The sequence below is a fragment of the Vibrio nigripulchritudo genome (assembly GCF_027924785.1).
Lineage (GTDB): Bacteria > Pseudomonadota > Gammaproteobacteria > Enterobacterales > Vibrionaceae > Vibrio > Vibrio nigripulchritudo.
In genome coordinates, this window is the sequence record NZ_AP027049.1 from 922,244 (window position 1) to 979,914 (window position 57,671).

Consider the following 57,671-nt stretch of genomic DNA (forward strand, 5'->3'; position numbering starts at 1 on the left):
TTCCGTACCTTTGTGGCTTGCTGTTAAAAATGCTCTGGCAGACAGCATTCACCGTCAGGAACTTCCCGTAAATACCCGTCTTCCATCAGAACAGACAATGTGTGAAATACTCGGAGTATCCCGCTCCGTTATACGCTCTGCTTTGGGTAGCCTGTCTTCAGAGGGGCTATTGAATAAAGTTGCCCGGACGGGGATTTTTGTCGCTCCGCCTAAAATGGAAACGGATTTTCTTACTTCGAACATGTCAGTGCATTCCGATTTGGAAGCCAGAGGCTATAAGGTCACGTCACAAACTTTTGAGTTCAGAAAAGTGAATGCTGATGAAGCTGAATCGAAAGTGTTTAACCTTCCTAAAGATGGCAAGGTCGTGAGAATCGAGCGCATATACAGTTTCGAAGATACACCGATTACCCATACCATTATTTCTCTGCCGTCTCACAAAGTGCCAGGCTTTGAAAATATCGATATTGAAGACCAGTCCATTTTCCAATTGCTTAAAGAAAGGTATGGGTTGGTATCACGTCGGGCAGAGCGCTGGCTTAACGCTGTCATACCAAGTGAAGACATCTGCAAAAAACTAAGGGTTGAGAATGGACAACCTGTCATTGCCATCGAATCGATAGCTTATGATTCCAGTGACATGCCTTTGGAGTTTTACCGCGCCTACTACAATTCTGCTATCGCCAGAATTCACGTTGCGACCAGCAATGTACACCTTTGATCTACCTCTGCTTAATGATGGGTAGATCTGAGCCAATTCGATAGACCTGATCTTTTGCTTTCAACACCTTGTGTAGCTTTTAAATCCAATTTCTTACCTATCTTATTGATTTTATTTTATAACTTAATCTCTTTCATAAGTAGCCTGCTCTAACGCAACACTGTTCATGTGATATCCAATTCACCATTTCTGTATTTATCCAAACGATCAAGATCACAAAAATATCTTATTTCTGATCATACTCAGATTTTTTCTATTTCTGGTACTTACCAGATTGACAAGTTTTTAATCTCTCACTTATAGTGGTTAAAAATTAACCAGAAAAGATCTTTTGGTTAACTCAATATTTACATTTGAGGTCACGGATGGACTACCAAAGAGCATTTGATTTTTCAGGAAAGGTCGTTGCCATTGTCGGAGCAGGGAGTGGCATTGGGCTTGAAGCCGCAAAAGCTTTTGCTTCATGCGGCGCAGATTTAGCACTGCTCGATTTAAATGCCGAGGCTCTGAAACGTGCGCGATCTGCTTTGACCTCTATGGGCTACATCTCATCAGAACGGAGCGTTTTTATTCAGGCACTAGATGTTACTGATGAACAAGCGGTGGTGTCTGCTGCTGAGGCAGTGGCAGATGAGTTTGGTCAGGTGGACGTTTTGGTGAATTCCGCTGGTATTGCTGAGCTTCATGAAGCTGACGAGATTGCTGAGCGCAATTGGAAGCGGGTAATGGACGTCAACATGAACGGGACATTCTGGGCTTGCCGCGCTTTTGCCACACACATGTTAAAGCGCCAAAGCGGTGCGATTGTCAATATGGGCTCTATGTCCGGCAACATCATCAATACCCCTCAGTTTGCGTCCAGCTATATGGCTTCTAAAGGAGGGGTTCACCAGCTAACCAAAGCACTTGCCGTGGAATGGGCTCAGAAAGGGATCCGAGTGAACGCGCTGGCACCCGGATACATCGCAACGGAAATGACCCTTGAGATGCGTTCGCGCCCAGAGCTTTTCAATAAATGGATAGAAATGACGCCCATGGGGCGGTGTGGGACACCGTCTGAGGTGGCGGCTCTGATTTTATTTCTCGCGTCCGATGTATCGAGTTACATGACGGGAGCCATCGTTGCTATCGATGGTGGGTACACATGTTTATAAGTAGAAAATGACCAATATGATTGCGAAAAATGAGCGGGCATTGCGCCAGTCGATTATCGATGCGTGTATTTCCATGAATTCAAATGGGCTGAATCAAGGGACATCAGGCAATATCTCAGTCCGGTATCAGGATGGAATTCTGATCACTCCAACGTCGTTGCCCTACGACGAAATGAGCGCCGAGGACATCGTATGGATGGGGTTTGATGGCGTGATAGAAGGGGATCGTGTCCCTTCCACAGAGTGGCGTTTTCACATCGATATTATGAGACAAAAGAAGGATGTGAACGCGATAGTCCACGCTCATCCGACAGCTTGTACAACTCTGTCGATTATGAATCGGGATATTCCACCCATTCATTACATGGTAGCGGTAGCGGGTGGATACGATATCCGCTGCGCAGAGTACGCAACATTCGGTGTAAAAGCGCTTTCAAACAATGCACTTAAAGCTCTGGAAGGGCGTAAAGCCTGCCTGTTGGCTCACCACGGAATGATTGCTACTGCGCAATCTCTGGATAAAGCGATGTGGCTGGCGATTGAAGTGGAAGCGCTGGCGAAACAGTACTTAGGTTGCTTACCTATGGGTGAGCCGCCGCTACTTTCAAAGGAAGAAATTCAAAACGTCATCAATCGAATGACCAATTATGGGCATGGCGATTGAGGATGGTTTAACGGGCTGAAACCAAAACGGTTTTCAGCATACATGAGCATTGATTAGGATGATTAAAATGCTAACAGATAAAATCAGCACTATGATAAGCGCCACTATCCTAGTTGCAGCAATGTCTGCCAGTACACTGGGTGTGGCCAAGGAAGCGCTTCCCCTTAAGGGGAAAACGGTAGGTGTCACAGTAATTGGGACTGACCACGATTGGGATCTGAAAGCCTATCAGGGGCAGATCGATGAATTAGAAGCTCTTGGAGCGGAAGTCATTGCTCTGGATGCAGGTCGAAATGATCAGACTCAGGTCAGTCAGATTCAAACCTTAATTGCACAGCGACCAGATGCGATTATAGAACAGCTAGGGAATATTGATGTTCTTGACCCCTGGCTGAAACGAGTACGCAAAGCTGGTATCCCTTTGTTCACGGTGGATACTGTTAGCGCGCACTCAATCAACAACACTTCATCTAACAACTACAATATCGGTGCAGATCTGGCTTTGCAGATGGTTACCGATATGAAAGCCAAAGGCAAAGTGATCATTTTTAATGGGTTTGCCTCGGTTCCGGTCTGTAAAATCCGTATCGATCAGATCAAATATGTTTTCCAATCTTTCCCCGACATCGAGATCATTTCTCCTGAGCTCCGCGATGTTATCCCTAACACGGTTCAGCAAGCCTATTCTGATATGACAGACATGCTGACTAAATATGGTCCTGACTCTGGACTTAAATCTGTCGTCGCGTGTTGGGATGTGCCAATGATAGGCGCGACTCAGGCAATTGAAGCGGCAAAACGTAAAGGCATTCGTACCTATGGTGTCGATGGCAGTCCTGAGTTTATTGAGATGGTTGCAAACCCAGATTCTGCAGCTGGAGCAGTGGTCGCTCAGCAACCTTATGAAATTGGTCGTCAGGCTGCTCGTACAGTGGCTGCTTATTTGAATGGTAAGGAAGTGCCATCCTTCACTATGGTGCCAGCAGTATTAATCAACAAACTTAATGCTGACGTCACGGCAGAAAAATTCTTGAAGGCGAAAAAGGAACAGGAATCTGCGCAGTAAGCCAGACTGTTCAGAAACATACTGGCTGCTCCTGAGGCAGCAGTATGTTTCTGATTGGTGATTCGGGAGAACAATATGAGCTCTATCGCAATAGAAATGAATGGGGTTTCTAAGACATTCGGTCCAGTCAAGGCGCTCAGTGATGTGTCTATGAAAATAGCCAAGGGCACAATTCATGGCTTAGTGGGGCAAAATGGAGCAGGGAAGTCCACCGTAATAAAGATTCTGGCAGGTATGTACAAACGAGATGAAGGAGACATCATCGTTGAAGGTCAAAGGTTAGCAGCCATAACTCCAAAGCTGATTGAAGAAGTGGGTGTTCACTTTATTCATCAGGATCGTTTGCTGGTTAACACTGCGACAGTCGCAGAAGCCATCTTTCTTCGAAATGAACCCAGATTTGGTCCTTTTATCAATCATAGAAAGATGAATGCTGATGCTGGCTTATTGCTCAAACAATATTTCGATCTGAATCTTGAACCATCCACTTTAATTTCAGACCTCTCTACAGCGCAGCAAAAAATTGTTCAAATCACGCGTTCGCTGGCTCAGAAAGCCAAGATTCTGGTATTGGACGAGCCTACTGCGGCTTTGGTCACTAAAGAAGTCGACAGCCTGTTCAAGGTACTTCGCCGCCTGAAAAATGATGGAATTACCATTATTTTCATTTCTCACTATATGTCTGAAATCATGGAGATTTGCGACTCAGTTACCATATTGCGTAATGGTGAGAATGTTGGGGAAGTAACACCTAAAGAGGTAGGGATTGAAAAAATAGTTGAAATGATGACCAATCGCGATACCTCCGAAATGTATCCTCCCCGGGATGTAACTTTGGGGCAGTCAGTATTGGAAGTCGAAAACCTGTCTCTCAAAGATCACTATTATGACATCTCTTTTAACGTGCACGCCGGGGAGGTAGTCGCAATTGCCGGTCTCCTTGGTTCTGGTGATAAAGAACTGCTTCAAACACTCTTTGGTTTGCAGTCTCCCCACAGTGGGGAAATTCGGTTAGACGGTCAAAAACAGCATTTTTCCAGCCCGGTTAACGCCGTGGAGAAAGGCATAGCGATGCTTCCAGAAGATCGGCGTGCCCATGGGGTTGCCGTCAGTTTGCCTCTTAGTGAAAACATCTCTCTGGCATCGGTCAGTAATTTCAGTACAAAAGGATTGGTCAATCGAGCCGCTGAGCTGAATGCTGTTAACCAGTTGATTTCTGAACTGGATATCAAAACTCCGAGCTGCCAGACCCCGGTGAGGGATTTATCAGGAGGCAACCAACAGAAAGTGGTGGTAGCCAAATGGCTTTCGAGAGACAGCCGGGTTTATCTGCTTGATGAACCTACTGTGGCGGTTGATGTTGGCTCAAAAGTCGAAATATACAATTTGATTAACCGACTGGCAGGAGAGGGGAAATCAATCCTGTTTGTTTCCTCTGACTTTGAGGAAGTCACACAGATGTGCGACCGAATTTTGGTTATCTACAAAGGAGAGATGATCGCTGAATACCGCAAGGGAGAAATCAACGCCGAAGAATTGCTCGCTGCGGCATCAGGGCAGCTCACCAACAGTGAAAGGAGTCATGCATGAGCAGCAGTACCACCGTTTCTCAAATTAAGGCTCAGACCACACCACAAAAAGTATTCTCAGTTCAGAAGCTCGCAATACGCCTGGGTGCCTTCGTCGCATTGCTAGGGATTATGATCTACTTCGCTCTTTCTGCTCGGGGGTTCACGTCTGCATATAACCTACAAAACATTGTTGAGCAGTCTGCCATTCTCGGCTTTCTTGCCTTTGCCATGACGGTCGTATTTGTCGCGACGGGCACCGACGTACAAAAAGGGGGGATCGACCTTTCTGTTGCTGCTAATGCGGGTCTTTGCTCTGCCGTTTACGCCGTTATGCTGAAAAATGGTTATACCGATATTCAGGCGATCCCTCTGACTATAACGACGGGTTTACTTGTCGGGCTGCTTAATGGTTTTGCGGTGGTTACTCTAAAAATTTTGCCTTTGCTCAGTACGTTGGCAGTCATGAATATAGCCGCTGGTCTGGAGCTGGTGGTTACTCAAAATAGCGTCGTTGGCGCAGAGTCTCCACTGCTGGATCTTCTCACTTTTGGCAGCTTTCTTGGTATCAGCAGCTTGTCATGGTGCCTTATTGTCGGGGCTGTGCTGATTTCTGCTGTCATGCACTTTAGTCCTTTGGGGCTTCGAATGTATGCCGTTGGAGGCAACATTGAAGCAGCAAAAGCCGCGGGTATTAACACTGGGCGGTACATCTATGGCAGCTATCTGTTCTCTGGTTTTGCTGCGGGCGTGACTTCCATTCTGATTGTGGCTCGCCTCAGTGCGTCAACTCCGGGGACCAGCCTTCTACTTCTTCCCGTATTGGCAGCTGCACTGTTAGGCGCTGTATTTTCAAGGCGATTTGTACCTACCATTGGTGGAACGTTAATTGCCGTTCTGTTTATTGGGTCACTTTCAAATGGGTTCCAGTTGTTGGGTATTTCCTCCTACTGGGTAAGCGGTGTGCAGGGCGCGTTGATTCTAATCGTGGTTGCCTTTACATCATTCGCCAAAAAGTCTTGAGGAGATGAAAATGACAGCTCAATCTAACCACGCGGACCGACCATTTACGCTAGAAAGGCTTTCCAACTACTTTGTCATTGTGGCGTTTGGTCTGGTAATAGTCGGCTTTTCGGTGTTTGCCGAGGGTTTTTTAAATTTCGAAAATCTGACCAATCTGGTGGTCAATAAAGTTGTTCTACTGGCTATCGTTTCTCTTGGCATGACGATAGTGATCGCATCCGGAGGGATTGATTTATCAGTAGGGGTTTCAATCGACCTTTCTTCCATGGCATTCATTATGATGATTGCCGCAGGCTTCTCTGGAATAAATGGCGTTTTAGTGGCGATTTGCGCGGCGATAGCGGTAGGTTTGCTAAACGCAGTTCTCATTAACAGATTGAAAATTGACCCGTTTCTGGCCACTTTGGGCGTACTTTTTATTGGTAAATCCATTCAACAGCTGGCAACACAGGGCGGAGTGCCCATCTATCTGACCAGAGAAGAATACTCCGCCCCTTTTGAAGCCATCTCCCGCACTTCACTTTTGGGAGTGCCAACGCCTGTTATCGTTCTGATTGTCTGTGTTGTAGCCGTTTACATCGCCCTTCACCGTTCGAAGTTTGGACGTTATTTAAGTGCACTAGGCGCTCAGCCTGGCGTGGCGAAATATTCTGGGATTCGAGTGCCTTTTCAACTCACCATGGTGTTTGTTTCCAGTGCTGTTCTATGCGGAATTGCCGGAATCTTACTGTCGTCGACGGTGCGTTCTTACGTTCCGTTAGCCGGTGATGCGTTTCTACTGGATGCCATAGGAGCCACCTTTATAGGAACGGCTATCAGTGCCGAGCGAAAGCCGACTGTTCTCGGCACGATTCTGGGCGTGTTGCTTCTGGCAGTACTTCGCAATGGATTGCTTCTGATGGGATGGAATTTTTTCTGGCAACAGGTCGGAATCGGTGTGCTGGTATTTGTGGTTTTAGGCATGTCGTTTGGGCTTCGAAAACAAGCTGAATAAGGAAATAAAGCATGACGAAGTTTGATGTAAGTGCGGTAGGGTTTGCGGTCCTCGATATTTTGGGGCGTCCGGTTACTCACATCCCAGAGGGGGGAAGAGCTGACTTTATTGAGGAGATCCGCATGACAGTCGCAGGTACGGCGGCAGCGACAGCGGTTGATTGCGCCATATTGGGATTAAAAACTCGTATGGTGACCACTGTAGGGAACGACGATCTGGGTGACTTTCTGATAAACAAAATGAAAGGGTTTGGATTAGATACGGAACTGGTCAGGGTCGATAACAGTACCCAGACCTCTGCCACTATTCTGCCAGTCCGACCGAATGGAGAACGCCCGGCATTGCATGTGCCCGGTAGCGCAACAAGGTTTGATGTCCATGAGCAAGATCTGGACGCTGCTCTCGATGCGCAGATTATTCATATTGGCGGAACTGGTCTACTAAAAAACTTTGATGGCGAGAAGACGCTGAATTTTATCAAAAAAGCCAAAGAGCTTGGTCGAATCACTACTTTTGATTTGATTCAGGCGACTCCTGAAACAACAGCTTTGGTGGAGCCACTTTTGCCCTACATTGACTACTTTGTGCCTTCAATAGAAGAAGCGTCAGAAATGGCGAAGATGGATGATCACATTTTGGTTGCAAAGTGGTTTAAAGAAAAAGGGGTTAAAAACGTCATCTTAACCATGGGGGGCGATGGGGTTTATGTATTACCTGAACAGGGAGCCCCTTTTTCACTGCCTGCCCACGATATTAAGGTAGTGGATACCACAGGGTGTGGCGACAGCTTCACGGCGGGCATCATAGTTGGTTTGTCCAAGGGGTGGGGCATTAAAGAATGTGCGCGTTTCGCCAATGCAGTGGCTGCCAAAGTGGCAATGGGGTTGGGGTCAGACGGCAAGCTAGTTTCGTTTGACGATACGTTGAATGCCATGAACCAGTGGTCACTGAAAAACCATTAGAGCGTTCAGCTCTACAGGCAAGGATGAACAGAATGTCAGAGTTAACAAACAAAGTCGCATTGATAACAGGTGCCAGCAGAGGGATTGGACGGGCACTGGCCGTTGGGATGGCAAAGAGCGGAGCGGATATCGTCATCGCGGATCTTCCATCTCAACAGGTTGAGTTAGAGCAGACTCAGAAACAAATTCTAGAAACGGGGCGTAAGTGCGTTGCCTACAGTCTGGATGTGACGAATAAAAAGCAGGTGGAAGAAGTTACTGGTGAAGCCCTACAAGAATTTGGAAAAATCGACATTCTTGTTAACAACGCAGGGATCCTAAAACCTTCAAAGCTAGAAGACCTCGATGAGGCTGATTGGGATGCCCACTTTGATGTGAATGGTAAAGGGGTATTGTTGATGACCAATGCCATTCTTCCTCATATGAAGCAGCGTAACTTCGGGCGAATAATCAATATTGCGTCCATTGCGGGTCGTCAGGGGGTAGCGACTCAGGGGCATTACGCCGCCACCAAATCAACGGTCATTACCTTAACTCGGGTCTATGCGCAGGAAGTGGGGGAATTTGGCATTACAGTCAATGCAATTTGCCCTGGAATCATCCTGACAGAGATGGGGAAAAACAATCTGGGCTCCGATGAAGCCATAAGACACTGGCAAGAGGTGGCAGCACTTAAACGGCTTGGTGCGCCTGAAGATGTGGTTGGTCCCGCTGTGTTTTTCGCTTCAGAACTCAGCAGTTTTGTAACCGGACAAGCGTTAAACGTTTGTGGTGGTATTTACTTCCACTAGGGCAACAGAGCCTGTGTTTTAGGAGATAGACAGATGGAAGCTGTTGCAATCATTGGAGGCGGTCCAAGTGGGATTGTCGCCGCCCGTTATATACAGTCTCAGGGCGTTAAGCCAGAAATTTATGAAAGCCACAGCTGCATCGGTGGTCAGTGGGCGGCAGATAACCCCAAATCTGGGGTCTGGCCGACAATGCGCACGAATACGGCTCGCATGGTAACCCGCTTTTCCGACTTGGATCATGACGCGGATGTGCCCATTTTCCCCAGAAACGATCAGATCAAACAATACCTGACCCGCTATCTCGAACACTTTGGGCTTGCTCGCTTCGTTTCACTGAATACCAGCTTGCGGTCTGTAGATCGTTTGGATAACCGGTGGAAGCTCACTTTCGAAGGAGATCAGGGAATATTTTCCAAACAATTCGATAAAGTCGTAATCGCTACCGGAGCGTTTAACCGACCAAATATTCCAGTAATTAAGGGGCTGGACACATTCAGTGGAGAGTGTGGTTCAGTTCATGCTTTTCACTACAAGGATCCTGAATTCTATCGGGGGAAGCGTGTCTTAATTGCTGGTGGCAATATCTCCTCTCTTGAGATTGCGTCTGATCTTGCCATGCTGGGCGCCAGCAAAGTCATTACTACGATGAGAAGACAGCGCTATATTATGCCAAAGCTTGTTGCAGGCGTTCCTGTAGAAAGCTATGCATTTACGAGAGGTGGTGCACTTTTTCAAGAGCAGGCGAGCTCAGAAGAATGGGCACAGACAACCAGAGAATTCATCTTAACGTACTCAGGAAACCCTGCTTGGTATGGCGCACCCGAGCCAGACCAAGACGTCAGAATTGCAGGTACAACGGGGAGTCAGAATTACTTGAACTTAGTCGCTGAAGGGAGAATCACCTGTAAGCCCTGGATTGAGAAATTCAGTGATAATCAGGTGCATTTTCTGGATGGCAGCCACGAAGAAATAGACGGTGTTATTTTTGGTACTGGGTACAGCCTGGATCTGGAATTTTTCTCTGACGAGTTGAAAAGAGACCTAGAAGTCGACGGAATGCATATCACTCTGGCTGATCATACTTTCTCACCCAAGCTTCCCGGAATGGCATTTATGGGGCATTGGGGGCAAATAGGACCTTACTTTCCCGTGTTAGAACAGCAAGCCAGGTACATAGCCTACTCTTGGGGAAAAACGGTTCCAATACCAGAGGAGCAAGCATTGATAAAAGCTTGTCAGGCATGCAAGGAAAACAAAGGTGAAACTTTGTATCAGCACTTAATGGCGATTAAATTTGCCCGTCTGAACGAAAGCGATCCCTCCGGGAGCGTAACGCCTTTGGTTGAGGAATTGCTGAACAAGCATGCGGTAACGGGACTGACATTCAGACTTGCTGGTACTGATGCTCTTGATAGTGCGTATGATCAAATATTAGAAGAGTCCCGCCTGTATGGTATTAAGCCCACGTCTTTAAGAAACGAGTAAACCGAGTGCCCAAGTTCATCACTTGGGCACCCGTTTTTTTAAAGCTTAAATTCAGGTTTGAGCTGGTCGCACACATGGCGTGCAAAACCACTACCTGCTTCGCTATAGATGTTGAAAGCGGCGTCGACACCCAATTCAGTCAACTCATTGAGCTGATCAGAATATTCTGCGATCGCTGCAATCTGCCCCTTGAAGTCTTTGCGTTGTAATTGCTCTAACGCGAGCTGATTACCCAAATGGTGAGGCATGGCTAACAAGACCAACTTAACATTTGCTGTATCTAAAATGCGTTCCCAAAAATCCGGGTCGGTTGCATCGCCCTCAATCACGTTTCTGCCATGACTACGATGGGTGGCAGCTGCATCAGCGCGAACTTCGACGCCAAGGCTCACCTTTCCATAGCGTGTTCTTATTTCATCATAAGCACCAGTGCCGATACGACCCATGCCTAATATCAGTACTTGTGCATGCCCTGGGTTTATCAGTTGGTCTCTTGCATGAAGTTTTTCTGCGGCGGCTTCTTTTAGCCATTTAGCACTACGCTGATAAATTTCATGACCAGCACGGGTTAGTGGCGCAGCCAGAACGAATGAAATGGACACAGCAATGGCAATTGAGACAAGAATGTCACCAGGAAGCCAGCCCATCTTGTATGCCAGACCTCCGACAATAAGCCCGAATTCTGAGTAGTTGAATAACGTCAGCGATGCCAGCAAAGAGGTACGGACTCGGAATTTGAAGAAGTTGATAGTGAAGAAATAAAGAATCCCTTTCACCGGAAGAAGCAGCATAAAGAGCACAGCTAAAGACAGGCCGGTCAACGTCGGTTCTTCTGCTAAACCAATGTTCAGGAAGAAGCAGACGAGAAAGAGCTCTTTCAGATTAAGAAGGGATTTGGACAGTTCAGAAGCTTTCTTGTGCCCAGCCAGAATCATTCCAAGAATCAGTGCACCCAGGTCAGCTTTCATTCCAACTATATGGAATAGTCCTGCGCCAACGACCAGAGCGAAGAAGATGCCAAATAACACCAGCATCTCACCATGACCTACCCAGTCGAGCAACTTATAGAATAGCGGTCTTAGGAACGGCAGAATAAAGAGAGAAATGGCATACCATTCAGGAATCTTTCCTGTAGAAGCGGTTAAGAAAACCACCGCAAAAATGTCCTGCATAACCAGAATACCAATGGCAAGCGTGCCATAAGTGGCATTCATTTCACCTTTCTCCTGAAGGCTCTTCACCGCAAATACGGTACTGGAGAACGATAGGGCAAAGCCAAGCAGAACAAGCTGTTCGATACCGATGCTGGCAAGCGTGCCCACGCCAAGAGTCTTCAATAAAATCAGCGCGACGGTGAAAAATGCGGTCGAGATAAGATTGTGAACCGTCGCCCCTAGCCATATCTCTTTGGCGAGTAAGGTTTTAACATCGAGTTTCAGCCCGATAGTGAACAGTAAAAGAGTGACACCCAGGTCTGCCAAAGTGGTGATGGTGTCGTTGCTTTCAAAGCCATAAGCATTAAGAGCAAACCCCGCGAGCAAAAAACCAACCAAAGGTGGAAGGTTACACTTCAGAGCGGCGAAACCTGCAATGAACGCAACCGAAATAAAAATGAGTTCCATTGAAAAGCCAGCTAATTTGAGTTGTTGTTATACCAATCACAGTAAGTAGGTGTTCAGAAATAGCGTAGGAAAAACGCTTGAGAACAAAGCAAAAAATTTCGATAAGTAGCCATTCTACAATCAAATTTCTTAACGTAGTTATCGAGTGTTTTAACAATCTAGAATGAGTAATTACTTGCTACGATTATTAATATAGAGCAGATACAAAAAAGGGTCGCACTAGACGACCCATTTGTTTAGCGCCTGAACGCTATTTTTCCATCAAACTTTTATTCTTCAAGTAATTTTTGTAACAAAACACCATTCAGCATAGCACGCTTAATCATTGCAAAAGCACCCATGGCTGGTTGGTGGTCAAGTTCCGAAGCAACAATTGGCAAATCGGTGTGGAAGGTTTTAAGCGATTGTGTTTCCACGTTTTTACGGATAGCCGGGAAGACAATGTCTTGTGCTTTCGTAATGTCGCCCGCAATGATGATTTTCTGCGGGTTAAACAAGTTGATGGTAATCGCAATCGCTTTACCCAACTGGTTACCTACCTTTATCAGGCTTTGGCTAGCGAGCTCATCACCCTTTAGGGCGTGCTGACATACATCGTCCATGGTTGGATTCGATATATTGCTCAAGCTAGACTGGTAACCTTTGCTTAATAGGGTTCTAACTCGCTCTAAAATAGCAGGGTTAGAAGCGACAGTTTCAAGGCAACCAAAATTTCCGCACTGGCATTGCTCGCCTAATGGATCGATCTGAATGTGACCGATTTCTCCGACATTTCGGTTAAAACCCAGAAACACTTGTCCGTTGACAATAATTCCAGAGCCAGTACCGCGATGGACACTGACCAGAATGGAGTCCTGGCAATCTCGGCTTGCGCCAAAGTAATGCTCAGCGAGTGCCATACCACGAACATCATTTCCAACGAAGCATTCAACATTGAACGTATCGCGGACAACATCACCCAGAGCTAGGTTATCGATGTCGGTATTCGGCATGTATTCGATCACACCAGTTTCAGGGTTGACCAACCCCGGTAATGAAATGCCAATAGCGATCAGCTGTTCGATACGTTCTTTGTGTTCTTCAATAAAATTTCGAATCTGCTCCAGCAGACCTTCCATTAACTCGGTCTGGTTGTGGTAGATGAACGGTGCATAATGATTCACCAGTTCCTTGCCACCAAGATTATACAAACTGAAATGGATGTAATCACGACCAACACGGATCGCAATAGAGTGAAAAGGTTCGACTTCTGTCGTGAGGGAGATGGCTCTTCGACCACCTGTGGAGGCTTGTTGCGCGACCTCTTTAATCAGGCCGCGCTCCAATAGCTGGCGGGTTATTTTAGTAACACTTGCCGGAGCAAGCTGACTTACATCAGCGACTTGAATCCGTGAAATAGGACCTTGCTGATCAATCAAGCGGTAAACCGCTGCACTGTTGAGTTGTTTGACTAAGTCTACGTTACCTATTTGTCCGCCATTCATGCTTAATTTTGCTCGTATTGTCCGTTAACTACTGTCGCTTTGACATTGAAGTCACGGTCAAATACAGCAAGGTTAGCAACCATACCTTTTTTAACTCGGCCAAGTTTGTCTTCTACACCGATAGCGCGTGCAGCATACAGAGTGGCCATACGTAGAGCTTCATCCAAAGCGATCCCAACGTGCTCAACTGTATTTTGTACTGCTTCTATCATTGTTAGTGCTGAGCCGCCGAGTGTGCCATTTTCATCAACACACTTGCCATCTCGGTAATATACTTTCTTGCCTACAAAAATAAAGTGATCCATATCTGCGCCTGCCGGAGCTGTGGCATCGGTCACTAATACGAGCTTTTCGCCCTTAATTTTGTGAGCAATTCGGATGTTGGCGTAGTCTACGTGGAAACCATCAGCGATGATGCCCGCGTATACTTCTGGCGTATCGTAAATTGCGCCAACAACACCTGGTTCACGACCCGCCATTGGCGTCATTGCGTTGAATAGGTGAGTAGCGAATGTGATACCAGCTTCAAAACCATGACGAGCTTCTGCATACGTACCGTTACTGTGACCGATAGCCACAACAACACCCGCTTCGCTTAGCTTTTCAATGTGTGCAGGATCATTTTGCTCAGGAGCCAGTGTCACTTTAGTCACTACATCTGCGTTTTCACAGATGAAGTCAATCATGTCACTGTCGGAGCGACGAATGTAGTCAACACTGTGAATGCCTTTCTTCATGACATTCAGGTAAGGACCTTCAAGGTGAAGACCCAAAGACTGGTTTTCATACTTCGCGTGGTAGTCACGAGCTGCCGCAACAGCTTGACGCATGTTTTCGTCTGAAGAAGTGATCAGAGTTGGCAGAAAGCTTGTGCAGCCTGATTTCAGGTTTGCTTCATGCATGATTTGCATGGTTTCAGCAGTGATCTCATCGTTTAACATCACACCACCACAGCCATTTAGCTGTAGGTCGATAAAACCAGGGCTGACGTTTGCACCGTCCAGATCAATGGTTTTAATGTCTGCAGGAAGCTCAGCTACTGGACAAACAGATTCAATGTTTGCTCCGTTAACAACAACGGCATGATTGTCCAGCACATCGCTACCAGTATAAATTTTACAGTTGGTTAGCGCATACATAGTGTAATAACCCTTATTTAAGATCTTTAGTATTTTCTGCTTCAAGCTCTTGGAAGTATTTCACCGTCTTCACTTTTAATTCTTGAGTTGCAGGCTCGTCACAAACGATCACTGACTTAGGGTGAAGTTGAAGTGCAGATACAGTCCACAGATGGTTAACAGAACCCTCTACTGCTGCTTCTAGTGCTAGTGCTTTGTTATGACCTGTAATTAGGATCATGATTTCTTCAGCGTCAAGCAGAGTACCTACACCAATGGTCAGTGAGTATTTTGGTACCTGGCTGATGTCGCCATCGAAGAAACGAGAGTTCGCAATACGCGTATCTTCAGTCAGAGTTTTAATACGAGTACGCGAAGAAAGTGAGGATGCTGGCTCGTTAAAAGCGATGTGACCATCGTTACCAACACCACCCATGAACAGGTTAATTCTGCCGTACGATTTAATCTTATCTTCGTAACGTTGGCACTCAGCTTCCTGGTCTTCAGCATTGCCGTTAAGAAGATTGATGTTTTCTTCTTGAATATCAATGTGATTGAAGAAGTTGCTGTACATGAAAGAGCGGTAAGATTCAGGGTGGTCAGATGGAAGACCAACATACTCATCCATGTTGAAAGTAACGACGTGTTTGAAGCTTACTTCGCCAGCTTTATGAAGTTCAATTAGACGCTTGTAAGTGTTCAGAGGAGTACCACCGGTAGGCAATCCTAGTACAAATGGACGGTCCGCAGTTGGCTGGAAGGCATTGATTCGGTTAACAATATGACGTGCAGACCATAGGCCAACATCAGTAGCTGTATTTAGTGGAATTAATCTCACGGTGATACCTCAAATTTATACAGTAAATGATTAAAACTTGGCGCCCTGGGGCATTTGTTTTGAATGATAAAATAAGTTTTATGATCTCGCTAGCAAAATCCTTTGCCCTTACCCGAAACGGGTGATTAGGATCACAAATGAAAAGGTTTTAATTTGCGGAGCAAAATTAATGTCATAAACTGACTACGACTAAATTGAGCCACTAAAAAAAGTGTCTCAAATCTAATACAAAAAATCCTATAGGGGGAACTTAAGGTGAATATACTTGGATATGCGCAGAGATTAGGTAAAGCTTTGATGCTTCCTATTGCAGTGCTTCCAATAGCAGGTCTTTTACTGCGTTTGGGACAAGGTGACGTGCTTGATATCGCTTTCATGGCGCAAGCAGGTGGTGCGGTTTTCGGTAACCTACCAGTTATCTTTGCAATTGGTATCGCAATCGGTCTTTCAAAAGACGGTCACGGTGCAGCTGGTCTAGCTGGTGCAGTGGCTTACTTCGTTTCTAACGCAACTGCAACAACAATCAATGCCGACATCAACACTCAGGCATTCGGTGGTATCCTAGCGGGTATCGTAGCTGGTCACGCATACAACGCATTCAATGCAACGCGTCTACCAGAATGGTTGGCTTTCTTCTCTGGCAAACGTTTAGTTCCAATCATGGCTGGTCTTTTCGCTCTAGTACTAGGTGCGGTTCTAGGTTACGTATGGCCTGCAATCCAGGGTGGTCTTGACGCACTAGCACAAGGTGTATCTTCTTCTGGTGGCTTTGGTCAGTTTGCTTACGGTTTCCTGAACCGTCTTCTGATTCCAATCGGTCTACACCACATTGTGAACAACATTTTCTGGTTCAACCTAGGTTCTTGTCAGGAAATCCTAATCACTGGTGCTCAGGCTGCTGGTCAAGCTCTAGACCTAACTAAAGTGTGTGTAACTCCTGAAGTTGCTAAAACACTAGTAGTTGGTCAACAGCACACGTTTGAATTCGCTAACTCTGTAACTCCAGAAATCGTTGCAACTGTTAAAGAAGTAACTGAAACAGTAGCGTCTGGTGACCTGTTCCGCTTCTTCGCAGGCGATAAAGGCGCTGGCGTATTCATGAACGGCTTCTTCATGGTAATGATGTTCGGTCTTCCAGGTGCAGCACTAGCAATGTACCTAGCAGCTCCTGCTGAGAAACGTGCTCAAGTTTCTGGTGCTCTGTTCTCTGTAGGTTTCTGTGCATTCCTAACAGGTGTTACCGAGCCAATGGAATTCATGTTCGTATTCCTAGCTCCTGCACTATACGCAGTACACGCAGCATTCACTGGTCTAGCTCTAGTAGTAGCGAACATGTTCGGTACTCTACACGGCTTCACATTCTCTGGTGGTGCTATCGACTTCATGCTGAACTTCGGTATCGCAACTAAGCCTCTAGTTCTACTAGCTCTTGGTCTAGCATGGTTCGCTCTATACTTCGTAACCTTCTCGTTCGCAATCCGCGCATTCAACCTGAAGACTCCAGGTCGTGAAGACGAAGAAGAAGCAGTTGCTGCAGGTGGTGAAGCACCTAAAGGTGACCTAGCTCGTCAATACCTGAAAGCTCTAGGCGGTCACGAAAACCTAACAACTATCGACGCTTGTATCACTCGTCTACGTCTAACTCTTAAAGACCGCTCTCTAGCTGATGAAGCTGTTCTTAAGAAGCTTGGTGCGAAAGGTGTGGTTAAATTAGGTGAAAACAACCTTCAGGTTATCCTAGGTCCTCTAGCAGAAATCGTTGCTGGTGAAATGAAAAACATCGGTCCAGGTGAAGACCTATCTGATGTAAAACTTCCTTAATCTCAGATTAAGAAATCAAGTTTAAGAAATGCCTCCCAATGGGAGGCATTTTTTTTAACCATTCAAAACGAAATTTGGCAATAAAGTGTTTGAGGCAGTTGTGTATCTCGTGAGAATGGTGGATCATTAGCGATTAACCATTCTGACAATACTTAAATACATAGAGGTGTTATAGATGAGTGAAGCTGAGGCTCGTCCATCGAACTTTATCCGTCAAATCATTGATAAGGATTTAGCGGAAGGCAAACATAACAGCGTGCACACCCGTTTCCCGCCAGAACCTAACGGTTATCTGCACATCGGTCACGCTAAATCTATCTGCCTTAACTTTGGTATTGCTCAGGACTATCAGGGACAGTGTAATCTTCGTTTTGATGACACTAACCCTGAAAAAGAAGATATCGAATACGTCGAGTCGATTAAGAATGATGTTAACTGGTTAGGCTTTGAGTGGAATGGGGATATCTGTTACTCCTCAAACTACTTCGACAAACTTTACGGTTATGCAGTTGAATTAATTAACAAAGGCTTAGCGTATGTCGAAGAGCTAAGTCCTGAGCAGATCCGCGAGTACCGAGGTACACTGAAAGATCCGGGTAAGCCTAGCCCTTATCGCGATCGCAGCGTTGAGGAAAACTTAGCGCTGTTTGAAAAAATGCGCGATGGTGGTTTTGAAGAAGGGAAAGCATGTCTACGTGCGAAAATCGACATGTCTTCCTCCTTCATGGTTATGCGTGATCCAGTGCTATACCGCGTGCGCTTTGCCACACACCATCAAACTGGTGACAAGTGGTGCATCTACCCGATGTATGATTTTACGCATTGTATCTCGGATGCGTTGGAAGGTATTACGCACTCACTTTGTACACTGGAATTCCAAGATAACCGACGTTTGTACGACTGGGTGTTAGATAACATTTCAATCGAATGTCAGCCACGCCAGTACGAGTTCAGCCGTCTGAACCTTGAATACACGGTTATGTCCAAGCGTAAGCTGAGCCAGCTGGTTTCCGAAAACCTAGTGAATGGGTGGGATGACCCGCGTATGCCAACGGTTTCCGGATTACGTCGCCGAGGCTTTACTCCTGCTTCTATTCGTGAGTTCTGCAAACGCATCGGTGTAACTAAGCAAGAGAACATGATCGAGTTTAGTTCTTTGGAATCTTGTATTCGCGATGATCTTAATGAAAATGCTCCTCGTGCTATGGCGGTTCTGGATCCAGTGAAGCTGGTGATTGAAAACTTCGCTGAAGGTGAAGTTGAGACTCTGACTGTGGCTAATCACCCTAACAAACCAGAAATGGGTGAACGTGAAGTGCCATTTACTCGTGAAATATATATCGAGAAAGAGGACTTTCGCGAAGAAGCAAACAAGAAGTACAAGCGTTTAGTACTAGGTAAAGAGGTCCGCTTACGCGGCGCATATGTGATTAAAGCCGAGCGCATTGAAAAGGATGAGCAAGGTAATATCACTACTATCTTCTGTACTTACGACAATGAAACGTTGGGTAAGAACCCAGCTGATGGTCGTAAAGTCAAAGGGGTGATTCATTGGGTTTCTGCGGAGAAAGGCGTTTCAGCAGAAATTCGTCTTTACGATCGCTTATTCTCAGTCGCAAACCCTGCTGCAGCAGATGATTTTGCTTCTACCATCAACCCTGAATCACTCACGGTAATGCAGGGGGTGGTTGAGCCTAGTCTAGCGAATGCCAAGCCAGAAGCGGGCTACCAGTTCGAACGTACCGGTTATTTCTGTGCAGATTCAAAAGATTCAACACCAGAAAGCCCAGTATTCAACCGAACGGTTGGGTTGAGAGATACTTGGGCTAAGATTGAGTCTAAATAAGACTTAACTTAATTTATGATAAAAAATAAGAGGGCGCATTTTGCGCCCTCTTTTTGTAACAAACCAGGCTTGAGTATAAAATCGAGCAATAAAAAAGCCGAAGGCGTTAAAACCTTCGGCTTTTTCGGTTCTTTTGCCTTACTTTTTCTTCGGCTTGTGCGCGTTTGGATCGTCTTTGCAAGAGCGGTCACCACACTTACCGTAAAGGTACAGGCTATGATTCGTCAGTTCGACGTTGTACTTGGCTGCTATTTCTCTTTGTCTTTCTTCAATCACTTCGTCAGAAAACTCAATCACTTCACCGCAATCAAGACAGACCAAGTGGTCGTGGTGGTGTTGAGTGGACAATTCAAAAACAGACTTACCGCCTTCGAAGTGGTGTCGGGTTACAATGCCAGCATCATCGAATTGGTTAAGAACTCGATATACAGTCGCTAGCCCAATCTCTTCACCGAGATCGATCAGCTTCTTGTACAGTTCCTCTGCACTGATGTGAGAGCAGTCAGGTTGTTGAAGTACCTCTAAGATCTTTAATCGCGGTAACGTAACCTTTAGTCCAGCTTCTTTTAGAGCTTGGTTATTATCTGGCATATTCTTTCCTGTAGATGATCTGCAGCAAAATACAGAAGTCGTAGTTAATAGCATTATAGGATAGTAAAACGTAACAATAAACCACGAAGTTCAAACGGTTAATAAAGAAAACTTGTAAATCTGCCTCAAATCACGGATATTGAGATCCGACCAGTTACAACTTTATAACAATACTTATGCATAAAAGCTTGAGCCGAGTGTACAAACCCGGCGTTGTTAAATTTGCGCTGAATCTGTGGCCGCCATTCTGGGGAGCTGGAATCAGAATACTATCTATCAGCAAAGATTTCCGCACAGTAAAAGTGAAACTTAAATTGAGGTGGTGGAATAAGAACGCAAACCGAACTCAATATGGAGGTTCGATTTTTTCTCTGACCGATCCTGTGTATTCGCTGATGTTGATAGGTATCTTAGGTGAAGAGTATTTTGTTTGGGATAAGGAAGCCAGCATCAATTTTATTGCTCCCGGGAAAAGTGCGCTTTATGCGGACTTTCAAATTTCTCAAAACATGCTTGATGACATTTACAGTAAAACCGCAAATGGTGAAAAGTGTTTTCCTGAGTTTATGGTTTACGTTAAAGATGAAGCAGGAGATGTAGTGTCTGAAGTACAGAGAACACTGTATGTGAGAAAGCGTCCGGAATATCGTTCAGGATAAAAAATACCTCCCAATTGGGAGGTATTTACTTTTAGTCTTCTAGTTCAGCAAGACACATTTCTTCGTGTATCTGCTCAACCCAATTTTTTACTCGATCGTCTGTCAGCTCTGGTTGGCGATCTTCATCAATACACAAACCTACAAACAGAGAGTCGTCACCTTCTACCAATCCTTTTGATGCTTCGAATTCGTAGCCTTCAGTTGAAGTGTGACCCAAAATTGTTCCGCCTTTCGCTTCAACGATATCGCGAACCATGCCCATAGCATCACAGAAGTACTCTGCGTAGTCTTCCTGATCGCCACAACCAAAGATAGCCACGAGTTTCGTCGAGAAGTCGATTTGCTCAAGCTCTGGGAAGAAATCATCCCAGTCACATTGTGCTTCACCGTAATACCAAGTTGGAATACCTAGTAGAAGAAGATCAAAGTTGTCGATGTCTTCTTTGCTGCTTTTCGCGATGTCTTGTACGTGAACCAACTTTTTACCTAGTTGTTTCTGAATCATCTTAGCAACGGCTTCAGTGTTACCTGTGTCGCTACCAAAGAAGAGTCCTACACTTGCCATAGAATCAGTACCTATATAGTGACGGTTTTTAAATTAAATCTGAGGTCGCCTGGTTAACCCAAACCAGTGCCTTCCCAGCTCAGCTGGATAAGCCCTTTTGCGATGAATCCGGCGCAACCTAAGAAAAGAACTAACCATACAATACGACGCCCAAACGGTGGGACATTACCTTGTTTCAATACGTCTTTGATTGCCATTCCGATAAAAAAGAAGATCGATGCAAACAAAAGGTCCAAGCCTATGGACTCTAGCATATTGATGTAGTCGTAGAGCATGACGTTCCTTGTAGTCAAATTTGCTGGGCGCACTATATCACTGTTGCGACCCAAAGTTAATGAGAAGGATTCTCCAATAGGCGCAAAATGTTACCTATGCGGCTATGAATCGGCGCATCACTCTCAGCACGTCGTTCGGCTTTTCCGCATGTAACCAGTGACCCGTATTCGCGATTACATGTGCTTTGGCATTTGGGAACTGTCGCATTACTGCTGGCTGGTGTGCTTCAGTAAGATAATCTGAGTTTCCACCTTTAATAAGTAATGCGGGCGTTTGAACGGCTTTCGCTTCATCCCAACTTATGATGTTTCTGTAGTTAGAGAATAACGACTCAACATTAAAACGCCAGCCAAGGTGATCACTCTCTTTGTAGAGCGACTTACCAAGAAACTGACGCACACCTTCCATTTCGATATGTTCTGCCATGACTTTCATCGCTTCTGAGCGACTTGAGGGTTTTGCATTTTCAACTGCATGAAGCCCGGCAAAAACGTTGTCGTGACGTGATTCCGTGTACGCGACTGGTGACATGTCCAAAACAACAAGCTTTTTCACTTTGTCTTCAATAAGCGATGCGAGTTTCATGGCAACTTTCCCGCCCATGGAATGACCGACAAGAATCACATCACTTAAGTTCAGATGTTCAAGGAGTGCTTTTACGTCTTCTGCCATTTCTTCATAGGTATGGCTTTCACTGTGAAAAGAAAGACCATGATTGCGAAGATCGACAGACAGAACCTGATGATCCTGAACCAAATCTCTGGCCAATAATCCTAGGTTATCCAGATTGCCAAACAATCCATGCAGCAAGACGATCGTCTGTCCTTCGCCTTGCAACTTATAATTCAAAAGTGATGACATTTTCTCTTTATCTTGTTGGGTTTGCCGTAGAGTATCATGGCAGAACTGGTTATAATCACACAGAGTTTAAACATAGAGATTGTGAAAAGCGAATGAAAACAATAGAGGTTGATGAGGATCTATACCGTTACATAGCCAGTCAAACACAACACATCGGAGAGAGTGCATCAGACATTCTTCGTCGATTGTTAATGGGCGAACAAAAGCCAGTTGTTGAGCCTCCCGCTCCAGCAGTGAATGGTATCGTCGTAAGTAAAGACGCAGGTAAGGACACCGCTATTGATGGCGTTAAAGTGCTTCGTTCTTTATTGATTTCTGACGAGTTTGCAGGCAAAGACAAAGCCATTGATCGTTTTATGCTGGTATTGTCGACTCTTCACAGTGTTCACAACGATAAATTTGCAGAGGCGACTCAAGTAAAAGGTCGCACACGTGTTTACTTTGCTGATAATGAAGACACTCTGTTAGCCAGCGGTAAAACAACGAAACCACGTCAGATTCCTAACACACCTTTCTGGGTAATCACCAACAATAATACCAACCGGAAACGCCAAATGGTGGATCAATTAATGACGCGCATGGGCTTCCAGGGCGATTTAATTGAAAAGGTGTGTAACGCAATTTAAAAGCACCTGATTCGAACCTCATAATGACATATTGAATCGTTATTATGAGGTTTGTTTTTTTATGGGTAAGTAAATAAATAAGGAAATAAAAATGGCTATCCATCCTCGAGCGGGGCAACAAGCCTTGCAAGAAGATTTGCATAACATCCCTTCGTTAGTTGCTAATTACTTCTTACTTCAACCAGAATCTTCTAATGATGCACATCGCGTTCAGTTTGGAACGTCCGGTCATCGTGGCACGTCTGACAAACACACCTTCAATGAGCACCATATCTTAGCTATTGCTCAGGCTGTGGCAGAAGTGCGTAAAGAGCAGGGCGTTACTGGTCCTCTGTTTTTAGGTAAAGACACACATGCATTGTCAGAACCTGCTTTTACAAGCGTTGTAGAAGTACTGATTGCAAATGGTGTTGAAGTGATTGTTCAGGAAGATAATGGCTTTACTCCAACTCCTGGTATCTCCCATGCGATTCTGACTTACAATCAAACGCATGAAGCGAAAGCAGACGGCATTGTAATTACGCCTTCGCATAACCCGCCACAAGACGGTGGTATCAAGTACAATCCGCCTCATGGTGGCCCGGCTGAAGCTGAGTTGACTCAGGCGATTGAAGACAGAGCCAATGTTCTGATCTCAGAAGGCTTACAAGATGTGAAGCGCACACCAATCACTCAGTCAAAAGAGTCCGAATTATTCAAGCAAGTTGATCTGGTAAAACCTTACATTGATGACTTAGTGAATGTGATTGATATCGAGGCGATTCAAAAAGCCAACTTGAACATTGGCGTGGATCCACTGGGTGGTTCAGGCATCGATTACTGGCGTCAAATCGCTAAAACATATCAACTTGACCTTACTTTGGTCAGTGAATCCATTGATCCGTCTTTCCAGTTTATGTCATTGGACAAAGACGGTGTGATTCGAATGGACTGTTCTTCGCCTTACGCCATGGCAAGCCTATTGGCGCTAAAAGACGATTATGATCTGGCGTTTGGTAACGACCCAGATTACGACCGCCATGGCATTGTGACGCCAAAAGGGCTCATGAACCCTAACCATTTCCTGGCGGTATGTATCGATTACCTTTACCGTCACCGTGAAGGTTGGAACAAAAACGTAGCGGTTGGGAAGACTCTGGTATCCAGTGCGCTGATTGACCGTGTTGTGGCGGATCTAGGTCGTGAGCTTTGTGAAGTTCCGGTTGGTTTCAAATGGTTCGTAGATGGCTTGTACTCTGGTCAGTTTGGCTTTGGCGGTGAAGAGAGCGCAGGTGCCTCCTTCCTTCGTAAAGACGGCACACCATGGTCAACGGATAAAGACGGCATTATTTTGTGTCTGTTGGCTGCAGAAATTACAGCTGTGACCGGTAAAAATCCTCAGGAATATTACGAAGAGCTAGCAGCGAAACACGGCGAATCAAAATACAACCGTATTCAAGCTGTCGCAAACAGTGAACAGAAAGACGTGCTTAAGAAGCTTTCTCCTGAAATGGTGTCGGCAACGACATTGGCAGGTGACGAAATCACGGCGCGCCTGACACACGCTCCAGGCAATGGCGCGGCAATCGGCGGCCTTAAAGTGACCACAGCGAATGGTTGGTTTGCTGCACGCCCATCTGGTACAGAAGACATCTATAAGATTTACTGTGAGAGCTTCAAAGGTGAAGAACATTTGAAAGCTATTGAAGAAGAAGCTCAGGAAATCGTTAACCAGGTGTTCAAGAATGCCGGTTTGTAATGCCTAACGGTTTTTAGTGGATAAAGGCGGCGCTTGCCGCCTTTTTACCTTTTGTCCTTACTCTTTCGCCCGCCGAATGACTAGTTTGGCCAACCTTGATTCACGATAAACCAGTATTGTCCACTTTCAGATTGGCAATGAATGAACTTTCCAATATCCGTCTCTTCTTCAAGCAATGAAGAAGTGCTCGTTCTGCCCGTTATCCAGTTTTTCTTTTCTAATACATACAATGGCTCTTCAATGCGGTGTTTTTGATTCTCATAACACCAGTAGCCTTTTATACGTTCTTTATTGATCTCTTTCTCACAACAGTGAGTGGGTACTTCATTATCTAAAAATGGATTGATATACAGCCTGCCCTGCATAAGCAAACGTTCTTGAAGGTCCAGCCATTGAGGGAACTGACATTTGAAAGCTTCAGAGGATGACATTTTTAGCTGATGCGTGAGCATGTGCTCTAACTTAATATCCAGCCGGTCTTTTGCGTTAGGACCAAACCACAGCCCGTTGTGGAAAAGGTAGAACTTGATAGCCACTTCCCAGTGTTCGATTTCGTCTTTAAGCTGGTTTTGAATGATGAAGTCTATCGCACCGAGAGTTTTGCCATTTTGGTTTAGTTGGATTTCTTCGTCTTTGACTAAGTATTGTGGGTTATTTTCAAAAAGCTGCTGGCAAAGGTATTGATAAACAAAGCCTAATCGAGCATTTCCTTCATATTCTTCGATACTTTTCGTGATTGAGGCTGAAAACGGGGGAACTTCAACAATAGGGTCAGCCTGCTTAAACAGAGCGGGGGTTTGTATGACCCATTTCAAAAGTTTATTTAGTTCTTGTTTTGATAGCATTGAAATTCTCCATTTGGTTTCGACATTCTACCTTTAAATTGTTATAAACGCGCTAAAAGAGATAAAACGGATACGCATGATGAATAACTTTCAGCTCGAGTCGATCCTCAATGACAAGCTGTCGCCACAATTGATCAAAGATTACAGCCCAAATGGTATGCAGGTAGAGGGTAAGCCCGAAGTTCAGCGTATCGTGACAGGGGTTACGGCATCTCAAGCCCTAATTGAAAAAGCGATCGAGCTTAATGCAGATGCTCTATTGGTACACCATGGTTACTTTTGGAAAGGTGAGCCAGAACCTATCAAGGGAATGAAAGGTAAGCGCATTCGCAGCCTAATTAAAGCCGACATTAATCTTTATGGTTACCACTTACCTCTGGATATTCACCCGGAACTTGGTAACAACGCTAAGCTGGCTGAGTTGCTGGATATTGAAATTGATGGTGGCTTAGAAGGGCACCCTCAGTCGGTTTCTATGTATGGTAAGCTTATTAAACCCGTTTCGGGTGCTGAATTTGCCAAGAGAATCGAAACGACTCTGAATCGAACTCCACTTCATATTGCTCCGGAAAATAGTGACAAATTGATTGAAACCGTGGGTTGGTGTACTGGTGGCGGTCAGGATTTCATCGAGCTTGCAGCGGCAAAAGGTTTGGATGCTTTTATTTCCGGGGAAATTTCAGAGCGCACTACGTATTCGGCTCGTGAACAGGACATCCATTACTTTTCAGCAGGTCACCATGCAACGGAGCGTTATGGTGTTAAGGCACTTGGCGAATGGCTGGAAGTAGAGCATGGCTTTGACGTGACCTTTATTGATATCGATAACCCGGTTTAGTCGAAAGCTACAATTTTTTAGATTAAATACATAGAAAAAGGTCGAAGCGAATGCTTCGACCTTTTTACTACTCAGTAACCAATAGTCGGAATATTGATCATCACTCTCTTTCGTGAAGAGGTTGGAAGTCGCGTGATTTCTGACCAGTGTATAGCTGGCGTGGACGACCAATTCGGTTGTTTGGATCACTGTGCATTTCATTCCAGTGAGCAATCCAACCAATGGTACGAGACATCGCGAAGATTACTGTGAACATTGAGATTGGGATACCAATCGCTTTCAGGATAATACCTGAGTAGAAGTCTACGTTCGGGTACAGTTTCTTCTCTACGAAGTACTCGTCAGACAACGCAATACGCTCAAGCTCCATTGCCACGTCGAGTAGAGGATCCTGGATGTTCAATTCCTCTAGTACTTCGTGACATGCTTCGCGCATTACTGTTGCACGTGGGTCGTAGTTTTTGTAAACGCGGTGACCGAAGCCCATAAGACGGAATGGGTCTTCTTTGTCTTTCGCACGTTCGATGTATTCAGGGATGTTGTCAACGCTGCCGATCTCTTCAAGCATACGTAAACAAGCTTCGTTTGCACCACCGTGTGCAGGACCCCATAGAGAGGCGATACCCGCTGCGATACATGCGAATGGGTTAGCACCAGAAGAACCAGACAGACGAACCGTAGACGTTGAAGCGTTTTGTTCGTGGTCTGCGTGCAACGTAAAGATCTTGTCCATTGCGCGAGCAACAACAGGGTTAACGTTGTACTCCTCACAAGGGTTTGCGAACATCATGTGTAAGAAGTTTTCTGCATAGCTCAATTCATTACGAGGGTAGATGAATGGTTGGCCGATGGAGTACTTGTAACACATTGCTGCCAGAGTCGGCATTTTAGAAAGCAGACGGTAGGCCGCGATTTCACGGTGTTCGTCGTTGTTGATGTCTAGAGAGTCGTGGTAGAAGGCAGCTAATGCACCAACCACACCACACATAACAGCCATTGGGTGAGCATCACGGCGGAAACCGTGGAAGAAACTTGCGATTTGCTCATGGACCATGGTGTGACGCGTTACGGTCTCTTTGAATTGTTCATATTGCTTACGATCTGGGGCTTCGCCATACAGTAGGATGTAACATACTTCCAGGTAATCTGCGTTATTGGCAAGTTGGTCGATAGGGAATCCTCTGTGAAGAAGGATGCCTTTCGCACCGTCAATATAAGTGATTTGGGATTCACAAGATGCAGTGGCAAGAAAACCGGGGTCAAAAGTAAAGTAACCATTGGCTCCGAGTTTACGAACATCGATTACTTCAGGTCCAACTGTACCCTCCATAATCGGCAGCTCGATTGGCGCTTTACCTTCGATGTGAAGGGTCGCTTTCTTATCTGCCATAACATTCTCCTTTGTTTATTATTAATCCATCCAGGATATTTTGTGTGCCGTTTTTTTACTGAGTATCTAAAGTAAAGTCAATTTTTCTCCCTTTTTGTGTGCACTCGTTTTGATTTTTCATATGAAAAAAGTTAAAAATCTGTTCTGTGTAGCATTATTTGTTACGTCAATTGTATTAATATGTTACCGCCCGTATAGTGGCGCTGAAAATTTTTGTGGAATCCTTATAAATTCAAGGCTAGAAACAAATATTAGTATATAATAAAAAAGAAAAAGATAACAATTCATTTACATTTATCTCGCCAATATTGGGCGAAATAAGTTAAATAAATGTTAATTTTTGTAGGGTTCCTACTAAAATTTGGTTTATAACTATAAATGCTCTAAGGAGCTGAGTGAGCAAGCCCGTGAAAGAAAGAAAGTCAAGACCTGTTAATCTAGATTTACAGACAGTCCACTTTCCGATTTCTGCAATCGCATCCATCCTGCATCGAATTTCAGGTGTTATTACGTTTGTAGCAATTGGAATTTTAATTTGGTTACTATCCATATCCCTCTCTTCCCCACTAGGATTCGCTAAAGCCGCTGACATAGTAGACAGCTTTATCGTCTCTTTTATCCTTTGGGGCATTCTAACTGCACTCGCATATCACATAGTAGGCGGTATTCGCCATTTATTCATGGATATGGGGTATTTTGAAGAGTTAGATACTGGCGCAGTGAGCGCAAAAGTCTCATTTGCCGTAACAGTAGTATTGTCTCTACTAGCAGGGGTTTTGGTATGGTAAAACATGTTTCCTCGTTGGGGCGCAATGGCGTTCACGACTTTCTACTGATCCGCGCCAGTGCGATCATCCTTACGCTTTACACCATCTACATTGTTGGCTTTTGTGCCTTCAATGAAATCACTTACATGTCATGGACGGCATTTTTTGGCGGCACCTTTACCAAAGTCTTTACTATGCTTGCATTAGTCTGTGTGCTTGTGCACGCGTGGATTGGCTTGTGGCAAGTATTAACAGACTACATTAAACACATAATGTTACGTGGTGTATTACAAGTCGCAATTATTGCCGTTCTAATCGCCTATTTCTTCTCTGGTTTGTTTGTATTGTGGGGTGCGTAAGTGACTATTCCAGTTCGTGAATTCGATGCCGTTGTAATCGGCGCAGGTGGCGCGGGCATGCGCGCTGCTCTACAAATTTCTGAGCAGGGGCTGTCTTGTGCTCTGCTTTCTAAAGTATTTCCTACTCGCTCACATACTGTTTCAGCTCAAGGCGGTATTACGGTAGCACTTGGCAACTCCCATAAAGATAACTGGCAGTGGCACATGTACGACACCGTTAAAGGCTCTGATTACATCGGTGACCAGAATGCGATCGAGTACATGTGTAAAACCGGTCCTGAATCTGTTATCGAGCTTGAAAAAATGGGCTTACCATTTTCTCGCTTTGAAAACGGCAGCATCTACCAACGTCCGTTTGGTGGACAGTCTAAAGAGTTCGGTGGTGAGCAGGCGGCACGTACTGCTGCTGCAGCTGACCGTACCGGACACGCACTGCTTCACACGCTTTATCAGCAAAATATCAAACACAAAACTACCATCTTCTCTGAGTGGTACGCCCTTGATTTAGTGAAAAACCAAGATGGTGCAATTCTTGGCTGTACAGCAATTTGTATGGAAACGGGTGAAATGTGCTACTTCAAGTCGAAAGCTACAGTGCTTGCGACAGGTGGTGCAGGTCGAATCTACGCATCGACAACTAACGCTCACATCAACACGGGTGATGGCGTTGGTATGGCATTGCGCGCTGGTGTTCCAATGCAAGATATGGAAATGTGGCAGTTCCACCCGACTGGTATCGCAGGTGCGGGTGTGCTGGTAACCGAAGGTTGTCGTGGTGAAGGTGGTTACCTTCTCAATAAAGATGGCGAGCGCTTCATGGAGCGTTATGCTCCTAACGCGAAGGACCTTGCAGGTCGTGACGTTGTTGCTCGTTCGATGATGATCGAAATCCGTGAAGGTCGTGGTTGTGATGGTCCGTGGGGTCCACACATCAAACTGAAGATGGATCACCTTGGTCAAGAAGTTCTGGAATCTCGTCTGCCGGGTATTTGTGAGCTTTCTCGTACCTTTGCTCACGTCGATCCTGTGAAAGAACCAATTCCAGTTATCCCAACCTGTCACTACATGATGGGTGGTGTTCCAACTCAGGTATCTGGTCAAGCGCTTAAACAAAATACCGACGGCACTGATGTTGAAGTCCAAGGTTTGTTTGCTTGTGGCGAAATCGCATCTGTATCTGTACACGGTGCTAACCGTCTGGGTGGTAACTCGCTACTCGACTTAGTGGTATTCGGACGTGCAACAGGTCTTCACCTTGGTGAAACTCTGGAAGCACAAGCCGAAGCGCGCCCAGCAACAGATTCTGATATCGAAGCATCTCTGGCTCGTACTATGCGTTGGGAAAACAGCACCGGCGGTGAAGATCCTGCTCAAATCCGTAAAGACCTGCAAAGATGCATGCAGAACAGCTTCTCGGTATTCCGAGAAGGTGAAGCAATGGCAACAGGGCTTGAAGAGCTTAAAGTTATTCGTGAGCGTTTGAAGGATGCTCACCTGGCTGACAAGTCAACAGAATTCAACACAGAACGAATCGAGTGTCTTGAACTGGACAACTTGATGGAAACTGCATTCTCGACAGCGGTAGCTGCAAACTATCGTACGGAGAGTCGTGGTGCACACGCTCGTTTTGATTTCCCAGACCGTGATGATGAAAACTGGCTATGCCACTCTATCTACAATCCGGATTCTGAAGCAATGACTAAGCGTGATGTGAACATGACACCAGTTCATCGTGAAGCATTTCCGCCGAAAGCACGTACATACTAAAGGGAGGTACATACTATGAAACTTAATTTCTCTCTTTACCGCTACAATCCGGATACAGATAAAAAGCCTTACATGAAGGACTACGTTCTTGAAGTGGAAGATGGTTCAGACATGATGGTTCTGGATGCTCTTATTCTGCTGAAAGAGCAAGATCCGTCAATCGCTTTCAGACGTTCATGCCGTGAAGGTGTATGTGGTTCTGATGGTTTGAACATGAACGGTAAGAATGGTCTGGCGTGTATTACACCGATGTCGGCGCTGTCTGGCAAAGACAAGATTGTCATCCGACCGCTTCCAGGGTTACCAGTTGTTCGTGACTTGATTGTAGATATGACACAGTTCTACGACAACTACGCGAAAGTGAAGCCGTTCCTGATTTCAGACGGCAACTTACCGCCAGCGCGAGAAAATCTTCAGGCTCCGGAAGATCGCGCACATCTGGACGGTCTGTATGAATGTATTATGTGCGCATGTTGCACAACTTCGTGCCCGTCATTCTGGTGGAATCCGGATAAATTCATTGGACCGGCAGGCTTGCTTGCAGCTTATCGTTGGCTGATTGATAGCCGCGATACCGCTACAGATGAACGTTTATCTAATCTTGACGATGCTTTTAGCGTTTTTCGTTGCCATGGCATCATGAATTGTGTAAGTGTTTGTCCTAAGGGATTAAATCCTACGAAGGCAATCGGTCATATTAAGACCATGCTATTGAACCGCTCGGTTTAATTGAATAAAAATTGCCGACCCAAGTTGCGCAATGTACCAGGGTCGGCTTTATTAATAGCTCGGCATAAGACCGAAGCGAACGTGAAAACTACTGGTTAAGGGAAAATATGCACAACGGCGTGATGAAGGCATGGCTCGAGTCTTCACACTTGGCTGGCGCCAATGCAACTTATGTAGAAGAACTCTACGAACTGTATCTTAGTGACCCCGACCTGGTAAGTGAGGAGTGGAAACGAGTTTTTGAAGGATTGCCCAAGCAATCTGACGCGGCAGAACAACCGCATTCTCGTGTCCGTGATTACTTCCGTCGATTAGCGAAAGAGACAAAGCATTACAATGTCCAAGTTAGTGATCCTGATGTCGATGCTAAACAAGTAAAAGTACTACAGCTTATCAATGCTTACCGCTTCCGCGGTCATGAAGCTGCCAACCTCGACCCCCTAGGTCTTTGGAAGCGAGATACAGTCGCTGAACTGAATCCTGATTTCCATACTCTTACCGAAGATGATTTTGATGAAACTTTCAACGTAGGTTCTTTTGCCATTGGGCAAGAAACCATGGTTCTGAGAGACCTTCACAAAGCCCTACAACAAACTTACTGCGGTTCTATCGGTGCTGAATACATGCACATGACTAATACAGAGCAAAAACGTTGGATCCAACAACGTCTGGAATCTGTATCCGGTCAAGCGAGTTTCAGTTCAGAAGAAAAGCAAACATTCCTACATGAACTGACTGCTGCTGAAGGTCTTGAGCGTTATCTGGGGGCGAAATTCCCTGGTGCGAAGCGTTTCTCCCTTGAAGGTGGTGACGCCATGATTCCGATGACGAAAGAAATTATTCGTGCAGCGGGCTCTCAAGGTATCCGAGAAGTGGTAATCGGAATGGCCCACCGTGGTCGTCTGAACATGTTGGTTAACGTTCTAGGTAAGAAGCCTCAAGATTTGTTCGACGAGTTTGCTGGCAAACACGATGAAACTTGGGGTACTGGTGATGTTAAGTATCACCAAGGTTTCTCAGCTGATTTCGCAACTCCAGGCGGTGATGTTCACCTTGCGCTGGCGTTCAACCCATCTCACCTTGAAATTGTTAACCCTGTGGTTATCGGTTCTGTACGTGCTCGTCAGGATCGTCTGGGCGACAAAGACGGCAGTAGCGTTCTGCCTATCACCATTCATGGTGACTCAGCGATTGCTGGGCAGGGTGTGGTGCAGGAGACATTTAACATGTCTCAGGCTCGTGGTTTCTGTGTGGGCGGTACGGTACGTATCGTTGTGAACAACCAGGTTGGTTTCACAACGTCTAACCCACGCGATACGCGATCCACGATGTACTGTACAGACATCGCGAAGATGGTACAGGCACCAATTTTCCACGTGAATGCTGATGACCCAGAAGCAGTCGCTTTCGTGTCTCGTCTTGCAGTGGATTACCGCAACACGTTCAAACGTGATGTTGTGATTGATCTGGTTTGTTATCGCCGTCATGGTCACAACGAAGCAGATGAGCCGAATGCAACTCAGCCTCTGATGTATCAGAAAATCAAGAAGCACCCAACACCGCGTAAACTTTACGCTGATGTGCTGATTGAGCGTGGCGAGTTAGACATTGAAACGGCAACACTTCAAATTAACGAATACCGTGATGCACTTGACCACGGTGAAGTCGTGGTGAAAGAGTGGCGTCCGATGGCGTTGCATTCTGTGGACTGGTCTCCGTATATCGGTCACGACTGGGATACAGATTGGGACTCTACGTTTGATATCAAGCGTCTTACAGAGCTGGGTCAGCGTTTGTGCCAGTTCCCGGAAAGCCACAAGCTGCATAGCCGTGTTAACAAGCTATACAATGACCGTATTTCCATGATCAATGGCGAGAAAGCTTTGGACTGGGGTATGGCAGAAACCTTGGCATACGCAACCTTGGTAGATGATGGTAAGCGCATTCGTATCTCCGGTCAGGATTCAGGTCGTGGTACGTTCTTCCACCGTCATTCTGTGTTGCACAACCAAAACGATGCCAGCACTTATGTGCCTCTTGCGAACATTCACGATAAGCAAGGTCCTTTCCAGGTATTCGACTCAGTACTATCTGAAGAGGCTGTTCTTGCCTTTGAATATGGCTACGCGACAGCAGAGCCGGGCGGTTTGACTCTTTGGGAAGCGCAGTTCGGTGATTTCGCAAACGGTGCTCAGGTTGTAATCGACCAGTTCATCTCTTCTGGTGAGCAGAAATGGGCGCGTCTGTGTGGTCTGACTATGCTTCTGCCACACGGTTATGAAGGGCAAGGACCTGAACACTCCTCTGCACGTCTAGAGCGTTACCTTCAGTTGTGTGCTGAACAAAATATGCAGGTTGTTGTTCCATCTACACCCGCACAGGTTTACCACATGATTCGCCGTCAGGTTGTGCGTCCGATGCGTCGTCCATTGGTGGTTATGTCACCTAAGTCGCTACTGCGTCATCCTCTGTGTACTTCTACGCTCGAAGAGCTGGCAGAAGGCACATTCCAGGCTGCAATCGGTGAAATTGACAAACTGAATCCGACAAGAGTGAAACGTGTCGTATTCTGTTCGGGCAAGGTTTACTACGATTTGCTGGAACAACGCCGCAACAATGAGCAAGACGATGTTGCAATCGTTCGTATTGAGCAGCTTTACCCATTCCCGCTGGAAGAAGTACAGGCTGCGATTTCTCAATACAAGTACGTTGAAGACTTCGTGTGGTGTCAGGAAGAGCCTCAAAACCAGGGTGCCTGGTATTCAAGCCAGCACAACTTCCGTGCCGCGATTCCGGCAGGAGCCGATCTGAAATATGCAGGTCGCCCGGCGTCGGCATCACCGGCAGTAGGCTATATGTCCGTACACATGAAACAACAAAAAGCGTTGGTGAACGACGCACTTACCCTAGATTAAGAACTAGAAGAAAAAGGACGAAACAGATATGACAATTGAAATTCTGGTTCCAGACTTACCTGAATCTGTAGCTGATGCGACGGTTGCAACGTGGCACAAAAAACCTGGTGAAGCTGTTGAGCGTGACGAAGTCATTGTTGATATTGAAACAGATAAAGTAGTACTTGAAGTACCTGCTCCTGAAGCGGGTGTTCTTGAGGCTATTGTTGAAGAAGAAGGTGCGACAGTTCTTGGTCGTCAAATCATCGGTAAACTAAAACCTGGTGCAGTTGCCGGTGAGCCAACAGCGGATAGCACAGACGGTACGGAAGCGTCGCCTGACAAACGTCACAAGGCTTCACTAACCGAAGAGTCTAACGATGCACTTAGCCCTGCGGTTCGTCGCCTTCTGGCTGAGCACAACCTTGAAGCTAGCCAAGTGAAGGGCACAGGGGTTGGTGGTCGTATCACTCGTGAAGATGTTGATGCGCATCTGGCTGCAGCGAAATCTGCTCCGGCAGTAGCGGCACAGCCAGAGGTTGAAGTGCCTGCAGCAGCTCGTACGCAAAAACGTGTCCCTATGACGCGTCTGCGTAAAACGGTGGCAAATCGTCTGCTTGAAGCGAAGAACAGCACAGCAATGCTGACTACGTTTAACGAAGTCAACATGAAACCAATCATGGATCTTCGTAAGCAGTACAAAGATCAGTTCGAAGAGCGCCACGGTACTCGCCTAGGCTTTATGTCTTTCTATGTGAAAGCAGTAACTGAAGCTCTGAAGCGTTTCCCAGAAGTGAACGCGTCTATCGACGGTGATGATATTGTTTACCACAACTACTTCGATATCAGCATGGCAGTATCGACTCCTCGTGGTCTGGTTACTCCGGTACTAAAAGACTGTGACACGCTAGGTTTTGCTGAAATTGAAAAAGGCATCAAAGAACTGGCAGTCAAAGGTCGTGATGGCAAGCTGACAGTTGACGAGCTAATGGGTGGCAACTTCACTATCACTAACGGTGGTGTGTTTGGTTCTCTTATGTCTACGCCAATCATCAACCCGCCTCAATCTGCTATTCTTGGTATGCACAAAATCCAGGAACGTCCAATGGCAGTGGATGGCAAAGTTGAAATCTTGCCTATGATGTATCTAGCGTTGTCTTACGATCACCGTCTGATTGATGGTCGTGAGTCGGTTGGTTTCCTAGTAACAATTAAAGAGTTGCTAGAAGATCCAGCACGTCTGCTGTTAGACGTTTAATATCGCTAAAACGTCTAGTGACCTCCGGTTGCTAGACGTGTATTAGTTTTCAAGGCTAGACTGGCTCAACTGTCTGGCCTTCACTTGAATCTCGTTTGCCTCGCGTGCACAACGAGATTTATTTGAGAAGACCCTACAGACGTCCGTTTAATAGACGGCGTTATGGAAATAATAAATCCCCTAAGGGATAAACAAACGGAATAACACAATGAATTTGCATGAATACCAAGCCAAACAGCTGTTTGCAGAATTCGGTTTGCCTGTGCCGGAAGGCTACGCATGTGACACACCTCAGGAAGCTTTCGAAGCTGCGGGTCGCATCAGTACTGAGAAGAAAGTTGTAAAGTGTCAGGTTCACGCTGGTGGACGTGGTAAAGCGGGCGGTGTTGAACTGCACGATACAAAAGATGGCGTAAAAGAATTTGCGCAAAAGTGGCTAGGTAAAAACCTAGTGACATACCAAACAGATGCTAACGGTCAGCCAGTTACTAAGATTTTGGTTGAAGAAGCGTCTAACATCGCTAATGAACTTTACCTGGGTGCGGTTGTAGACCGTGCGACTCGTAAAATCGTATTCATGGCATCCACTGAAGGTGGTGTTGAAATCGAGAAAGTAGCGGAAGAAACGCCAGAGTTGATTCACAAAGCTGCTATCGATCCACTTGTAGGTCCTCAAGCATACCAAGGTCGCGAGCTCGCGTTCAAACTTGGTCTTGAAGGTAACCAAATCAAACAATTCACTAAGATCTTCATGGGTCTTGGTTCTATGTTCTCTAAGCACGACCTAGCGCTTCTGGAAATCAACCCTCTAGTAGTGACTGGCGAAGGCGACCTTTTGTGTCTTGACGGCAAAATCAACATTGATTCTAACGCAATGTACCGTCAGCCTAAGCTTCGTGAAATGCACGATCCATCACAAGAAGATGAGCGTGAAGCACATGCAGCTCAGTGGGAACTGAACTACGTAGCACTAGACGGCAACGTTGGTTGTATGGTTAACGGTGCTGGTCTGGCAATGGGTACGATGGACATCGTAAACTTGCACGGCGGTAAGCCAGCTAACTTCCTGGATGTAGGTGGCGGTGCGACAAAAGAACGTGTGGCAGAAGCATTCAAAATCATCTTGTCTGATGACAACGTAAAAGCGGTATTGGTTAACATCTTCGGTGGTATTGTTCGCTGTGACATGATCGCTGAAGGTATTATCGGTGCGGTTAAAGAGGTAGGTGTAAGCGTACCTGTAGTTGTTCGTCTTGAAGGTACTAACGCTGACCTAGGTCGTGAAGTACTTGCAAATTCTGATGTTGATATCATTGCTGCTGAGTCGCTAACTGACGCTGCTCAGAAAGTTGTTGCTGCTGTGGAGGGCAAATAATGTCTGTACTAATTAATAAAGACACCAAAGTAATCTGCCAAGGTTTCACTGGTGGTCAGGGTACGTTCCACTCTGAGCAAGCAATCGCTTATGGCACGCAAATGGTTGGCGGTGTTTCTCCTGGTAAAGGCGGTCAAACTCACCTTGGTCTTCCAGTATTTAACACGGTGCGTGAAGCTGTCGAAGCGACTGGCGCAACAGCAACGGTTATCTACGTCCCAGCACCTTTCTGTAAAGATGCGATTCTTGAAGCTATCGATGCAGGTATCGAGCTAATCGTAACCATCACTGAAGGCATTCCAACAACTGACATGATCGATGTGAAAGTGAAGCTAGAAGAAACTGGCGTTCGCATGATCGGTCCTAACTGCCCGGGTGTTATCACTCCTGACGAATGTAAGATTGGTATCATGCCTGGTCACATTCATAAGAAAGGTAAAGTGGGCATCGTATCACGTTCAGGTACGCTAACTTACGAAGCAGTTAAGCAAACAACCGATGAAGGCTTCGGTCAATCAACGTGTGTTGGTATCGGTGGTGACCCAATCCCAGGTTCTAACTTCATCGATATTCTGAAGTTGTTCCAGGAAGATCCAGAAACTGAAGCAATCGTTATGATTGGTGAGATTGGTGGTACAGCTGAAGAAGAAGCAGCAGCGTTCATCAAAGAAAACGTCACTAAGCCAGTAGTTTCTTACATTGCAGGTGTTACAGCGCCTCCAGGTAAGCGTATGGGTCACGCAGGTGCAATCATCTCTGGTGGTAAAGGCACAGCGGAAGACAAGTTTGCAGCTCTTGAAGCGGCAGGCGTGAAGACGACTAAGTCTCTGGCTGAAATCGGCAAAGCACTTCGCGAAGTGACTGGCTGGTAAGTCAAAAAGCTGAAAATGAAAAACCGGAGCTGAGCCTCCGGTTTTTTTGTGCCTTACAATTTTAAGAGTGGCCTAGAAGGGCACTTCAAGAGATTTTAAAATTTGGGCGGCGTCGAGGTTATCTAACCCATCAACATTCACTGTGTTTGAACCGAGAAGCCCATAGCGCTCGATTGAAGTGTGCGTGTATAAACCTATACAGTTTGCGCCTGCCGCATCCGCCAGATGCAACGGACCTGTATCACAGCAAATAAACCCATCCATTTGTTTAAGAACCGCGGCCAGAAGGCGCATATCTTTAGATTGATAGGTTTGTGTTTCTGGATTTAAAGGTGCGGGAATATCAGGGCTTAGAATCTCGACCCAGTTGACCTGTTTACCCGTGACTTCATCAAATTTAGACAAAATATTCTGCCAAGTTGTCTCATCCAACTGCTTTTCACCACGCGCTCCTCGGAAATACGCCAGAGTAATGGTACTTTCTTTCCTCAGCTCAGACGCGATAGCTTCTGCTTGTCTGGTTTCATCTTCTGAAAACGCCATGGTGTGGTCGTATTGCTCTTCCAGCTTGATACCCATGCCTTTAAGCACATCCAGACTTTCTAATGCGGCATGAGGGTGGCGAATCGGAAGAGGAGAGGAGTGCGGCGCAGCAGGCAGTCGGTCTTTCGCGTATTCAGAAACTTTGTTGCGGGCGTCCAGCATCGAAGACATCATGCTGTCCGTGACAGATGAATAAGGCACGATGACTAAGTCGTAAGTGTTCTTTCTGAGATCAAAAATGCACTTCAACCAGCTTGCGATTTGTTTAAATGAAAAGCTGGAGTAATCGAATCTGCCTAATCCCATATGCTGAAAGAACTGTCCTTGCCATGGTTCGCGCAGAAGTAAGTCGATTTTAGCGTCGGGATATTGCTTTTTAAGTTCTCGAATAAAAGGCAACATGAAGAACATATTTCCGATTCGCTTATTGTTACGAATCAACAGGATATGTTTCACTTGGTCTTTATCCAAAAGCTCAGGTTCTAATGATCGATTATTGCTTAATAGTTTATAAAGCAAGATTTCAGAAGAGCCCATTTTGTCCCGACGATAGCTGTCAAAACGGCGAAGCGCATTTCTTAAAGTCATAAATTCTTTCTAAATGATGGATTAGCTGAAGTCACGCACAGAATTGACGGACTTTAGCAAGCATTTTTGAGCAGATCCAGCGGCAGTTTTGATGACAAAAGTACAATACACAGACCGAATTAATGGTAATCTAGCGCAAAAAATTTCTATGTAACACTTATGTCTGTCATTAAAGATAAGAAAAACCTAGAGCAATTTAAGCGGTTATGGCCCTATATCAGCGTATATAAGCTGGCAATTGGTGCTGCTATTGTTGCACTGGCGATTAACGCATTAAGCGATATCTACATGCTTTCTCTGCTGAAACCCATCCTAGACGAAGGGTTTGGCGACTTAGAGTCTAACTACCTTAAAATCCTGCCGTTTATTATCTTGGGTGTTGCACTTCTGCGTGGCTGTAGTGGCTTTGTTTATGGATACCTTTTAAGTTGGGTGTCCAGCAATATTGTGATGAAGCTGCGCAGACAGCTATTTAATCATCTGATGAAAATGCCCGTTTCCTACTTCAGTAAAGAATCGACGGGAACACTGCTTTCTAAAATCACCTACGACACAGAGCAAGTGGCTGGCGCGACATCCAGCACGCTAATCACGCTTGTGCGCGAGATTGTGACTATTGTTGGTTTACTTGGACTGATGTTCTGGACGAGCTGGCAGCTATCTTCTGTGCTTCTCGTTGTTTGCCCTGTCATTGGTATTCTGATTAGCGTGATTTCTAAGCGTCTTAAGAAGGTCAGTAAGAACATTCAAGACGAAATGGGGAATCTGGCGACCAGCTCCGAACAAATGCTCAAAGGGCACAAAGAAGTGCTGAGCTTTGGTGGTCAGAAGAAAGAAGTCAGCCGTTTTGAAGGCGTTTCTAATCAGGTTCGCCAGCAGAACATGAAACTGATTGTGGCTCAGCAAATCTCAAACCCGGTCATACAGACGGTTGCATCCTTTGCATTGGTGGCTGTGCTCTACATCGCGAGTATGGATAACATTCACAATACACTGTCAGCTGGTACCTTTACCGTAGTATTTGCCGCTATGTACAGTTTGTTGCGCCCTTTACGCGGACTCACCAATGTTCTGTCTGAATTCCAGCGCGGTATGGCGGCGTGTGAATCCTTGTTTGATATTCTGGATAAACCAACGGAAAGCAATACTGGAACCGTCACCAAAGCCCATACAGAAGGGCACATTCGATTTGACGGTGTGAGCTTTAGCTATGAGGAAAATACCAGTAAAGCGCTGAATAACGTCTCTATCGATATTCCTACAAACAAAATGACAGCCATAGTCGGGCGCTCAGGTTCAGGTAAAAGTACCCTGGTCCAACTGCTTCCACGTTTGTATTCAGTGAACGAAGGGGCGGTTTACCTGGATGATGTGAATGTTGAAGAGTTCGAACTGTCCAACCTAAGAACGCACATTAGCTCAGTATCGCAAGATATTCATTTGTTCAGTGATTCCATAGCCAACAATATTGCCTACCCAGCTTTGGAAAATGCCGATCGCGCTGAAATAGAAAAAGCAGCGAAACTGGCTAATGCACATGAGTTTATCGAAAAATTGCCGAATGGATACGATACAGAAATCGGGCAAAATGGCGTCACTCTGTCGGGTGGTCAACGCCAGAGGCTTGCCATTGCGCGTGCACTACTTAAACAGTCTAAAGTACTGATTCTGGACGAAGCGACTTCGGCACTGGATACGGAATCGGAAAAAGCCATCCAAAGCGCACTGGCAAATATTCAGCGCGAGAAAACTCTGGTTGTAATTGCCCATCGCCTTTCGACCATTGAGCATGCCGACAACATCATAGTGATTGAACAAGGTGAAGTTTCTGGTCAGGGAACTCATCAAGAGCTATTACAAAACAATCCTGTCTATTCAAGGCTTTACCAAAGCCTCAAGTCGAAAGAAGAAGAGCAGGCATAGCCTGCTCTTCTCTTATCTGAACAATCTGTGACAATACGTTTAGCCAAACATATTGATTCAACTGTTATTAATTTATAGCATCCCGTAGATCCCATGACCACATCAGAATTTTATATTAATAGGTCACTCTTCTATGGTGTATTTTACTTCAAATTCTCAAGAGATTTCCTCTGAGACTGCTGCCAGGACTGATCCATCTTCCAAAGTCGAAGACTTCTTTAATGGCAAAGCCGATTTAACGGCACTTGCAGCGATTGAAGAAACACTGCAACACGATTACGAATACTTCCTCTGCAAACTGTCTGACGTAGCAGTTTCTGGTCAATCAACGGATTTTGAGGTGCCAGAATCCCCCCTGACTACTGAAGCATTTTGCGATTTCCTGCAGGGCCTGCTCACTTGCAGTGCCCCTGTTTTTTCTCCTGAATTCGTCGGACACATGACCTCTGCTTTGCCTAAGCATGCCATCATGATGTCCAAAATCTTGGCGGCTACAAATCAGAATGTCGTTAAGGTTGAAACATCCAATCAGTTCACTGCGCTTGAAAAAAGCATCATTAACTATTTCCACAAGCTCTGTTATCAATCGGATTATTCTGAGAGTTCAATCTCATCAGAACTTAGCCTGGGAAACTTTTGCTCTGGCGGCACAGTTGCCAATCTTTCTGCACTGTGGGTTGCACGAAATCGAGCTTTAGGAGCCAATGTTGGAGAGGTAGGCTTACTCAAGGCACTTAAAGATTGCCCTTACGATGATCTGGCTATCGTGGTCTCGGAAAGTGGTCACTATTCACTAAAAAAAGCCGCGGACTTACTGGGTATCGGCAAAGAGAGCCTCATTGCGGTGAAAACCGACTCTCACCACAAGATAGACATTGCTGACCTTCGCAAGACGTTATCCAGGCTGCGCGACGACAACATCGGAGTACTTGCCATTGTCGGCGTTGCGGGCGCCACTGAAACAGGGGTTATTGACCCTCTGAATGAGATGGCGGATTTGGCGCGTGAATACCAGTGCCACTTTCATGTCGATGCCGCGTGGGGCGGAGCGAGCTTGCTGTCCGATCAGCACCGTGAACTGTTTTCTGGGATTGAAAAAGCGGACTCCGTCACTATCGACGCCCACAAGCAGCTTTATGTCCCAATGGGAGCGGGCATGGTGCTGTTCAAAGATCCTCATGTCGTTCAGTCAATTTCGCATCATGCTAACTACATCATCAGAAAAGGCTCTGATGATTTAGGTGCCCATACTATCGAAGGGTCTCGTGGTGCAGTCGCCGCTATGGTGGCGGCAAACCTTGCGTTGTTGGGTAAAAAAGGGATGTCTCAACTGATTGATAACAGTATTGAGAAAGCCAAAGCACTGGCAACACATATAGCGACCCTGACTGACTTTGAGCTGACCAGTGACCCTACGCTTTGCATTCTCACCTATCGATACGCCCCTGATTCTCTGATGTCATCTCTGAATCTGCTGGATGCAGAATCCCGTTATGCCGCGTTGGAGATGTTAGACGAGCTTAATAAAGAAATTCAGGAAACCCAGCGTGATACTGGTATTGGATTTGTGTCCCGTACCAAGATTCGAGTTAACAAAGAAGAACAAAAGCGCGTTGTGTTTCGCGTTGTACTGGCGAATCCTCTAACTCAAATGTCCCACCTGACTGCCATTCTCGATGAACAAATCCGCATCGCCAGTCAGAGTGAAGGTTTAACGAAACTCAACCAGTACATCCAGCACTCGTTAAAGCGTTCCGCATAATAAATAGTTGAAGTTTATGAGAGAACATATCTACCAAACCGTGAAAGCGTCAGCGGATCAGCCTGCGCTTTGGGTTGCCAATCAGCATTACAGTTACCAAGAGCTAACGGGACGAGCGAGTCGAATTGGTGAGGCTTGCGTTTCACTCGAAACCGAAAAGGTGGCGATTCTTGCTCACCGCAGTTTCTATGCTTATGCCAGCGTATTAGGATGCTATCTGGCTGGCTTAGCCTGGGTACCGATGAATAACAAAAAGTCACCTGCTCAGCTCGCCGAGATCATGCAGGACACGGCGACTCAGGTATTAGTTTGTGATGCAAACCACCAGAGGCTATTGAAGCTGATGCTTGAAGAAGCAGAACAAAGCTGGACAATCCTCTTCGATTCGAACATTGATCTCGATGAATGGGAACAAACATTTCCCGCGCACAGCTTTCAGGTTTTAGATGAACCACTAGCCTCAACAGAGGTGCTTCGCCCGGTTCAGGACGATTCGCTGGCTTACATCATGCACACCTCAGGTTCAACGGGGAAACCCAAGCGAATTCCAATCTCGTATCACAACCTTTCGTGTTACTTAGAGAATATTCGTGATGCGTTTCCGCTAGAAGCGTCTGACCGCGTTGCCCAGTTTTCAGATCTTAGTTTTGATCTATCAATACACGACATGTTTTCTGCCTGGATGCACGGTGCCTGCTTGTATTGTGTACCAGAGATCCTGAAAACCAATCCGGTTCAATTTATTCGCCACCACGAAATTACCGCTTGGTTATCCGTCCCGTCCGTCATTGATTTGTCCATGCAGCGTGATGCGCTAGAACCGGGTTCAATTCCATCATTAAAACTAAGCATTTTTTGTGGGCAGGCGCTTGCCACTGATTTGGCTCATAAATGGCAGCAAGCCACAGGGCAAAAGGTGGTCAATATTTATGGACCGACCGAGTGCACTGTCACGGTCACAGCGCATACGTATTCCCCTGAACACGACAGTGATCAGATTTCAGTCCCTGTTGGTAACGCGTTTCGTAAAGATACCTTGGCCATTGCCAATGAAGCGGGAACGCCCGTGCTTATTGAGTCACTGAAAGGTGAGACTCAAGGAGAGCTATACATCCGTGGGGTTCAGCTAGCAGGCGAGTACTGGAATGACGATGAAAATACTCAACGTGCTTACTTTACCGATGGTGCCGGCACTCTCTGGTACAAAACCGGCGACCTTGTGAAATGGGACACTAACGTACTTCACCACCTCGGGCGCAATGATCATCAGGTCAAAATTGCGGGTCACCGTGTAGAGCTAGGTGAAATCGAAACCGCAGCTAGAAAAATCACGGGGCTGGCATCAGTTGCCGCTGTTCCATGGCCTTTGAGCAAGGCTGGGTACGCCAACGGTGTTGTGGTGTTTTTTCAGTCAGAGAGCACATTAAATAGTCCAGAGATCATTCGAGCGTTTGCCCAGCTGTTACCGCGGGCAGTTTCACCTAAGCAAATCTTTACGTTAGAAAAACTGCCAAGAAACATCAACGGCAAAACAGATGTGAATGCCCTATACCAAAAACTACAGGAGCTAGCCTCGTGAGAGTAGAAAACTTTATCAACACTTATATTTCCAATTTAGTCGCGCCGGGTACACAAGTTGTCGAAAACGACGCATTTTTTGATTACGTTGACTCGTTTTCATTCATTGATCTGATTACTAACGTGGAAAGTGAGTTTGGTTTTGCCGTTGACTTGATGACCGTGGACTTTGATCTGAATGCCACCATTCGTCAGGTTCTGGACTGGTTCAACCTGCATGACCGATAACCACAAACTCGAAAAAATTGCTAAACGCACCCGCACTTTTATCCGGACTCCTTTTCTTTTTAAGAAGTGTTTAGCCAGCATGATTGCCCCCATTCTGCATTCCACTCGATATAAGATTGCGAATCAGGGGTTGATGCGAGTTTTTCCTGACAGCCAGCCAGAATGGCGGAAAAAGGTTTCCAGAGCCGCGGCAAAACAGACGCTCGATAACCTTATGGGGATTTGCCACTTAAATGCGTTAAATTTCCAGTCTGATGATGGCTTACAACAAATCATCGAGCAGGCAAAACAAGGAAAGGGTGGGGTGATCCTGTGTCCACATACCGGTATCTATGATGCAGTGACATGGTATTTAAACCAGCAGGGCGTGCCTACGCAGACGATTTTTGGCGCGGGTAAAGATGGCAAACGCGAAACGGAAAATACCATCATCGAAGTTGTGGCGAATGAGCTGGACATTCCTTTTGTGGAGCGCGGCAACAACAGTATTCTTGGGCTAGTGCAGTCGATTTCAAAGGGAAACTGGATTATCTTCCACATGGATCTGAGGTCAGAAGGTGTTGCGACCGAGTTCTTTGGTTTCGAAACCCAGATTCCTGCGACCCCCTTCTTTATTTCTCAGAAGCTAGGCTGCCCTGCTTATCTTCACCACACCTTATCTTCTAAAGGCACTCAGACCCTCAGTTTTACCGAATTAAAGCCAAGAGACGATTTAGTTGGCAAAGCAAGAATGGAAGCCGAGGCGAACATGGCGATGGAATACATGGAAGTGGTGATTCGGGAAAATCCGGAACAATGGATTTGGCATTACAATCGTTGGAAGTGATTCAACGACATACTCTAGCAGCTTGAAGCTGCGAAGTTACAAAAAAGGGAAACGCTCGCTTCCCTCTGTTGTTTATTCTTTTAGTGAGTGACTCGTTTAAACTGAGATAGGATAAAAATCATCGCGGCGCTGATCACTACAGAAGGACCTGCGGGTGTGTCCAGATTCCACGAGAAGGCTAGCCCGCTCAACACGGCAATAACACCAAACACCGATGAGAGAACCGCCATTTGCTCTGGTGTGCTGGAAAAACGGCGCGCTGCCGCAGCTGGAATAATCATTAATGATGTAATAAGCAGAGCACCTACGAACTTCATGCCAACGGCGATTACTATGCCCACCAGCAACATTAGTATCAGCCTCATAAAATCTGTATTGATGCCTTCGATATTCGCCAATTCTTCATTGACGCTGCTGGACAGCAATGGCTGCCAGAAGTACACCAGTACTGCAATAATGAAAATGCCACCAGCAAAAATAAACGTCAGATCTTCCGGTGATACGGCGAGTAAGTCCCCGAAAAGATAACCCATTAAATCAACACGTACATTGTCGAAAAAGCTTATCGCTACTAAACCGAGCGAAAGGGAGCTGTGTGCCAATATGCCCAAGAGCGTATCGGTAGCGACGACTTTTTGCTTTTGGAGCGTCACCAAAATCATCGCCAGCGCAACGCAGCACACCACCAGTGCCAGATAGATGTTGATATCGAGAAGAAAGCCAAGTGACAAGCCCAGCAAAGAAGCATGAGCGAGAGTGTCGCCGAAGTAAGCCATTCTTCGCCAGACCACGAATGAACCTAAAGGACCAGCGATAAGGGCGATGGCAATACCAGCAATAATAGAGGGTAATAGAAACTCAATCATGTTTGTGACCGTGTTGAGAATGTTGACAAGTTTCAGCGTTTCCAGAAACCGCGTCTCCAGAAAGATCGTGATGATGAAGGTGATCGTGCTGATAAAACGCTAGAGATTCGCGATTGCGATGTCCAAAGAGCGCGATATAAGAAGGGTGTTCACTGACCGCGGCAGGTGTGCCTGAACAACAGACGTGATGATGAATGCACACCACGTGATCGGTTTTAGCCATAACCAGATGCAGATCATGAGACACCATCAGCACCGCACAGTTAAAACGGTGCCTCAGATGGTCAATAAGATTGTACAGGTCTATTTGTCCCTGAACATCGACACCTTGTGCGGGTTCATCCAGAACCAACAGTTCAGGACGGTGAAGCAGGGCACGTGCCAGCAATACGCGCTGGGTTTCGCCACCAGACAGGCGGTGCATGTTATTTTTGAGAAGGTGAGAAGCACCCACTAATTTCAGTGCCTCTAAACGCTCTTGTTTGCTGTATTTTCCTGCAAGCTTAAGAAAGCGCTCAACGCTTAGTGGTAGAGTATCGTTGAGCCTCAGTTTTTGAGGGACATAGCCAATTTTTGGCTTACCAACAAAAGAGAGTTCACCATCAAATCGCTTATTGAGTCCAAGCAGAACCTTAACCAAGGTTGACTTTCCTGCCCCGTTTGGACCGATCAGCGTAGTAATCTGGCCTTTGTGTAATTCGAGGGAGATATTATCGAGAACTGGTTTGTCACCAAATTGCACCCGAATGGAATTTAGGGAGGCGAGAAGAGTCATCATTAACCGCTATTGCAATGTTATTATGTTATAATGTAACATTTGTCCCAATACCATCCAAGTTAAGATTACTAGAGGACGAAATGTCACGTTTTGGTCGTTTGTTTTTGCTGCTCAGCCTTTTTCCTGCCTTTGCCAATGCAGCAAACGTTTTAAGCTCAATTAAGCCTATTCAATTAATCACAAATGAAATCACGGAGGGAGTATCCACGTCAGAGGTACTGCTGTCCACTAATACTTCACCTCACGACTACGCACTTAAACCATCCGATGTAAAAAAAATCAGAAAAGCAGATCTGGTTGTTTGGGTTGGTCCAGAATTAGAAACGTTTCTAACAGGTGTGATGGAAAGCCACTCAGGCGCTTTTGCATTGCATGATCAGCCGGAAATGATTTTGCGTGAATACGGCGGCTGTGGCTGTGAAAAAGACAAACATGACGATCATCACGAAGGTCACGACCACGATAAGCACGATCATGATAAACATGATCACCATGACCACGATGATCACCACGGACATGGCAGCCACGATGGTCACAATCATGGCACACACGATATGCACATCTGGTTGGGACCTGAGCAAGCATTACAAGCTGCAACAGCTATTGCTAACAAGCTTTCAGCCATTGATGCAAAAAATGCACAGCGCTATCAAGATAACCTTAAGAAGTTTGAAAGCAACTTAAGTGCAACAATTGCTGAGCTAGAAAAGAAATTATCGCCTGTTCGCCAAAACGGATACTTTGTTTTCCATGATGCGTACGGATATTATGAGAATTACTTTAAATTAAATAACTTAGGTCACTTTACTGTTAGCCCTGAGCGCAAGCCTGGTGCAAAAACCTTAAACAAAATACGTAAAAAGCTTGAATCTAAAGATGCACATTGCGTATTCTCTGAGCCACAATTTACTCCAGCTGTTATTAACTCGGTCACACGTGGAACGGACGTAAACAAAGGTGAACTCGATCCACTTGCGGTTAGCATTAAAGTACAGCCTGGAGCTTATTTCGACTTCTTGAAGTCGTTAGGTACTCAATTTTCTAGCTGTCTATCTGAATGAAAAATATCCAAGTCGCTGCCAAACAATGGCAGCGATTACCTAAAAAGCACAAAATTACTATTATGAGTCTGGCGGTACTGACAGTTGCAGTATCGCTATGGCGTCCCACCCCTCCAATTGTTGTTTCCTCAGATGTTTCTCCAGAACGCATAGAGATCGATCTGGAAGTCGAACAAACCGAATCATTAGCCGATCAAAACAGTGAACCTTTAGGGGCTCAGATAGATTCTTTCGCACCAGAGTTTTCGGCACCAAAAGATGAGTTAGAAGAAGCCCTTAGTCAGGACAGCGAACCAACTCATTCGCATGTTGTTGCGAAAGGGGAGCTTCTCAGCACCGTGTTTGAGCAGTATGGTCTTCGCCTGAATGACATGTATTCCCTGATAAATACTGATAAAGCCGCTGAGCGCCTTCGCCCGGGAATGACGCTTAACTGGACTCTTAACGATGAAGGGCGTTTAAAAGAGCTTCGCATTGAGCGCAATGCCAAACAGTACGATCTTTACACCCTGACTGACTCTGGTTACGAATATCAAAGATTAGAAAATACGGGTGAACTCAAACCTATTCTGATCAACGGACAAATTTCAGGAAGTTTTTACCAGTCCGCCATCAATGCGGGTTTAACCCCTGGTCAGATTGCCACCATCGTAAAATCCATGCAGTGGAAGTTTGATTTTGGTCGACGGGCCAGAAAGGGCGATAAGTTTGCTGTTCAATTGGAGCAAGAATTTATCGATGGAAAAGCGGTAGGTCGTGGTGAAGTGAAAGCCATGTTGTATGTGAATGGCGGCAAAGAGTATTCAGCGGTTAAGTTTGAAGATAACCGATTCTATGATGCTTCTGGTCAGAGCCTTGAACAGGCATTCAACCGTCTTCCAACCAACAAACGATACCGTGTTAGTTCGCGATTCAACCCTCACAGAAAACACCCGGTAACTGGAAGAGTATCCCCACACAACGGAACCGACTTTGCTACACCCATTGGAACGCCTATTTATGCAACGGGCGACGGTAAAGTGGTGAAAGCCAGAAGTCATCCTCTGGCTGGTAAATATATCGTGATCAAACATGGTCGCGAATACATGACCCGATACCTGCATTTACACAGAATTCTGGTGAAAGTAGGTGACAATATATCTCGTGGTCAGAAAATTGCGCTCAGTGGAAATACAGGTCGTTCGACAGGTCCACACTTGCATTACGAGTTCATCAAAAACTCCCGTCCCGTAGACCCGATGAAGGTTCAGCTCCCGAAAGCATCGGATGTTCCAAGTGCTAAGTTGCCGGAATTTAAAGAAAATGCCGATGGTGTTATGCAGATTTTACGTGATCAAATCTAGATAAATGAAAGGTGCAGCTCGCTGCGCCTTTTTTATTCATCATAATTCGTATAACTTATCTAGCTACTCAAAATCGCCTCGCTTAAAGAATGGCGGTAGAGTTTATTTGCTGCTTAGAAAAAAGGGAAAAGATTTGATTACGCGCGTCGTATTCATACTGATATTGCTCGTGGCAAGCCAAAGCTTGCGTGCGCACGAGGACAATTCCATCTTTTATCCTTTGCCATTCCAGATGCAAGGGCAGTCTCTGACGGCGAAAAATCTCATTTCAGGACCTGATGGTGGTCTATGGATCCACGATATCCACGGTCAGTTACGTTTCTTTGATGGTCAGCACATCCTTCCGCGCTCAGGCAGCGTATTTGAACGCAAATTGGCTCAGGTTGCCTACAGCCGGCAGTACTTCTGGTTTGCGGAAAAAAATCAGATATACCGGTTCAAACCCAATTATGAACGAGAACTGATTGCGACTCTTCCTGCTAATCGACAAGTGTTAAGGATTGGTGTCAGCAGTCGGTACATCTGGGCATCAACCGCAGAACACCTCTACACCCTAAATTTGGATGATGAATCCTTAACGGAATTTCCCCTCAATTTTGTATACCGGAGTAGCTCTAAGAACCGGGTCATCATCAATGATGCTAAGTATGTTGATGGACGCTGGATTCTGGGTACCACGGAAGGTGTCTACTTTAATCAGGGAAAAAAGTTCTACCACATACGCTCTTCTGCTAAACATCATATAGAAGCACTTCACTTTTCACTCAAGCGCCGTGAGTTGCTGGTCGGTACGTTGCGGGGGGCGCGAATCATAAGTATTGATAACGAATCCAGCGAATCTAAAGTGATTGGGCGTTCACACGTACTAGCGATTGAAGAGACCGACACGTCTTACTGGCTGGGCACTGAAAACGGAATCTATATCTACCATTTCCTGACCGGTGAGACGACACATATCGCTTCAAACTATCAGGATGACTACGCTTTACCCGGCGATCATATTTACGATCTCTATAACGACGGGCAGGGTGGTATTTGGGTTGCGACAAATAAGGGAATCAATTATTTCTCACTCTACAGTCGTCTGTTCGAACGTGTAAGGTTTGGCAATACCCTGCAGCACCTTGGGCTTGGTAACATTAAGCAAGTCTTTACCTCGACTGATGGAACACACTGGATTGGCACTGATCAGGGTTTCTATAAGTTAAACCCGAAAAATATGCACCATCCGAAAAGGCTTTTGGAAGGTTGTGTAAACGATTTAGTTCAGCAGGGTGACCATTTGTGGTTAGCCATGACAGATGGACTTCGCCGGTTCAATATCCGCACTCTCGAACTGGAAACAGACCTTCTTCCCAGTCAGCTCAATCAAAGAGAGATTAACCGAATAACCGTTGATAGCAGTGGCATGCTTTGGGTGGCAACCGAAGAAGGATTGATTCGTTATCAGCCCGAAGAGAAAGTGATTGAGAACTTTGGGTATGGCTGGGTGGCAAGACAGTATTTTCCAACTCAGATTACTCACTTGTATACGTCTGCTTCTGGAACGGTTTGGATCGGCACTGATCATGGGTTGTACTATTACATCAATGGGCGTCTTCAGCTAGATAGACAGGGCGATGCGCTGTTAGCTCGTACCTTAGACATGTCGGAAGCGATTGATGGTAAAACATGGCGCATAAGCAGTCGTGGCTTAAGTCTGTATGACCCTACAACCCGCTCTCAAAAAGGTGTTCAGTTATTTGAGCCCGATATTAAGCCTCTGTGTAGTGTGACCACGAAACGCGGTATGTGGCTTTCAACATCGAAAGGGCTCAGTTTCTATTCTAATGAAGGTCATTTATTACACCACTATGGTGCCCCTTTTGGTTTGATAAACAATGAGTTCCTGCCTGATGTGTGTTCCGTTGGTCCTAATGGTGACAGTTTGATTTTCGGATCTAAGCTCGGTGTGATACTCACGTCTGAAACCGCGCTCAAGGCAACACAGCTTCCGCAGAGTAAGGTTAAGTTCGGGCAGGTTCTGTTAGACAGAAAACCCTTCGAATTTGCCCCGGACAGTAGCAAGTCTTACGTAGTACCTCATGGAGAAAACCTGTCTTTCGTGCTTGGTGTTCTTCCCGATTTCGATGTCTGGAGCCTGGAATATCGCCTCCTTGGCAGTCGCAATGAGGATTGGATTTCACTTCAGGGTTCCCAGCTAACCTTTGATTATTTGCTTCCGGGTTCTTACGAGTTGCAGGTGCGGACTTCTACGCAATCTGAGGTAGAAGCAGAAGGTTCAAGTTTCTCTTTCTTAGTTGAAACCCCTTGGTATATGTCTGGCTGGTTCATCGCCTATCTGATTCTCTGCCTTATTATATTTGCAGGTCTGATTGTGTTGTGGCGTTCCCGACAAATTCGAAGAATTAACAAAGCACTCCGGGATAAAGTGGAGCTGAGAACCAGCCAGTTGAAGCACCAGAGTGACATGTTGGTAAACAGTAATAAATTACTTAAGCGCCAGATAAACATTCGTCAGTCCTACATTGATAACCTGGCAGGAAAAACCAAGGGTGTGTTCGAAGACATCTGTCAGAGCGGTGCTGAATCTGGTCAGTTTAAAGGTGCCTTTTATCTTCTCCAGCAAATTGTAGACCTTGGCTTCAAAAAACGGGGTGAGTCTAGAGCCAGTCACGATTTAAACATGGTCTGCGACGCAGTGATTACTCATTGGGAAGAAGAGCTGGCGAGGCAAGGCGTTCAGCTAAACGTATACAAATCTCCCGCTGCCATTTCTGTGTACATTGAGCAGTTCAATCTCGATTTCGTCTTACATGGGATGCTGGCTAATGTCTCGAGGCGCAGTAAGCGCGGAGATAAGATTGAGTTAATGGTCGTGACTCACGAGGATATGTGCGGATTCCGAATTCAGGATACGGGCAATCCAATCTCTCAGCAGGAAGTCCTCGGGTATAACTCCTTTAACCAGAAATACAGTGGTGAAGAATGGAGTGCGCTTACCGACACAAGCCTGCAGGGGCTAAGGCGATATGTAGAGTTCGGTGGTGGTGAGTGTTACTTCCGAAAGAAAGACAGCAACATCAATATTATTGATGCACTTTGGTCCAATGCTCCTACTGAGATAAACGAGGAACCAGAAAGCAGCCGCGAGTTCATTATTCCTGCCCCAGCAATTGTTGAGCCGGATTCCGAAGAGTTACCGACAGAAGAGGAGCTGTGGTTGACTCGAATTCTGGAGTTAGTGGACGCTCACTATCATGACCCGGACTTTGGAACAACACAGGTTGCTAAGATGATTTATACGTCTGAACGTAGCCTTCAACGTAAATTTAAATCGCAAACTGGCAAGACATTTAAAGAGTATCTGAATGAAACTCGCTTGGAGAAAGCCTGTCAACGTCTGATCAGTGGAGAGAAAGTCTCTGACGTTGCCTACGACACAGGATTTAACGATCCATCTTACTTTAGCCAGCGATTTAAGCATCACTACGGTATATCACCGTCCAAATTTATTGAAGCTAATATAGGCGCGTAGAAATATAGCTTCTCTACACCGTAAATGTCCTTCACACATCAGCAGCTCAACTGATTCTTTAACTCTTATCCCTCTCAATTACCTTTCTGCTTTATTTCACCATCTACGGTATACGACTGCCAATTAAGATGCTGACCGACGATGAAACGCACTACAAGGCGTCACAGTACGGTTAAGTCGCACATTACCCGCATCTATGGGTCAAAACACCGTTAGCAACGATAGGTGCGTGTTAGAGCTGTTTAGAATGAAATGAAACTGAGGGTATATATTGAAATATAAATGATACATCAGACGGTTAAGATGTAAGGAAATTCAGTTAGAAGTGAAAGAATTGTTGGATTAGAAAGAATAGTTAAGAAGACCAGAAAAAAAATATCGTGGTATAGCCGGGGGGACTATACCACGGGTGTCAATGACACCTTCGCTTGCTGCCGGAGTGATATAGCCTAAGCTATATCACCTCTGGAATTCTTATCTGAGGCGATTGCCTTTCGATGGGATAACTATATCCTCGCCGACTTATTTTCTTTATTGAATTAACGACACATTGGCATAAGAAATCCGACACTTTTTACTTTTCACCTCTAACTCTTTGTTTAATTTAACTTTATGTTTTTTGTCTCAGTAGTGAAATCTTTATATTGATAGAATTAGTGTTTAACTATTAAGCGGTTATGTCGCTTTTTTAACGTTTTTGACGAGAGTTAAAATGACGTTTTTGACGTTGTTTTTTCAGAGAAGATTAAAAACGGGAACATTGATTGAGCTCAACACTTCAGAACGCTGTTCCGATATATTTAATGATAAAAATAATAATGTTTATCATTACGAATAATGTCGAGGATACACTGATGAAGCTCTCTGAAATGGGCATAGGCGACAATGCCAAAGTGACCAGCTTGGGTAACCTAACCCAAGAAATAAGAAAAAAACTCATGGTCATGGGGATGTTGCCGGATACTCAAATTAAGTTGGTGCGCAAAGCGCCAATGGGTGACCCACTGCAAGTTGAAGTACGCGGCGTGGTAATTGCTATGAGAGAAAATCTCGCTCAGCAAGTTGAAGTGGAGGTCGCATAATGCAATACGACATTTTAACAATAGGCAACCCAAACAGCGGCAAAACCACTTTATTTAATGCGCTTACTGGCGCAAAACAACATGTTGGCAACTGGGCGGGTGTAACTGTTGAAAAGAAAACGGGTCATTTTGAACACGCAGGCGACCGATTCGCGCTGACCGATCTTCCGGGTATCTATGCACTAGACAGTGCGGATGATGCCAACAGTATTGACGAGTCTATCGCATCCAGAGCGGCTTTGACTCATCCAACAGATTTAATTATCAATGTTGTGGATGCCACGTGTCTGGAACGCAGCTTATATATGACACTTCAGCTTCGTGAACTGGGCAGACCAATGATTGTTGTCGTCAATAAGATGGATGCTCTGACTCGTGCTCGTCAAACTCTAGACATCAAAGCACTGGAATCCACTCTTGGCTGTCCAGTGTTTGCATTGTCAGCGAATAATAAACAGCAAACACGCACCTTCCGTGAACAACTTCATAAATGGCTTGTTCAGGGTTTACCTGTCGAAGAATTTACTCTGGATTATGGGAACGAACTTGAGCAGGCTCTTGATCAAGTTGTGAAAACTTTCGACAACAAAAACAACGCTCGGGCACTTGCATTAAGGGCATTAGGGCAGGACCCTCTTGTGGCCAACGCGCTCGATGAGAACCAGCGACAAGCTGTGCTCCGTCAAAATGCTGTGTTAGAAATTGACGTAGATTTCCAAGTTGCCAACGTTAAATACACGTTCTTACATCAGGTTTGCCAGCGTGTCCGTAAAGACAAAGGGAAGCTCAGTAGAAATACGACTCAGATGATTGATAACCTGGTCCTGAACAAATGGATAGGTATTCCTTTCTTCTTCTTTGTTATGTACCTAATGTTTATGTTCTCTATCAACATAGGCAGCGCATTTATTGATTTCTTCGACATTGGCGTAGGTACGCTGCTGGTGGATGGTGGACATTATCTGCTTGATGACCACTTACCTGTCTGGCTGGTGACCTTGTTGGCAGATGGTGTTGGCGGCGGTATTCAAACCGTGGCGACCTTTATTCCTGTTATTGCCTGCCTGTATCTGTTTTTGGCTTTGCTGGAAAGTTCTGGCTACATGGCAAGAGCGGCGTTTGTCCTCGACAAAGTTATGCAAAAAATCGGGCTACCCGGCAAAGCTTTTGTTCCGCTGGTGCTTGGATTTGGTTGTAACGTTCCTTCTGTGATGGCGACGCGCACACTTGATCAGGAACGCGAACGCAAACTGGCGGCAGCGATGGCGCCATTCATGTCCTGTGGTGCCAGGCTTCCTGTTTATGCACTTTTTGCAGCCGCGTTTTTTCCAGAAGCGGGTCAGAATGTGGTGTTTGCGTTGTACTTGCTTGGAATTCTTGCAGCCGTCGGGACAGGGTTACTTCTAAAGAAAACCCTTTACCCTGGTTCCAGTGAGCATTTCATTATGGAAATGCCAAGCTATGAATTTCCAACCGTGCAGAACGTGTTGTTGAAAACCTGGCAAAAACTCAATCGATTTGTATTAGGGGCAGGTAAAACCATCGTTGTTGTGGTCACTATTCTTAGCTTTTTCAATTCACTGGGGACTGACGGAACCTTTGGAAACGAAGACTCGGAGCAGTCTGTTCTTTCTCGGGCCGCACAAATTGTTACTCCTGTATTTGAGCCGATTGGGGTTAAAGAAGAAAACTGGCCAGCAACGGTAGGTATTATCACGGGTATTTTTGCTAAAGAAGCCGTAGTCGGCACACTAAACAGCCTTTACTCAACACCAACTGACGAAGAAGCATCAGAGTTTGATCTATGGGGCAGCTTGAATGAAGCCGTCAATACCATACCTGAAAACCTGTCTGGGCTTAGCTACAGCGATCCGCTGGGTATAGAAGTTGGTGACCTTACCGATTCGAATGCAGTGGCAGAAGATCAGGAAGTAGACAGCAGTATCTTTGGTAACCTTCAACATTTCTTTGTGACAGGGAATGCCGCATTTGCTTATCTCATTTTCATTCTTTTATACACGCCTTGCGTCGCGGCAATGGGGGCGTATGTCAGGGAATTTGGGCATAAATTTGCGCGCTTCATCGCGGCATGGACCATGCTTCTGGCTTATGGAAGCGCCACACTTTATTACCAGGTGACTCACTTTGCGGAACATCCAGTTTACAGCGCATTCTGTATTGCCGTTGTATCGCTATTGTTCGTTGGTACTTACTTACTCTTAAAAAGAGAAGGAGAAAAGCAGACCGAACTCAGCGAGGTAGCCGTGGCATGATATTAACGGAGTTAAGCGATTATTTGTCTCAAGAGCAAAAAGTCAGCCGAAGCAAGCTCGCTAAGCAGTTTGGAATGAGCGAAGATGGCGTAGACGCGATGATGGCAATTTGGATGAAGAAAGGCAAAGTATCCCGAACTCGTGATAAATCGGAATCGAATGTCACCTATAACTGGATAATTAAGCCTGAGCAAATTGCACTGAATGTTGTGACGGGTTAAATCTGACGTAATCAGAAAGGGATGGTCATCAAAGCCATCCCTTTTTTAATGCTATTTAAAAATAGGAGAGTGCGTTAGGGCTTCGCGTAGCTGACCTACCATCTTTTGCTGATTTTCTTCAGAGCGACGTTCACCGCTGGTATTCCCCCAAACCGGACCTGGCCAAACAGGATCGTTCTTATATCGGGCAATGTGGTGAAGGTGCAGCTGTGGAACCATGTTTCCAAGCGCGCCCGTATTCAGTTTGTCAGGTTCAAAAAGCTTTTCTAGCGTTTGGCAAATAAGCTGTGATTCAATCAGATACTGCTGTTGTTTATCCATTGGCAAGTGGTGCAGTTCTTTCAGGTTTTCTTCTTTTGGTACCAGAATGACCCAGGGTACTGCGGAATCTTTGTGGAGCAGTACCGTACAAAGTGGAAAATCACCGATGTGAGAGGTGTCCTTTTCTAATTGGGGATGCAGGGAAAAAGCCATAAGTATCTGTAGTTTGTTTTGAGTGACCTTTGTTATACCATAACGCGCCTAATCCCAAGACAGATTTCATGGTCGAATGAGCGATAACATCGAAAAACAATTGTACGATCCAAAATTTCAATGGTCGTTTTTACACCCCAAATACTGGCCAACCTGGATTGGTATCGGATTTGCCCTGATCCTTGCATTTGTTCCTCATCGACCGCGCGATAAATTCGCCGCCTGGCTGTCACGCTTTTTCTCCAAAAGAAACTCGGGAGCATTGCGTCGAGCCAAGAAAAACATAGAGTTGTGCTACCCAGAGAAATCAGAACAAGAGCGTCAGGCATTGTTGGAAAAGATGTATGAAGTGGCCGCACAGTTTTTCCTTGGGTATGCTGAACTGACTGTTCGCAGCAAAAAGTACAATCAGAACCGAGGAGAAGTATTCGGTGGTGAACATCTTTTCCCGCGTCTAGAAAACGGAGAGAAGGTGATAGCCCTAGTACCCCATTGCTGGGCGATCGATTACACCGGAATGTATTTCTCCTCTTATGGTCATGACGTCGTGATTATGATCCGTCCGCAAAAGAACCCCATTGGTGACTGGCTGATGAACGTTCAGCGAATGCGCTATGGTGGTCGAATTGTTCCCAGACACGCAGGAATAAAACCCTACCTTCGTTCAATCAAAGAAGGGTACATGGCTTACTACCTGCCAGATGAAGATCATGGTGCCGAGAATTCTGTCTTCGTTCCTTTCTTTGGTACTGAGAAAGCGACATTAAAAGGATTTGGTAAGCTCGCAAAACTCAGCCGTGCCAAAGTTGTTCCAATGATTCCAGCGTACAATGCAGAAAAAGGGAAGTTTGAGCTTTTCATTCTGCCTGCACTAGAAAATTTCCCTACAGGAGATGAAGAGCAGGACGCAAGAATGATGAACCAAGCGCTCGAAGAGCTTCTTCGGGATCGACCAGAACAATATATGTGGATCCTCAATTTACTTCGCACCCGACCAGATGGTACCGAACTTTATTAAAG

Annotated in this window: 50 protein-coding genes (1 of these 50 cut by a window edge); 36 read left to right on the top strand and 14 right to left on the bottom strand. The window is 45.7% G+C overall.

The window, feature by feature from the left end; translation table 11 throughout:
- From QMG91_RS04500 to QMG91_RS04545, 10 genes are all read left to right on the top strand, one after another.
- On the top strand, positions 1-721 hold the 3' portion of the coding sequence (locus QMG91_RS04500) for a GntR family transcriptional regulator (protein WP_004400519.1). The gene continues 140 nt to the left of window position 1, outside the view; the window shows 721 of its 861 coding nt (coding positions 141-861); its start codon lies beyond the left edge, outside the window; the stop codon is at positions 719-721.
- Between the two features lie 365 nt (positions 722-1,086).
- The gene (locus QMG91_RS04505) at positions 1,087-1,875 is read left to right on the top strand and encodes an SDR family NAD(P)-dependent oxidoreductase (RefSeq protein WP_022591394.1); all 789 of its coding nucleotides are present in this window, start codon (positions 1,087-1,089) and stop codon (positions 1,873-1,875) included.
- A gap of 7 nt (positions 1,876-1,882) precedes the next feature.
- Positions 1,883-2,539 (top strand): L-fuculose-phosphate aldolase, encoded by a 657-nt coding sequence (locus tag QMG91_RS04510; protein ID WP_022551343.1) that lies wholly within the window; start codon positions 1,883-1,885, stop codon positions 2,537-2,539.
- A 67-nt stretch (positions 2,540-2,606) separates the two neighbouring features.
- Positions 2,607-3,605: a sugar ABC transporter substrate-binding protein gene (locus QMG91_RS04515; protein WP_281829144.1), complete on the top strand. Its 999-nt coding sequence runs from the start codon at positions 2,607-2,609 to the stop codon at positions 3,603-3,605.
- Between the two features lie 75 nt (positions 3,606-3,680).
- Positions 3,681-5,195, top strand: coding sequence for a sugar ABC transporter ATP-binding protein (locus QMG91_RS04520; RefSeq protein WP_281829146.1), 1,515 nt, complete (start codon positions 3,681-3,683; stop codon positions 5,193-5,195).
- Positions 5,192-6,196 (top strand): ABC transporter permease, encoded by a 1,005-nt coding sequence (locus QMG91_RS04525; protein ID WP_022551341.1) that lies wholly within the window; start codon positions 5,192-5,194, stop codon positions 6,194-6,196. The genes QMG91_RS04520 and QMG91_RS04525 overlap by 4 nt, the downstream gene beginning before the upstream one ends.
- Positions 6,197-6,206: 10 nt before the next feature.
- Complete coding sequence (locus QMG91_RS04530) at positions 6,207-7,190, top strand: ABC transporter permease (protein ID WP_004400531.1); 984 nt, start codon at positions 6,207-6,209, stop codon at positions 7,188-7,190.
- Between the two features lie 11 nt (positions 7,191-7,201).
- Entirely contained in the window at positions 7,202-8,152 is a 951-nt protein-coding gene (locus tag QMG91_RS04535; RefSeq protein ID WP_281829149.1) for a carbohydrate kinase family protein, read from the top strand.
- A 32-nt stretch (positions 8,153-8,184) separates the two neighbouring features.
- On the top strand, positions 8,185-8,943 hold the full coding sequence (locus QMG91_RS04540; protein ID WP_022551338.1) for an SDR family NAD(P)-dependent oxidoreductase: 759 nt from the start codon (positions 8,185-8,187) through the stop codon (positions 8,941-8,943).
- Positions 8,944-8,976: 33 nt separating this feature from the next.
- Complete coding sequence (locus QMG91_RS04545; protein ID WP_281829151.1) at positions 8,977-10,428, top strand: flavin-containing monooxygenase; 1,452 nt, start codon at positions 8,977-8,979, stop codon at positions 10,426-10,428.
- 38 nt (positions 10,429-10,466) lie between these two features.
- Here the strand turns inward: QMG91_RS04545 and QMG91_RS04550 are convergent, their stop codons facing one another.
- From QMG91_RS04550 to nagB, 4 genes are all read right to left on the bottom strand, one after another.
- A complete protein-coding gene (locus QMG91_RS04550) occupies positions 10,467-12,050 on the bottom strand; it encodes a cation:proton antiporter family protein (RefSeq protein ID WP_281829153.1) in 1,584 nt (527 codons plus the stop codon).
- Between the two features lie 269 nt (positions 12,051-12,319).
- Complete coding sequence (nagC, locus tag QMG91_RS04555) at positions 12,320-13,534, bottom strand: DNA-binding transcriptional regulator NagC (RefSeq protein WP_004400536.1); 1,215 nt, start codon at positions 13,532-13,534, stop codon at positions 12,320-12,322.
- Between the two features lie 2 nt (positions 13,535-13,536).
- The gene (nagA, locus tag QMG91_RS04560) at positions 13,537-14,673 is read right to left on the bottom strand and encodes an N-acetylglucosamine-6-phosphate deacetylase (protein ID WP_281829156.1); all 1,137 of its coding nucleotides are present in this window, start codon (positions 14,671-14,673) and stop codon (positions 13,537-13,539) included.
- A 13-nt stretch (positions 14,674-14,686) separates the two neighbouring features.
- Positions 14,687-15,490, bottom strand: a complete 804-nt coding sequence (gene nagB / locus QMG91_RS04565; RefSeq protein WP_004400538.1) for a glucosamine-6-phosphate deaminase — start codon at positions 15,488-15,490, stop codon at positions 14,687-14,689.
- Between the two features lie 255 nt (positions 15,491-15,745).
- On the opposite strand from nagB, the gene nagE reads away from it, so the two are divergent.
- The gene (gene nagE / locus QMG91_RS04570) at positions 15,746-17,311 is read left to right on the top strand and encodes an N-acetylglucosamine-specific PTS transporter subunit IIBC (RefSeq protein ID WP_022551335.1); all 1,566 of its coding nucleotides are present in this window, start codon (positions 15,746-15,748) and stop codon (positions 17,309-17,311) included.
- A 175-nt stretch (positions 17,312-17,486) separates the two neighbouring features.
- Positions 17,487-19,157: a glutamine--tRNA ligase gene (gene glnS / locus QMG91_RS04575; RefSeq protein ID WP_281829159.1), complete on the top strand. Its 1,671-nt coding sequence runs from the start codon at positions 17,487-17,489 to the stop codon at positions 19,155-19,157.
- Between the two features lie 138 nt (positions 19,158-19,295).
- Here glnS and fcrX read toward each other — a convergent pair whose 3' ends face one another.
- Complete coding sequence (gene fcrX, locus QMG91_RS04580) at positions 19,296-19,748, bottom strand: ferric iron uptake transcriptional regulator FcrX (RefSeq protein WP_004400548.1); 453 nt, start codon at positions 19,746-19,748, stop codon at positions 19,296-19,298.
- Between the two features lie 176 nt (positions 19,749-19,924).
- Between fcrX and QMG91_RS04585 the strand changes: the two genes are divergently transcribed.
- Positions 19,925-20,407 carry a DUF4442 domain-containing protein gene (locus tag QMG91_RS04585; RefSeq protein ID WP_022551333.1) on the top strand — a complete coding sequence of 161 codons (483 nt, stop codon included), beginning with the start codon at positions 19,925-19,927 and terminating at the stop codon, positions 20,405-20,407.
- 31 nt (positions 20,408-20,438) lie between these two features.
- Here the strand turns inward: QMG91_RS04585 and fldA are convergent, their stop codons facing one another.
- The 3 genes from fldA to QMG91_RS04600 all read right to left on the bottom strand — a co-directional run bounded on the left by fldA (position 20,439) and on the right by QMG91_RS04600 (position 22,109).
- A complete protein-coding gene (gene fldA, locus QMG91_RS04590; RefSeq protein ID WP_004400552.1) occupies positions 20,439-20,972 on the bottom strand; it encodes a flavodoxin FldA in 534 nt (177 codons plus the stop codon).
- A 53-nt stretch (positions 20,973-21,025) separates the two neighbouring features.
- Positions 21,026-21,247, bottom strand: coding sequence for a DUF2788 domain-containing protein (locus QMG91_RS04595; RefSeq protein WP_004400554.1), 222 nt, complete (start codon positions 21,245-21,247; stop codon positions 21,026-21,028).
- A 94-nt stretch (positions 21,248-21,341) separates the two neighbouring features.
- Positions 21,342-22,109 carry an alpha/beta fold hydrolase gene (locus QMG91_RS04600; RefSeq protein ID WP_281829163.1) on the bottom strand — a complete coding sequence of 256 codons (768 nt, stop codon included), beginning with the start codon at positions 22,107-22,109 and terminating at the stop codon, positions 21,342-21,344.
- Between the two features lie 92 nt (positions 22,110-22,201).
- On the opposite strand from QMG91_RS04600, the gene seqA reads away from it, so the two are divergent.
- Entirely contained in the window at positions 22,202-22,735 is a 534-nt protein-coding gene (gene seqA / locus QMG91_RS04605; RefSeq protein ID WP_004400558.1) for a replication initiation negative regulator SeqA, read from the top strand.
- 91 nt (positions 22,736-22,826) lie between these two features.
- Positions 22,827-24,473, top strand: coding sequence for a phosphoglucomutase (alpha-D-glucose-1,6-bisphosphate-dependent) (gene pgm / locus QMG91_RS04610; RefSeq protein WP_281829165.1), 1,647 nt, complete (start codon positions 22,827-22,829; stop codon positions 24,471-24,473).
- A gap of 80 nt (positions 24,474-24,553) precedes the next feature.
- Here pgm and QMG91_RS04615 read toward each other — a convergent pair whose 3' ends face one another.
- Entirely contained in the window at positions 24,554-25,318 is a 765-nt protein-coding gene (locus QMG91_RS04615; protein ID WP_281829167.1) for a DUF1853 family protein, read from the bottom strand.
- Positions 25,319-25,397: 79 nt separating this feature from the next.
- Between QMG91_RS04615 and QMG91_RS04620 the strand changes: the two genes are divergently transcribed.
- Positions 25,398-26,156: a Nif3-like dinuclear metal center hexameric protein gene (locus QMG91_RS04620; RefSeq protein WP_281830436.1), complete on the top strand. Its 759-nt coding sequence runs from the start codon at positions 25,398-25,400 to the stop codon at positions 26,154-26,156.
- A 100-nt stretch (positions 26,157-26,256) separates the two neighbouring features.
- Here QMG91_RS04620 and QMG91_RS04625 read toward each other — a convergent pair whose 3' ends face one another.
- On the bottom strand, positions 26,257-27,546 hold the full coding sequence (locus QMG91_RS04625) for a citrate synthase (RefSeq protein WP_004400564.1): 1,290 nt from the start codon (positions 27,544-27,546) through the stop codon (positions 26,257-26,259).
- A 395-nt stretch (positions 27,547-27,941) separates the two neighbouring features.
- Here QMG91_RS04625 and sdhC point away from each other — a divergent pair, with 395 nt between their 5' ends.
- The 8 genes from sdhC to sucD all read left to right on the top strand — a co-directional run bounded on the left by sdhC (position 27,942) and on the right by sucD (position 37,567).
- The gene (sdhC, locus tag QMG91_RS04630) at positions 27,942-28,334 is read left to right on the top strand and encodes a succinate dehydrogenase cytochrome b556 subunit (protein ID WP_004400567.1); all 393 of its coding nucleotides are present in this window, start codon (positions 27,942-27,944) and stop codon (positions 28,332-28,334) included.
- Positions 28,328-28,672, top strand: a complete 345-nt coding sequence (sdhD, locus tag QMG91_RS04635; RefSeq protein ID WP_004400569.1) for a succinate dehydrogenase, hydrophobic membrane anchor protein — start codon at positions 28,328-28,330, stop codon at positions 28,670-28,672. Before sdhC ends, sdhD begins: the two co-directional genes overlap by 7 nt.
- On the top strand, positions 28,673-30,439 hold the full coding sequence (gene sdhA / locus QMG91_RS04640) for a succinate dehydrogenase flavoprotein subunit (RefSeq protein WP_281829171.1): 1,767 nt from the start codon (positions 28,673-28,675) through the stop codon (positions 30,437-30,439).
- Between the two features lie 15 nt (positions 30,440-30,454).
- Positions 30,455-31,168, top strand: coding sequence for a succinate dehydrogenase iron-sulfur subunit (locus QMG91_RS04645; RefSeq protein WP_004400572.1), 714 nt, complete (start codon positions 30,455-30,457; stop codon positions 31,166-31,168).
- A gap of 107 nt (positions 31,169-31,275) precedes the next feature.
- Positions 31,276-34,083: a 2-oxoglutarate dehydrogenase E1 component gene (gene sucA / locus QMG91_RS04650; protein WP_281829174.1), complete on the top strand. Its 2,808-nt coding sequence runs from the start codon at positions 31,276-31,278 to the stop codon at positions 34,081-34,083.
- A 28-nt stretch (positions 34,084-34,111) separates the two neighbouring features.
- On the top strand, positions 34,112-35,320 hold the full coding sequence (gene odhB / locus QMG91_RS04655; RefSeq protein ID WP_281829176.1) for a 2-oxoglutarate dehydrogenase complex dihydrolipoyllysine-residue succinyltransferase: 1,209 nt from the start codon (positions 34,112-34,114) through the stop codon (positions 35,318-35,320).
- Between the two features lie 208 nt (positions 35,321-35,528).
- Positions 35,529-36,695: an ADP-forming succinate--CoA ligase subunit beta gene (gene sucC, locus QMG91_RS04660; protein WP_004400577.1), complete on the top strand. Its 1,167-nt coding sequence runs from the start codon at positions 35,529-35,531 to the stop codon at positions 36,693-36,695.
- The gene (gene sucD, locus QMG91_RS04665) at positions 36,695-37,567 is read left to right on the top strand and encodes a succinate--CoA ligase subunit alpha (RefSeq protein ID WP_004400579.1); all 873 of its coding nucleotides are present in this window, start codon (positions 36,695-36,697) and stop codon (positions 37,565-37,567) included. The genes sucC and sucD overlap by 1 nt, the downstream gene beginning before the upstream one ends.
- Before the next feature lie 72 nt (positions 37,568-37,639).
- On the opposite strand, the gene QMG91_RS04670 is transcribed toward sucD, so the two are convergent.
- Positions 37,640-38,698, bottom strand: a complete 1,059-nt coding sequence (locus tag QMG91_RS04670; RefSeq protein ID WP_022589953.1) for a glycosyltransferase family 9 protein — start codon at positions 38,696-38,698, stop codon at positions 37,640-37,642.
- A 159-nt stretch (positions 38,699-38,857) separates the two neighbouring features.
- Here QMG91_RS04670 and msbA point away from each other — a divergent pair, with 159 nt between their 5' ends.
- The 5 genes from msbA (at position 38,858) to QMG91_RS04695 (ending at position 45,015) form a co-directional block, all read left to right on the top strand.
- Positions 38,858-40,621, top strand: a complete 1,764-nt coding sequence (gene msbA / locus QMG91_RS04675) for a lipid A export permease/ATP-binding protein MsbA (RefSeq protein WP_281829180.1) — start codon at positions 38,858-38,860, stop codon at positions 40,619-40,621.
- Between the two features lie 133 nt (positions 40,622-40,754).
- The gene (panP, locus tag QMG91_RS04680; RefSeq protein ID WP_281829182.1) at positions 40,755-42,383 is read left to right on the top strand and encodes a pyridoxal-dependent aspartate 1-decarboxylase PanP; all 1,629 of its coding nucleotides are present in this window, start codon (positions 40,755-40,757) and stop codon (positions 42,381-42,383) included.
- Between the two features lie 16 nt (positions 42,384-42,399).
- Positions 42,400-43,962: an AMP-binding protein gene (locus QMG91_RS04685; protein ID WP_281829184.1), complete on the top strand. Its 1,563-nt coding sequence runs from the start codon at positions 42,400-42,402 to the stop codon at positions 43,960-43,962.
- Positions 43,959-44,189 carry a phosphopantetheine-binding protein gene (locus QMG91_RS04690; RefSeq protein ID WP_004400586.1) on the top strand — a complete coding sequence of 77 codons (231 nt, stop codon included), beginning with the start codon at positions 43,959-43,961 and terminating at the stop codon, positions 44,187-44,189. The genes QMG91_RS04685 and QMG91_RS04690 overlap by 4 nt, the downstream gene beginning before the upstream one ends.
- Positions 44,179-45,015, top strand: coding sequence for a lysophospholipid acyltransferase family protein (locus QMG91_RS04695; protein WP_281829187.1), 837 nt, complete (start codon positions 44,179-44,181; stop codon positions 45,013-45,015). The genes QMG91_RS04690 and QMG91_RS04695 overlap by 11 nt, the downstream gene beginning before the upstream one ends.
- Positions 45,016-45,095: 80 nt before the next feature.
- Here QMG91_RS04695 and znuB read toward each other — a convergent pair whose 3' ends face one another.
- Positions 45,096-45,881, bottom strand: coding sequence for a zinc ABC transporter permease subunit ZnuB (gene znuB, locus QMG91_RS04700; protein ID WP_022597600.1), 786 nt, complete (start codon positions 45,879-45,881; stop codon positions 45,096-45,098).
- Positions 45,874-46,656 carry a zinc ABC transporter ATP-binding protein ZnuC gene (gene znuC / locus QMG91_RS04705; RefSeq protein WP_022551319.1) on the bottom strand — a complete coding sequence of 261 codons (783 nt, stop codon included), beginning with the start codon at positions 46,654-46,656 and terminating at the stop codon, positions 45,874-45,876. Before znuC ends, znuB begins: the two co-directional genes overlap by 8 nt.
- Before the next feature lie 83 nt (positions 46,657-46,739).
- Here znuC and znuA point away from each other — a divergent pair, with 83 nt between their 5' ends.
- The 6 genes from znuA to QMG91_RS04735 all read left to right on the top strand — a co-directional run bounded on the left by znuA (position 46,740) and on the right by QMG91_RS04735 (position 56,177).
- Positions 46,740-47,720, top strand: a complete 981-nt coding sequence (znuA, locus tag QMG91_RS04710; RefSeq protein WP_022597596.1) for a zinc ABC transporter substrate-binding protein ZnuA — start codon at positions 46,740-46,742, stop codon at positions 47,718-47,720.
- Positions 47,717-49,063, top strand: a complete 1,347-nt coding sequence (mepM, locus tag QMG91_RS04715; protein WP_022597594.1) for a murein DD-endopeptidase MepM — start codon at positions 47,717-47,719, stop codon at positions 49,061-49,063. Before znuA ends, mepM begins: the two co-directional genes overlap by 4 nt.
- 133 nt (positions 49,064-49,196) lie before the next feature.
- Positions 49,197-52,601, top strand: coding sequence for an AraC family transcriptional regulator (locus QMG91_RS04720; RefSeq protein WP_281829191.1), 3,405 nt, complete (start codon positions 49,197-49,199; stop codon positions 52,599-52,601).
- 854 nt (positions 52,602-53,455) lie between these two features.
- A complete protein-coding gene (locus tag QMG91_RS04725; RefSeq protein WP_004400601.1) occupies positions 53,456-53,683 on the top strand; it encodes a FeoA family protein in 228 nt (75 codons plus the stop codon).
- The gene (gene feoB / locus QMG91_RS04730) at positions 53,683-55,956 is read left to right on the top strand and encodes a Fe(2+) transporter permease subunit FeoB (protein WP_281829194.1); all 2,274 of its coding nucleotides are present in this window, start codon (positions 53,683-53,685) and stop codon (positions 55,954-55,956) included. Before QMG91_RS04725 ends, feoB begins: the two co-directional genes overlap by 1 nt.
- Entirely contained in the window at positions 55,953-56,177 is a 225-nt protein-coding gene (locus QMG91_RS04735; RefSeq protein ID WP_022551314.1) for a FeoC-like transcriptional regulator, read from the top strand. Before feoB ends, QMG91_RS04735 begins: the two co-directional genes overlap by 4 nt.
- 51 nt (positions 56,178-56,228) lie before the next feature.
- Here the strand turns inward: QMG91_RS04735 and QMG91_RS04740 are convergent, their stop codons facing one another.
- The gene (locus QMG91_RS04740) at positions 56,229-56,651 is read right to left on the bottom strand and encodes an HIT domain-containing protein (RefSeq protein ID WP_022607263.1); all 423 of its coding nucleotides are present in this window, start codon (positions 56,649-56,651) and stop codon (positions 56,229-56,231) included.
- Between the two features lie 76 nt (positions 56,652-56,727).
- On the opposite strand from QMG91_RS04740, the gene lpxM reads away from it, so the two are divergent.
- Positions 56,728-57,669, top strand: a complete 942-nt coding sequence (gene lpxM, locus QMG91_RS04745) for a lauroyl-Kdo(2)-lipid IV(A) myristoyltransferase (protein WP_004407408.1) — start codon at positions 56,728-56,730, stop codon at positions 57,667-57,669.
- The last annotated feature ends 2 nt before the right edge of the window (positions 57,670-57,671 follow it).

Excerpts from the sequence above, each read along its gene's own strand:
- QMG91_RS04735 (WP_022551314.1), top strand. The coding sequence starts at position 55,953 with ATGATATTAACGGAGTTAAGCGATTATTTGTCTCAAGAGCAAAAAGTC.
- QMG91_RS04510 (WP_022551343.1), top strand. The coding sequence starts at position 1,883 with ATGACCAATATGATTGCGAAAAATGAGCGGGCATTGCGCCAGTCGATT.
- znuA (WP_022597596.1), top strand. The coding sequence starts at position 46,740 with ATGTCACGTTTTGGTCGTTTGTTTTTGCTGCTCAGCCTTTTTCCTGCC.
- QMG91_RS04740 (WP_022607263.1), bottom strand. The coding sequence starts at position 56,651 with ATGGCTTTTTCCCTGCATCCCCAATTAGAAAAGGACACCTCTCACATC.
- QMG91_RS04550 (WP_281829153.1), bottom strand. The coding sequence starts at position 12,050 with ATGGAACTCATTTTTATTTCGGTTGCGTTCATTGCAGGTTTCGCCGCT.
- sucA (WP_281829174.1), top strand. The coding sequence starts at position 31,276 with ATGCACAACGGCGTGATGAAGGCATGGCTCGAGTCTTCACACTTGGCT.
- znuB (WP_022597600.1), bottom strand. The coding sequence starts at position 45,881 with ATGATTGAGTTTCTATTACCCTCTATTATTGCTGGTATTGCCATCGCC.
- QMG91_RS04585 (WP_022551333.1), top strand. The coding sequence starts at position 19,925 with ATGCATAAAAGCTTGAGCCGAGTGTACAAACCCGGCGTTGTTAAATTT.
- fldA (WP_004400552.1), bottom strand. The coding sequence starts at position 20,972 with ATGGCAAGTGTAGGACTCTTCTTTGGTAGCGACACAGGTAACACTGAA.
- pgm (WP_281829165.1), top strand. The coding sequence starts at position 22,827 with ATGGCTATCCATCCTCGAGCGGGGCAACAAGCCTTGCAAGAAGATTTG.
- lpxM (WP_004407408.1), top strand. The coding sequence starts at position 56,728 with ATGAGCGATAACATCGAAAAACAATTGTACGATCCAAAATTTCAATGG.
- QMG91_RS04625 (WP_004400564.1), bottom strand. The coding sequence starts at position 27,546 with ATGGCAGATAAGAAAGCGACCCTTCACATCGAAGGTAAAGCGCCAATC.
- sucC (WP_004400577.1), top strand. The coding sequence starts at position 35,529 with ATGAATTTGCATGAATACCAAGCCAAACAGCTGTTTGCAGAATTCGGT.
- QMG91_RS04535 (WP_281829149.1), top strand. The coding sequence starts at position 7,202 with ATGACGAAGTTTGATGTAAGTGCGGTAGGGTTTGCGGTCCTCGATATT.
- QMG91_RS04670 (WP_022589953.1), bottom strand. The coding sequence starts at position 38,698 with ATGACTTTAAGAAATGCGCTTCGCCGTTTTGACAGCTATCGTCGGGAC.
- QMG91_RS04615 (WP_281829167.1), bottom strand. The coding sequence starts at position 25,318 with ATGCTATCAAAACAAGAACTAAATAAACTTTTGAAATGGGTCATACAA.
- glnS (WP_281829159.1), top strand. The coding sequence starts at position 17,487 with ATGAGTGAAGCTGAGGCTCGTCCATCGAACTTTATCCGTCAAATCATT.
- fcrX (WP_004400548.1), bottom strand. The coding sequence starts at position 19,748 with ATGCCAGATAATAACCAAGCTCTAAAAGAAGCTGGACTAAAGGTTACG.
- QMG91_RS04505 (WP_022591394.1), top strand. The coding sequence starts at position 1,087 with ATGGACTACCAAAGAGCATTTGATTTTTCAGGAAAGGTCGTTGCCATT.
- msbA (WP_281829180.1), top strand. The coding sequence starts at position 38,858 with ATGTCTGTCATTAAAGATAAGAAAAACCTAGAGCAATTTAAGCGGTTA.
- panP (WP_281829182.1), top strand. The coding sequence starts at position 40,755 with ATGGTGTATTTTACTTCAAATTCTCAAGAGATTTCCTCTGAGACTGCT.
- QMG91_RS04685 (WP_281829184.1), top strand. The coding sequence starts at position 42,400 with ATGAGAGAACATATCTACCAAACCGTGAAAGCGTCAGCGGATCAGCCT.
- QMG91_RS04645 (WP_004400572.1), top strand. The coding sequence starts at position 30,455 with ATGAAACTTAATTTCTCTCTTTACCGCTACAATCCGGATACAGATAAA.
- znuC (WP_022551319.1), bottom strand. The coding sequence starts at position 46,656 with ATGACTCTTCTCGCCTCCCTAAATTCCATTCGGGTGCAATTTGGTGAC.
- mepM (WP_022597594.1), top strand. The coding sequence starts at position 47,717 with ATGAAAAATATCCAAGTCGCTGCCAAACAATGGCAGCGATTACCTAAA.
- QMG91_RS04620 (WP_281830436.1), top strand. The coding sequence starts at position 25,398 with ATGAATAACTTTCAGCTCGAGTCGATCCTCAATGACAAGCTGTCGCCA.
- QMG91_RS04530 (WP_004400531.1), top strand. The coding sequence starts at position 6,207 with ATGACAGCTCAATCTAACCACGCGGACCGACCATTTACGCTAGAAAGG.
- QMG91_RS04515 (WP_281829144.1), top strand. The coding sequence starts at position 2,607 with ATGCTAACAGATAAAATCAGCACTATGATAAGCGCCACTATCCTAGTT.
- feoB (WP_281829194.1), top strand. The coding sequence starts at position 53,683 with ATGCAATACGACATTTTAACAATAGGCAACCCAAACAGCGGCAAAACC.
- nagA (WP_281829156.1), bottom strand. The coding sequence starts at position 14,673 with ATGTATGCGCTAACCAACTGTAAAATTTATACTGGTAGCGATGTGCTG.
- QMG91_RS04600 (WP_281829163.1), bottom strand. The coding sequence starts at position 22,109 with ATGTCATCACTTTTGAATTATAAGTTGCAAGGCGAAGGACAGACGATC.
- QMG91_RS04520 (WP_281829146.1), top strand. The coding sequence starts at position 3,681 with ATGAGCTCTATCGCAATAGAAATGAATGGGGTTTCTAAGACATTCGGT.
- QMG91_RS04540 (WP_022551338.1), top strand. The coding sequence starts at position 8,185 with ATGTCAGAGTTAACAAACAAAGTCGCATTGATAACAGGTGCCAGCAGA.
- QMG91_RS04695 (WP_281829187.1), top strand. The coding sequence starts at position 44,179 with ATGACCGATAACCACAAACTCGAAAAAATTGCTAAACGCACCCGCACT.
- sdhD (WP_004400569.1), top strand. The coding sequence starts at position 28,328 with ATGGTAAAACATGTTTCCTCGTTGGGGCGCAATGGCGTTCACGACTTT.
- QMG91_RS04525 (WP_022551341.1), top strand. The coding sequence starts at position 5,192 with ATGAGCAGCAGTACCACCGTTTCTCAAATTAAGGCTCAGACCACACCA.
- QMG91_RS04725 (WP_004400601.1), top strand. The coding sequence starts at position 53,456 with ATGAAGCTCTCTGAAATGGGCATAGGCGACAATGCCAAAGTGACCAGC.
- sucD (WP_004400579.1), top strand. The coding sequence starts at position 36,695 with ATGTCTGTACTAATTAATAAAGACACCAAAGTAATCTGCCAAGGTTTC.
- QMG91_RS04595 (WP_004400554.1), bottom strand. The coding sequence starts at position 21,247 with ATGCTCTACGACTACATCAATATGCTAGAGTCCATAGGCTTGGACCTT.
- nagC (WP_004400536.1), bottom strand. The coding sequence starts at position 13,534 with ATGAATGGCGGACAAATAGGTAACGTAGACTTAGTCAAACAACTCAAC.
- odhB (WP_281829176.1), top strand. The coding sequence starts at position 34,112 with ATGACAATTGAAATTCTGGTTCCAGACTTACCTGAATCTGTAGCTGAT.
- seqA (WP_004400558.1), top strand. The coding sequence starts at position 22,202 with ATGAAAACAATAGAGGTTGATGAGGATCTATACCGTTACATAGCCAGT.
- QMG91_RS04545 (WP_281829151.1), top strand. The coding sequence starts at position 8,977 with ATGGAAGCTGTTGCAATCATTGGAGGCGGTCCAAGTGGGATTGTCGCC.